The organism is Pseudomonas sp. TWP3-2, from assembly GCF_049897765.1.
Classification (GTDB): Bacteria; Pseudomonadota; Gammaproteobacteria; order Pseudomonadales; family Pseudomonadaceae; genus Aquipseudomonas.
This window is the reverse complement of sequence record NZ_JAFCWW010000001.1, coordinates 1-57,671: the sequence shown is the minus strand read 5'-3', so window position 1 is coordinate 57,671 and position 57,671 is coordinate 1. Positions and strand designations below refer to the sequence as shown.

Below are 57,671 nucleotides of genomic sequence, written 5' to 3'. Positions count from 1 at the left end.
TTGGGCGCGCTGTAAATACCTTCCCGGCCAGTCAGCAAAGCTTCGACGCGGTTGTTGCCGTCGCTGAAGTGCGACGGGCTGACCGACAGTCGCCACTCACGGCTTTCGTTGGCGCGCCAGCGGATGAAACCACTGCCGCCGTTGGCGGTGATATCGCTGTTGAGCGCGCGCAGAGGCGTTTGCGCCGACAGGTATTCGAGACTGCCGCCGTATTGCCAGTGGTCGTTGATGTCGCGGGCGATCGCCAGGCGCGCGCCCTGCTTGTCGCCGAAACCGTAGGAGTGGTTGGATACTTCGGCTTCGAGGGTCATGTCGCGGGTGCGGCGCTCCAGACCAACACGCTGGAAGCGGTGATGGCCGGTGCCTTCGGCAAAGTCACCGGTGGCGTAGCCGGCGCCGGCGAAGACGCGCCAGTCTTCATTGATTGGCGGGCTGTACAAGGTGCTTTCGATCCCGAAATCCTTGCTGCCGGTGACCGCGCCGGTATCGCCGCTATCACCGCCGTAAGCCTTGCCACCGTAAGCCTCGACGCGCAGCTCGGACATGTCATGCACTTCACGCTCGCGGGCCAGCCGCTGCACTTGGCGGTTGTCCGGGAAACGCGCAACCACGTCGTCAGTCAGCGCATCCATCTGCCGCCATTCCTGCAACTGCATGGCGGTGCGCGCTTGCGCGACTTCGAGTCCCGTGTCGCGCGGCGCCATGCTCTCGGTTTCCTTGAGCTGGTTTTCCGCGCGGCGCGGCCACTCGCGGGCCAGATACAAATCTGCCTGGGCCAGACGCAGGCCGATATTGCCCGGTGCCTGGTCGACCAGCGTCTGCAAGCGTTCTTCGCCGTGGGGCAAGTCGGAACCGTAGGTGCCGGCCTGCGCCGCGAGCTGCTGGGCGTCCATCCATTCGTCGTTAGGATTGCCGACCGGCAAGCCTTTGAGTTCGACGCGTGGCCGCTGGGTCTTGGCCAGATCTTCGGCGACTTTGCGCGCTTCATCGGCGCGGTCGCTTTCCAGCAGCGCGTAGTACAACGCGGTGCTGTCTTCGAGGCGATCGCCGACGTCGGCGTCGGGGGCCGAGAGCACTTGGCGATAGAGGTCGGTGGCGATTTCCGGTTCGCGCTGATCGAGATACGCAGCGGCCACCCAGCGCAAGGCATAGGTCGGAATCTGTACGCCTTCAGCTTGCAGCTTCTGGTATTCGTTGATGACGCCTGCAGTTCGTGCGCGGGCCTTGAGCGCGCCCATGCGGTCGATGCGCCAGCGCGTCACGTCTTCGCGAGCAGTAGCATCCGGCGTCCAGGTCGCGAGCAATTTGTCGTAGTCGGCCAATGCACGGTCGGCGATCACGTAGCGTTCTTTTTCACTGCGCGTGGCGAGTTCGGCGAGGCGTACGCGTTCGGCAGCCAGATCACCTTCGAGACGACGCAGGGTTACCGGATCAAGCAGCCCTGGCCGTTTGTTGGCCAGACGTAGCGCCGGCTCCGGCAAACGCGCCTTTTGCAGCGCGACCACGTATTCACGGGCGACCTCGGGCTTGCTGCCGGCGCGGATGAACGCCTGATCGTATTCAAACAGCGCATCGTATTGCTTGCCGGCGCGGCTCAAGGCGTAGCCGAGCGCGAGGCGCCGGGACGGATTATCAGGTTTGGCGGCGACCAGCGCTTTGGCGCGCGTTACGGCCTCGTCAGGTTTGCCAGAGTCGGCTTGAGTCAGCGCCAGACCGAGTTGCAGATCGGCATTATCCGGCTCCAGCGCCAAGGCCTTGTTGTAGAGCTGCGTCGCCTGATCCCAGCGCTTGAGGTTGCGATAGGCGCGTGCGGTGGCAGTCAGTGCCTGCACCGGCAACACCCGATCGCGGCCCTCGGTCTCGTAGACCTTGACCACTTCGGCATCGAGCCCGGCCCAACTGGCGATTTGCAGGTGATCGCTGATCTGCCCGGTGCTCGACTGGCCCGGCGGCACTTGCCGCAGCACGCTCAGCGCAGGCGTGAACTGCCCGGCCCGCGCATCGAGCACCAGCTGATCGTACGGCGTGTCGGCGAACGCAAAGGCCGGCCAGAGCAACTGGCTGCACAGCGCGACTCGAAACAAAGGGCGTAAACCACGATGTAATACAGGACCATCATTACGCGGCATTCGTCAGCATCCTTACATGGCCAGCCGGGTCGCGATGCGCCCCTTGCCCAAATTCGTAACGGAGGCCGTAGCAGTCGCCCACGGCCAAGCTTATCCAGCCAGTCTTGCACGCAAGAGCAGGTCAACATTCACAACGCAATAATTGTTCAGATTCATGACGGATTGGCTGTCAGCGCTGGCCAGAACCCGAACGCCAGACAGCAAAAAGCCCGGCATCTGCTACGCGCAGAGGCCGGGCTTTTCGAGGTAACCCGTGGGGTTACTGTTGCTGAGTAACGCCAGCAAACTTGCTCATCAGGAAGCTGACAAACTGCTCGACGGTCATTTTCTGGCCGTTGAATTCCACCTGATTGGCGGCGTAATGCAGCTTGGTCGACACGTTAGTGCCGTCCAGGGTCGCCAACTGCGTACCAACTGCCATGCCGGCGAACATGTCGGCGGTGGCGGTGGCCTGCTCGACAATGGTTTTAGGGTCGGTCTGACCGTCAACTTGCGCCTGCACGCTGAGCAGATCGACCATCATCGGCTTGGACACCTGCACATTGATGTCGAGCAGCGCGATCAGCTGTCTGGTCAGTTGATCCGGCGGCAGATCCATCGACGCTGGTTTGGTCAGGTCGATGACCATGGTCGCGCGGCTCTCGCCGTTGGCGGTTTTCAGCGAGAAGTTTTCCAGCGCCAGTTGCGGGCCGGCGGCCAATAGCTTTTGCAGGTCAGCCTTGACCTGGGTTTCTTCGGCCGGGGTCAGTTTCAGCTCTGGAGCCGGCAGACCGGCGGCGGTTGCCTCGGCAGCGGCTTTCTCGTACGGCTGCAGTTTGGTCTGATAAACCTGCATCAGCGACATGGCCGACGGAATGTCGAGGTTCTTCAGGCTCATGGCCAGTTTGGCCTCACCGATTTTCTTTTCGTTGAGTGTTACTTCGCCAATTTTGTAGTCAGCACGGCCGGAAGCGCTGGTGCCCTTTTCTTCGGTGAGGTTCTTCATCTCGAAGTTCTTCACGCCCAACACCGATTGCTTGGCGCCGAAGGTGGTTTTGCTGCTGGTCAGTTCCAGAGTGTTGGAGCCGGTGTAGTAGCCGTAGCTGCTCTTGGCGAGGTTGCTGGCCAGCGTCAGGCCATTGAGTTCGATCTGTACCGGCGTCTGGTCTTCAGCGACCGAGGTCAGCTTGAAGCTGTCCATGTAGCCTTCGGCTTTGACCTTCTGCGCCTGGGCACTGGCGGAGATGTCCATGTTCAGGCCGGAGAATTTCAGGCTCGACTTGTCATCCAGCGCGGTTTCCAGCGGCAGCAGTTCCAGGTTGCCGGTAGTCGACTGGTCGTAACCGATGTTGACCACACCCTTGAGCGGCGCAGCACCGTTGGCGGCGGCGAACCATTTTTCAGTGGTCGGGGTCTTTTCCAGCTCGTAGTGACTGGTGGCCATGACCGGCAGCCATTTCAGCGATACCAGACGCGAGAACGGCAGCGGGCCGTGTTCGATATGGTCGACGAACAGCAACTCGACCGGCGCCTCGCCGAACATTTCGCCCTCGCCCTTGAGGCGGTAGTGCGCGGTGCTGCTGAAGGTGCCGCGTTCCAGCGATACCAGCTCCATCGCCACCGTGCCGTTGGAGCCGGCCATGGCGCTTTGCAGCTCCTTATTGGCATCGACGACGGCATTGTTCAGTACGCCTTCGATTTTGGTCCCGGTGTACCAGGCCCCGCCTGCGCTGATCGCGCCAATGGCAACAACAATTCCGAGAAGCACGCCTGCTGATTTATTCATGAATGACCTGATCGATTCCGTGGCTGAAAGTGTGGTCGTCTTCCCTGAACCCGTATCCGGGTCGCGGCTCGACTCCGCTGAATTTAGCGGTGGAGATTAGCACTGGCCACGCGGGGTGACCGAATGTTTAAAGGTTAAAGAGTGTCTATGGACCACAGAAAAGCAAAAAGATCGCAGCCTGCGGCAGCTCCTACAGAGGAACGCATTCCAGTGTAGGAGCTGCCGCAGGCTGCGATCTTTTAAAAGGTCAGGAGTACTGGACTTCGATCTCATCGAGTTGATGATCAAAGCTTTTGAGCCGCGCAGTCCAGGTGTACACCAGCACTTCAAAATCCCGATCAATCACCGCGCCGTTTGGCCCGTCGCTGCGCGGGTCGCAGAAGTCGAGTTGATAGCGCTCGCGGGCCATGGCCGTGGCGACGTCGGAAAGCTCACGCGCATTGTTCAGCCAGTGCCAGCCTTCCTCGTCAATCTGCTTGTCGAGTTCCAGACACTGCTTTTTCAGCGCTTCGAGGCTTTTTTCCAGCGGCGTGCCGGTGAGTTCGCCCATGACTTCGGCAAACGTACGTCCGGGCTGCCAGTAACTACCCCAGAAATATCGGTCGAATACGGTTTCGACCCGGCGCAGCGCGACTTTGGTATCCCAGATCAGCACCAGGGTCTTGCCCTGTTCGAGTTGGCGTTTCTTGGTGCGCTGCACCTGAACCGAGGCCCAGGCGACCACGACGATGGACATGACACCGATCAGCGCCACCGCGCTGTCGAGGAAGATCATCGCCTTGTCGAGCTGATGGGCGAGCATGATGCCGTAGAAATAGGCGGCCGAAAGCAGCACCAGCGCGACGATGGCGCACCAGAAGCCGAGAGCGTAAGGGTTTTTCATTATTGTTTCCCCTGGACCCACGCAAGCAATGGGCGCTGGAACGGCGCTTTGCACGGGGCGCCCCTCCAACACTTCAAAGCATAGACGCGGCGTCAGGGTTTGCTGGCGCTTGAAGCTTGCGTTCGTCCGCTTTCCCATCCGCCGCCGAGGGCGAGGAACAAATCGATCTGGCTCATCGCAACCTGAGTGTTGGCCGCAGCCAGTTGCGCGGTGACGTCGGTATAAGTGCGGGTCGCTTGCAGGTCGGCGAGGAACGACGCGCGACCGGCCTGGAAAAAACGGTGCGTCTGATCAGCGGCCAGTTGCGCCGACTGCTCGGCATCGGCCAACGCATCGCGGCGCTGGAGCAAGGCGCTGTACTGGGCCAGACCGGTCTGGGTCTCGCGGATGGCGTTGAGCACCACGCCGTCGAAATGCGCTAGCGCGCCTTGGGTCGATGCCTCCGCTTCACGAATCCGCGCGCGGGAGCCGTTGGACGGCACAGTCCAGGTCAGCAACGGGCCGAAGCCCCAACGGTTGGCGGACGGCTTGCCCAGGTTTTCCAGCAAACCAACGGTGCCGACCGTCGCGCCAATGCTGATGTCCGGGTACAACTCGCCGGTAGCGACGCCGATCCCGGCGGTGGCAGCGGCCAGCCGACGTTCGGCCTGACGCACGTCCGGGCGACGTTTGAGCAGCGTGGCGCCGTCGCCGACCGGCAGCAATTGCGTGATCTTCGGCAACTCGGCGCAATCGCGGGTACCGGCCGGCAGTTGATCGACCGGTTTGGCCAGCAGCATCGACAAGCGGAACAGTCCGGCCTGACGCGCTGCTTCGTAACGCGGCAGCTCGGCGCGCAGCGATTTGAACTGGGTCTGCGAGCGAGTGACTTGAGTTTCATCGCCGCGCCCGGCATCGCGCAGGCGCTGGGTCAGGCTTGTACTCTGCGCTTGCAGATCAAGCGAGTGCTCGGCAATTTCGCGTTCTTCATTGGCCGCGCAGACTTGGGTGTAAGCACGCACCACGTCGCCGACTACGGTGATGCGCGCAGTATCCGCAGCAGCCTGAGTCGCATCGGCGTTGGCCTTGGCGCCCTCGATCCCGCGCTGCAGTACGCCGAACAAATCGAATTGATAAGAAGTAGTGATGCCGATATCACCGACGTTGCCCACCGGCACCTTTTCCGGCAACAGGAAGGCTTCGCCGGACTCCTGCAAACGCTGGGCGCCCAGCTTCACGCCGCCGCTCCAGCCACCCGCCGCTTGCGCCTCATCGACCTGAGCGCGGGCTTTCGACAGGTTCGCCGCCGCCACGCGCAGATCGGTGTTGGACGCCATCGCCTGCTGGACCAATTGATCCAGACGCGGATCCTGATACAACCGCCACCAGTCGCTTGGCACCGGCGCCGACAGCACATTCTTGTCACTCGCCAGATCGCCCTGAAAATCCGCGCGATGCACCGCGGCCTCGTCCGGCAAATGATAGTCCGGCCCTACCACCTGACAGGCCGAGAGCAACACGCCCAACCCGGCGATCATCAGGGCTTTGCTCATTTTGCAGGCTCCTGGTGTTGATCGTGCGGCTGATCGTCGATGATCGACACGGTGGCGGTACGTCCGGCGATCATGCGGAAATCTGCCGGCACTTCGTCGAAGGCAATCCGCACCGGAATCCGCTGCGCCAGCCGCACCCAGCTAAAGGCCGGATTGACGTTCGGCAACAGGTTGCTGCCGCTGCTGCGGTCGCGGTCTTCGATGCCGGCGACGATGCTTTCGACATGCCCGCGCAACCGCGCACGGTCGCCAATCACGCGGATGTCCACCGACTGGCCGACGTGGATACCGTCGAGTTTGGTTTCTTCGAAATAGCCATCGATATGAAAGGAGTTGCTGTCGACCACCGACAACACCGGACGCCCGGCGGTGACGAATTCCTGCGTGCGCGGCGCGCGGTCGTTGACGTAACCATCCACCGGGCTGCGGATTACCGAGCGGTCAAGGTTGAGCTGCGCGCTGTCCACGGTCACCAGTGCTTCGGCCAGTGCCGATTGCGCACGCGCCACCCGCGACTGACTTTCTTCCAGCTGTTCGGCCGGCACCAGATTGCCCAGGCCACGGTTACGCTTGGCTTCGCGTTGCGCCTGGGCGAGGGTTTCTTCGCGGTCGGCGACTGCGGCTTTAGCCTGACGCAGGGCCAGTTTGAAGCGGTCCTGGTCGATGCTGAACAGCACCTGGCCGCGCTTCACTAGCTGGTTGTCCTTCACTTCGACCTGCTGGATCAGACCGGAAACGTCCGGCGCAATCTGCACGATGTCGGCGCGAATGTGCCCGTCGCGAGTCCAGGGCGCGAACATGTAATACATCACCATGCGCCACACCATGACCACGGCGAACGTCACGATCAGCAGGGTCAGGACCACGCGACCAATAGTCAGAAACGGTTTTTTCATGTCATCAGGTATCGACTGAGTGAGTCCACGACGCCGAGCATTACGGCGTAGAGAGCCACGTTGAACAATGCCCGGTGCCAGACCAGACGGTAGAAGTGCAGGCGCGTGAGCACGGCGTGCACCAGCAGAAACAGGACATACGTGATGCCCATCAGGATCAGCAGGGTCGGCAGGAAAATGCCGCTGACATCCAGATCACCGATCATAGGGGGGCTCCGTCAATGCCATGGGGCAGCGGTTCTTCGGCATCGCTGCTGCCGACAAATTCAACGCCGGGCAACAGCGCCAGACGCAAGCCGCTCAGGGCGTGCAGCAGGTGCAGGCGGGTTTCGTCATCGCCGTGGCCATTGAGCGCACGGCGTGTGCGATCCATGGTCATCAGCAATGCGCTCGGCGCCGCCAAGCGTTCGCCAGCCTTGAGACAAGCCCTGAAGTATTCGCCGACCTCGGCCACCACTTGCTGCAACAGTGGGCGCGGTACGCCGGTCACTCGCGGGGTGTAGGCGAGCAAGTCGAGCAGGTTGAGTCCGACCCGCACTTCGCGCATGGCGATGCCGGTGTCCTGACCGGTAATCGCCAGCCGTGGCAGGTGCTGCATCAGACGATCGAGCATTTGCACGCCCAAATGCCGGTGCTCGGCGAGGTTGGCCGGCTCGGTCATGCTGACGATATCTCTCCAGCTGAAACGCGTCAGGCGCTTGGCCGCCAGCTCAGCACCGAACGGTCGCGCGATCAGCGTCCAGATAAACGCGAACAGCAAGCCAACCGGGCCAGCCAGGTTGGAGTTGGCGAAAGCGAAAAAGTCCGCGTCGTAAGCGCCCTGAATACTGATGAACGACGAGGTGTTGACCAGCGTCAGCAGCATGCCGAGATAGAAGCGCGGCTGCACCGTCAGCGTACCAACGCAAATGAACGGCACGGCAAACGCCAGCACCAGCATCGGGAAGTCATGCAGGTTCGGCAGGACCAGAAACAGATACAGACTGGCGAACAGTACCGACATCCCGGTCCAGAAAAAGAACCGGTAAATCTGCGGCGCCGGGTCGTCCATCGAGGCAAAGAAACTGCACGCCACCGCCGCCAGAATCACCGCGCTGCCGCCGTCGGTCCAGCCGAGCAGAATCCACAGTACCGAGGCGACGATGATCGCCAGAATGGTCGAAGCCACCGAGTACAACATCAGCCCACGGTCGAGGAACGGCGACAGTCGGCCAAGGCGCCAGTGGCGGTATACCGCGCGCCAGTTGTCCTGGCGGTCACACAGAATCGCGTCTTGCAAACTGCGGCAGTCTTGCCACAGATCGATAAATTCACCGAGCCGATACAGCGCGTTGGAAAACAGCAATTGTTTGCGATCTTCCAGTGCCGCCGCGCTCGGTTGCTCGGCTTCGAGTTGATCTTTCAGGGCTTGCCAGCGCTTGAGATCAGCGTCTTTGTGGGCAAGCCATTCATTGGTCGCGGCGAGCAACGGCGCGAATTTGTCGACCAGCTCCGGCGTGCGCCGCTCCAGTGCGTACAGCGCATCTTCGAGGGCGTCGATCACTGGCAGCAGATGGATCATTCGCCCGCGCAATTCCTTGGTATTGCGCACGGTTTGCGGACGGGCGCCTTCATGGGGCAACTGGCCGATCATCAATTCGAGGCTGTTGAAACTGCCGACCATGGCCATGCGCAGCGCGGTGATTTCTTCTGGCTGCACATTGCGGCTGAGGAAGCGCTGGCTGTAGGTCGACGCGTCGGCGAACCACTTGCTCACCGCATCGTTGAACACCGGCGCCAAGCGGCGTGGCCAGAACATCGCGCCGACCACTGCGGCAACGGCGATGCCGAGAAAAATCTCTTCGGTACGCGCCTCGGCCACGTCCCACACCGCCAGCGGGTTATCCACAACCGGCAGGGCGATCAGCGGCAAGGTGTACCCGGCGAGCATCAGCGCATAGCTGTTGGCGGTGCGCAAATGCAGGGACAGGAACAACAGAATCCCGGTCCACAACGCGATTACCACCACCAGCACGTACGGGCTCTGCACGAACATCGGCACGAAAAAAACTGCCGCTGCGGCGCCGAGAAAAGTCCCCACCGCGCGGTACAGCGCTTTGGAGCTGGTCGGCCCGACAAACGGGCTGGAGACGATGTACACCGTGGCCATCGCCCAATACGGACGCGGCATCTGCATCAACATGGCGATGTACAACGCGATCATCGAGGCAGCGAAGGTACGCACGCCGTAGAACCAGTCGCGTGCCGGGGGCATGCCGGTGAAAAAACCTTTCACGGATTGAGCACCGATGGCGGGTTGGCCGCCTCAAAGGCTTTGAGTACCCGAAGCGTAGCTTCCAGATCGCGCTGGTCGATGCCTTCGAGAACTTCATGGCGCAGACGCACCAGTTCAATCTCCACCGCTTGCACCAGCTCGCGGCCGGTGTCGGTCAGGCTCAGGCATTTGGCGCGGCGATCCTGCGCATCTTCGGTACGGCAGACAAAACCGGCATGACACAACTGATCGAGTAAACGCACCAGCGAAGGACTTTCCATCCCGGCTGCCTGCGCCACTTGAACCTGGCGCACGCCTTCGCCCAAACGCCCGATCATCAACAACGGCACGGCGCAGGCTTCGGAGATTCCGTAATTGACCAGCGTGGTCTGGCAGATCTTCCGCCAATGCCTGGCGGCCACCACCATGGCACTGCTGATGTTCATCTGGAGAGCGTCGAGGGAATTCGGCACGAGGAAAAACACACACTGTTAGTTTGCTAACTATCAATATGGCATTGGAGGGGATTTTCAGTCAAGTTTTGAAACAAATTCGCTGTGCCGATCAGCTCAGCTTCTCCGACTCAGACCAGAATGGAGCAGCAACCTGTTCGATGAACTCAAAAACGTCCTCCGCCACACTGTACTGAAACTGTTTGCGCCGGTTCTTGGAGACCTTGCCGTCATTATCCAGGCACATCATCACCAGTTTCGACAGGTCACTCCCCCGGACGTCAAAGCGCTCGTTCACCGCTTTGACCACATGGTCGTAGCGCTCCAGAAACCTGGTTTCTTCGAGTAGTTCTACTTCGAGCGCGCGACGGGCCATGCGCAGTGTGAATTCGGCGCATTCAGTTGCATCCCAGTAGCGGTACATCGACGGGTGCCCGACAAATTCGAACGCCATCTGGTCCGCATCCAGCCAGGTGACGTTCCAGAAATCGCGTGCAGGTGTTGAAAAACCTTTCAACGCTTGCAGATAGCTTGGTTCCTCATGCTTCATCGCTACCGAGACGGGTAGCAGCAAACCATTTTGCAGTGCCCCGGAATGACACAGCGTCTGGTGAATCAGGAAGCGTGAAAGTCGGCCATTACCGTCCATAAACGGATGAAGAAAGACGAAACCGAAAGCCACAACAGCAGCCGCAACCAGCGGATCGACCTGCTGCGCCTTGCGATTGGCGAAGCCCATCAGCTCCTCCATCAATTCACGACACAAGTCCGGCGCAGGCGGGACATAGCTAACCCCCGCCGCTCCTCTCAAACCGTTATGCAGATGGTTTTGCTCGTGACGGAACAACACCGCTTTATCGAAAGGATTTGAAACGGTGCTGTTCTGCAGTTCGACCAGATAGTCTTCGCTCAACTCTGTCCGCTCATGAGCCTGGCGCAGCAACCGAACGAACCGGCGTGATTTCTCTTCGCTAGGCTCTTCTTTTTCTATGGCAAACGAGTCACGGGTTTCGTGCAAATAGGCCCAATTGATTGCGCGATCCATCATTTCTGGCGGCAGCGTTGCCATGAACGCCTGCGCTCGATCAATGATGTCGAGATCGAGCAGGGCTTGCAGTTCCTCGGTTCGCTCGACGGTGGCGCAATACTGCAATGAACCCAAGCCATTGAAAGCGACTCGCCAGCGGCTGTTACGTATCGCAGGTCCAGTGACGTAGCGTTGAGGATCGAATAGGGCAACCACACTTCCCCGAACCGGCACGGAGTATTCCAATTGCCTGCCGGTAAAGCTTTCCCATAGAAAGCACGCTTTTCGTATAAACACTCCATTTGGCGATTTCGCCAGCTCAGCGATCAGCGCCTCAGCCTCCAGGGTCTCAAGCGCCTGAGCAAGAATGCTCAAATTGATGCCTTCATGTTTAAGCGCGAACAGGATGTGTTCCAGTGTGGAGCCTTGGGCAGGTGCCACCGCCTGCGGGACCGCCAGGCAATCGCCGATCAAAGTGATGCGCGTAACGGGCTTAATCATTGCAGTGCGCTTGGGCGCAAATGCTTTGAGACTAAGAGCGTCTTTCAGGTACGCATATCCAACCGTCGGCATGGCTATATCCATAGTAAAAATTCACTGCAGCGATTAAAGCCCAGTTTTTTTTACCCGGCCTATGTTTTTTTTACATTTCAGACTTTTCCGACAGTTTTTTTTACACATTCCTACCCTTCCTCAACATCACATCCAACTGATCCACCACCTCCGCCCAATCCGCATCCTCGAGAATTTCATCGCGCAAGAAATCCGCCTGGCTCTGGGTCCAGAAGAATGCGTCCGACAAGTGCAGTTCGGGCTTCAGCGGCGAATGGGTGGCGATGAATTGGTCGATGCTGATCGGGTCGTTGGGCAGGCCGAGTTGTTTGAATAGCGATGGGAGGCTGTGGGTTGGGTCTTCCATTTGCGGTCTCCTGTGGAATGCGCGGTGACTGAGAGATTTTTCGCGGGCAAGCCACGCTCCCACAGGGGATTGAGGTGACTGTGGCTGAAAGTCTAGACCCGCAGGCCAGCCGCGCAGGCAATTCCGCCCACTGGCGGCGCTCAACAACTGATCAAAATTCATACAGCGGCGCGCTCAACTAGACTGGAGGAACAACTCCATGAATCTCGCGGAGGGTCGCGTGAACACCCGTAGCTGTGCGTTGCTGTTTTTCATCCTGCTGAGCGGATCGGCCCTCGCTGCGGATACCCCGTTGCCAGCGGTCAGCCCGGTCGGTCTGTGGCTGATCACGCTGGGCATCGCGTTTTTGATCGCCGAAGCCGCGCTACCGAACTACGGAGTGATCGGCCTCGGCGGCATCATCATGTTCGTGATTGGCGCGTTGATTCTGGGTAACGCCGAGTTGCCGGTGCCGATGATGATCGGCCTCGGTTTGATCAGCGCATTGCTGTTGATCGCGCTGGTGATTCGCGCGCTGAAAACCCGACCGCGCGAAACCGTCAGTGGCGATTCCGGGCTGCTCGGCAGCGTCACGCCGATCACCACCGTGCAGGCCGACGATGCGTGCAACGGCTGGGTGCAATTGCAAGGAGAACGCTGGCAAGTGTTGAGCGCCACCCCGCTACACACAGGGCAACCGGTGCGCGTGGTGAGTCGCAAAGGCTTGTTGCTGCAAGTGGCCGCGACTGACGCGGCACCGCACGGAGAGTGATCATGGGTCTGCAAATCGGTTTTGTCGCACTGCTGCTGTTGCTGATCGCCCTCGCCGGCGCGACGTTCCGCATCCTGCGCGAATACGAGCGTGGCGTGGTGTTCCAGCTCGGACGCTTCTGGCAGGTGAAGGGGCCGGGGTTGATCTTGCTGATTCCGGTGGTGCAGCAAATGGTTCGGGTCGACTTGCGCACCATCGTTCTCGATGTACCGCCGCAGGACGTGATCACTCGCGATAACGTCTCGGTCAAGGTCAACGCAGTGCTGTACTTCCGCGTGCTCGACCCGCAGAAGGCGATTATTCAAGTCGAAGACTTTCTCATGGCCACCAGCCAGTTGGCCCAGACCACCCTGCGTGCGGTGCTCGGCAAACACGAACTGGACGAATTGCTCGCCGAACGCGAACGCCTGAACATCGATATCCAGCAGGTGCTCGACGCACAGACTGATGTCTGGGGTATCAAGGTCGCCAACGTCGAAATCAAGCATGTCGATCTCAACGAATCGATGGTGCGCGCCATCGCCAAACAGGCCGAAGCCGAACGCGAACGGCGGGCCAAGGTGATTCACGCCGAAGGTGAACTGCAGGCCTCGGAAAAACTCATGCAGGCCGCCGAAATGCTCGGCCGTCAGCCTGGTGCCATGCAGTTGCGCTACATGCAGACGTTGAGTTCGATTGCCGGCGACAAGAGTTCGACGATTGTCTTTCCGCTGCCGATCGAGTTGCTCAAGGGGATGGCGGATTTGTCGGCGAAATCTTGAGCTGGAGGAATACCAGCCGAGTGAAGCGACGATCAAACGAAGGTTGACCTGCGAGACGCACTCAATCTAGGATTGCCTTACTCAGCCCCGTACGTAGCGATTCAGTTCGCTGGCAGTTGGGGAAGAAGAAACCGGCTTAGGCCGGTTTTTTCGTTTCTGAGGAATGATTTTTGTGCGCACCGCTTTTTTTTTGATGGCTACAACATGTTCTATGGGCTGCTCGCAGGGACGCCCTATAAATGGCTCAACCTGCGGGCGTTCCAACTCACAAGAAACCAGCGATCAAACCGGATTATTGGTAGCAGGTGCATCCACCGGATACACCGACTCCCAACCCCCACCCAACGCTCGATACAACCCGACCATTGCCAGCGATACGCCAGTCGAACTTTCCACCCACTGTTCCTGGGTGGCGAGTAGTGCGCTCTGTACGGTGAGGACGTTGACGAAGTCGACCACGCCTTCGACGTACTGCTGTTGCGCGGTGCGCAGGGCGATCTGGTTCTGGCGCACGGCTTCGGCGAGGCTGTCGCGGCGGCGCTGGCTGGCGTTGTAGGCGGTCAGTTGATCGTCGATCTCGTGCCAGGCGCGCAGCACGGTTTGCTGATAGGCAATGGCTGCGTCCTGCTGCTGAGCTTCACGCAGTTGCAGCACGCCGCGCAGGCGACCGCCGTCGAACAGCGGCAGGCTGAATTGCGGGCCGATGCCGAAAGCGCGCGAACCCCATGAACCGAAATCGCTGAGCTGCATGGCTTGCGAACTCAGGTTGCCGGACAGGGTGATGCGCGGATAGAAATCACCCTTGGCCACGCCGATGTTGGCCGTGGCGGCGTGCAGCGCGGCTTCGGCCTGGCGGATATCCGGACGACGTTCGGCCAGTTGCGACGGCAACCCGATGGCGACCTGGGGTGGCGACTGCGGTACCGGGGCGTCTGTGGATAACTGTTTGGCCAAGGCTTGCGGCGGCTCGCCCATCAACAGGCTGATCGCGTTGATCAGTTGCGACTGGCGTTGCTCCAGCGCCGGCAGGCGCGATTCGATGGCGGCGACTTGCGCGGCGGCTTCGGCGACGTCGAGATCGGTCGCGACGCCATCGTTCAGGCGCAGTTGCGAGAGTTTCAGACTGTGCCGGGCGACGTCGAGATTCTGCTCGGTCACCGCGCGAGTGTTCTGCACGCCACGCAGCTGGATGTAGTTCTGCGCGGTATCGGCAAGCACTGCCAGCAACACCCCACGACGGTCGTTTTCCGCGACTTCCAGATTAGCGTCGGCGGCTTCGGTTTCGCGGCGTACGCGGCCCCAGAAATCCAGCTCCCACGAAGCGGAAAAACCGGCATCCCACAGATTGAACGCGGAATCGCCGTCGTGCCCGGACGGATCGTTCAAGCCTTTGCCGCTGTTGCGTTTGCGGCCATAACTGCCGGTAGCCGCGGAATTGGGGTAACGCTCGGCGGTGATCACCTGGCGTGCGGCGCGGCTTTGTTGCAGGCGACTGCTGGCGCGTTTGAGGTCGAGGTTGCTGCTCAACGCGCGCTGGGTCAGGGCTGACAATTGTGGGTCCTTGAACACCTCCCACCAACGTTCGTTCATCGGCTCGCTGACCGCCTGGCTCGGAGCGCTTTTGGCCGGTTTTGCCCATTCGCTGATTTGCGTGGTTGCGGGTTTCTCGAAGTCCGGGCCGACGGTGCAAGCGGTGAGGCCCACAGCAAGCAAGGCACTCAGGGTGAGTCGCTGCCACTGGCCCAATCGCTGGCAAGCCAGCTCCCACAGGGGACTCTGTTTGCAATCGAGACTTTGGACAGCCTGCACAACTCCTGTGGGAGCTGGCTTGCCAGCGATGGCGTCAGTCGATTCAGCAAAAATCATCGCTGCGTCACCTCGCGCACCGAGGTCGCCGAGCTCTTGGTATCAATGCTCGCCTCCACCGACATCCCCACGCGCAGGCGTTCAGCCAATGGCTGACCCGGCTCGAGCAAAATTTTCACCGGAAGCCGCTGCACGACTTTGGTGAAGTTGCCGGTAGCGTTATCCGGTTTCACCGCTGCGAAGGTCACACCGGTAGCCGGGGCGATACTTTCGACACGGCCGGTAAGCACTTCACCGCCAAGGCTGTCGACGCGAATCTGCACGTCCTGCCCCGGCTGCACATCAGTCAGTTGGGTTTCCTGAAAGTTTGCGACCACATAAGCCTGCTTCAGCGGCACCACCGCCAGCAGTTTGCTGCCCGGCGTCACATAAGCGCCGACGCGCACGGCGCGCTCGCCGACCATGCCGTTCTGCGGTGCGGTGATGCGCGTGTAGGACAGCTCGAAACTGGCGATCTCCAGCGCTGCTTGCGCGTGCTTCAAGCCACCTTCGGCTGCATCGCGCTGGGCGCTGAGAATGTCGACCTGCTTACGTTCCGCCGCAAGTTTCGCGGTGGCGGTGTCGAGCTTGGCGCTGGCCTGATCGATCCGCGTACGCGCCTGTTGCGCGTTCTGCACCGTACCGGCACCAACGCCCGCGAGGTGGTTGTAGCGATTGAGTTCTTGCTGAGCAAAAGCCATTTCAGCCTTGGCCGAAACCACCGCAGCCTGCTCCTGGGCAATCACCGAGGTCTGGCGCTCCAGCGTCGCTTTGGCGTTTTGCAATTGGGCGCGAGCGACCAGGGTTTGCGCATCGGCCGCCTCGGCGGCGGCGCGCAGATCGCGATCATCGATCAGTGCGAGTAACTGTCCCGCCTTCACTTGCTCGTTGTCCTCCACCAGCACTTCTTTGATGAAGCCCGACACACGCGGCACCACCAACGTGAAGTCAGCGGAAACATAGGCGTCGTTGGTGTTCTGCTGCGTGCGTTTGCCGAACAGACCCGGCACCGCCAGGTACAGCAACACGCCGACAGCCAGTGCAGCCGCCACGGCGACGGCGATTTTTTGCTTTGCTTGAGTCGTCATAAAAACCTTCTGTTTCGTGAAGCAATCAAGTCGGCGCGCGCGGCGGGAACATCCGCGTCGGCAGCCAGAAAATCAGCAGAATCAGCGCCACCGCGACGCCGCTCATGCACAAGTAGAGATCCGAAGAAGTCAGCACCACGGCTTGTTCGTGCAAGCGATGGGCGAGGCCGGCGTCTTGCGCGGCCAGCGGCGAGTTGCCAAGACGATCGACCAGCATCGTCGAATGGAAATGCACACGCGCCGTGGTCAGCGTCTCGATTACCCCGGTGGCGATCACGGCCGCCATGCCTCTGATAGTGTTGAACCACGCCGAGGCGAACGGCCCTTCCATCGGCGAGATGCTGCCGGTGGCGAGCATCAATAGCGGCAGCACCGACATCGGCTGACCGAAAATCTGCAGCCATTGCAGGACATAGAAATTGTCGCGAATCCATACCGAGGTAATTTGCGAACCGCCGAGGCACGACAACGCGAGCATGCTCAAACCGATCCCGAGCACCCAGCGGCAATCGATCCAGCGCAAGTTGCACAGCGCCGCCACCAGCGGCAGCGCGATCAGCTGCGGCAATGCCGCCAGCAGCATGATCGGCGCGGTCTGCACCGGGCGATAACCCTGCACTTGCGCCAGATAACTCGACGGAATCACCACCACCGCCGACAGCACCACCAACACTCCCGCTAGCGTCATCAGCGAGAACGACAGATTACGAATGCCGAGCATCTGCAACTTGAAGAATGGAATCGGCTGCGACCATTCATTGATCAGAAACGCCACCAGCAACAACGACCCTGCGCCGAGCAAGCCGCAGATCAGATCCGATTGAAACCAGTCCAGCCGATTGCCCTGCAAGATGCCGATCACCTGCATGCAGATTGCCGGGAAGCCCAGCAGCAAGCCCTTCCAGTTGAATGCCTTGAAGCGCTCCAGGCGCAGCGGATCCTGCGGGAGGCCGTAGGCGACCATCGCCGCGCCGATCAGGCACGGCGCGATGATTTGCCAGAACGTCCACTGCCAGCCGACGTATTCGGTCCACATCCCGGCCAGCGGCGTGCCGAGGCCGGGGCCGAAAGTTGCGGTCAGGGCGTAGCCGGCCAGTCCGTAAAGTTTGACGTTGGCCGGTAGAAAACGCAGGGCCACGGTCATCAGCATCGGCGGCAACGCGCCGCCGGCCAAGCCTTGCAGGGTGCGCATCAGCAACAGGCTTTCGTAGTTCGGCGCGAACGGGCAGAGCACGCCGAGCACGGTGAATGCGGCGATGGCGCACAGGGTGAAACGCCGTAGCGAGAAGGTCACTGAGCACCAAGGTGCAAAAGCCATCGCCGCCACCGAAGTCGCGGTGTAGCTGGCGACCAGCCAGGTGCCGTCGTCGTACCCGATGCTCAGCGCGCCGCGAATGTCGGCCAAGGCAATCTTGGTCACCGCCTCGTTGAGGCCCGAGACCAACACCACCAACAGCACGCCGACCAGACCGATGATGATCCGCGCGCCGAATACTGGCGGCGCGGCCGCTTTCGCCGGAGCGGCAGCGGCAAGCGGCGCCGTGACCGTCAGGGATGTCATGGGGAAGCAAACTCCGGAATGAAAATACCGGAGCATTTTAGTAAGGCTTATTGCTGACGAAAATTGACTTATTGGAAGTTTATAAGTGCGTCAGACGCAATTGTTGAGATCAGGGCTGTGCTTCCAGCCAGGTTTCATCGCAGCAACTCTTGAGGGTTTCGCGCAGCCAGCGGTGTGCCGGGTCTTTGTCGAAGCGCGGATGCCAGGCTTGGGTAAGCATCAGGGTCGGCAGAGGAATCGGCAAGTCGAACGAACGCAGCTTCAGTCCGAGTCGACGCACACTCAGCAACGCCTCCTTTGGCACCGGCAGGATCAGGTCGGAATCTGGAAGGGCGAACATCGCCGCATGAAAACTCGGCGCGATGACGGCCACTCGGCGCTCCAGACCCAAAGCGTTCAGCGCCGTGTCGATCGGGCCACGCGCGATGCCTCGGCGCGACATGCTGATGTGGGAATACCCGGCGTAACGTTCGGCGGTGATTTCGCCATTGAGCAATGGGTGATCCTCGCGCACCAAACCGACGAAGTGCGTGGCGAACAGGTTTTGCACCTTCACCTCCGGCATCACCGGTCGAGTATTGCTGACGTTCAGGTCGATTCGCCCTTCGCGCAATGCCTCGTCGTCACCATCGCCTTCCGGGACGAAGCGCAATTCGCAGTGCGGGGCTTGTCGCTCAAGGGTGGCGAACAGTTTGCCGCCGTAAACGCCAACGAAGAAATCGTTGGCTCGAATGCTGAACCGCCGACGCAAAGTGCCCAACTCCACGGCATCGGCCGAGCGGAACAACAGCGCGGCTTGCTCAACCAGATCGCGCACTTGCTCACGCAACTCCAGCGCTTTCGGGGTTGGCACCAAGCCGCGGCCGGCGCGCACCAGGATCGGATCGCCGATGGCTTCGCGGATTCGCGTCAGCGTGCGACTCATGGCCGCCGGGCTGAGATTCATGCGCCGCGCTGCGCCGATCACGCTGCCCTCGTCGAGCAAGGCGTCGAGGGCGACCAACAGGTTCATGTCCGGGAGTTGCATTTTGAGCACTCATCGCCGATCAGGATTAATCTGTACGCAATGCTAGCAGATCAAACCATCAGCGCTGCATGCCCCAACGTTTCACGGTGACTCGCTCAAGGGTGTCGAACACCAGATTTTCCACTAGTAAACCAATCAGGATCACGACGGCCAACCCGGCAAACACTTTATCGGTGTACAGCTCATTGCGATTCTGGAAGATGTACCAGCCCAGCCCGCCCTTGCCGCTGGTCGCGCCGAACACCAACTCGGCTGCAATCAAGGTGCGCCAGGCAAACGCCCAGCCGATCTTCAACCCGGCCAGAATCGATGGCAGCGCTGCCGGGATCAGGATGAACAGCACAAAGCGCATGCCCTTCAAGCCGTAGTTACGTCCCGCCATGCGCAAGGTTTCCGAGACGCCGAGAAAACCCGCGTAGGTATTCAACGCCAGCGCCCACAGCACCGAATGCACCAGCACGAAAATCAGGCTGTTCTGCCCGAGTCCGAACCACAGCAACGCCAACGGCAGCAGGGCAATCGCCGGCAGCGGGTTGAACATCGACGTCAGCGTGCTGAGCAGATCGCGGCCAAACTGGGTCGAAACCGCCAGCGTCGTCAGGGCAAACGCCAGCACGATGCCGATCAAGTAACCCTTGAGCAGCACCACCAGCGAAATCCACACCTTGCCCAGCAATTCGCCACTGAGCAGGCCGTCATACAGCGCATGGCTTGTCTGAATAAAACTCGGTAGCAGCAAATCGTTGTTCTGCACCCGGGCAATCACTTCCCAGAGCACGGCGAGCAACATCAGGATGAGACTTTTGCGCAACCAACCCTGTTGCCACAAGCGTTGGCGCAGCGGCAACTCGCGCTCCACCGGCACACTGGTCAGCGGCTGCAGATCAACTTCAAACTCTTCACGCACAGATGATGAATGGCTCATCGGGCAATCCTCCAGGCTCAATAAGCAATGCGAATGTCGCTGAAATCCAGTTCACGCTCGGCTTCCCGCGCCTCACCTTCGTCGAACAACAAGCGATGAATACGCCGCGCCGATTCCTGAAAAGCCAGACCGCCAAGGCTTTGCAAATCGTATTGATGGCTGTGCACTTCGGCCTTGACCCGGCCCGGATGCGGCGACAGCAACAAGATGCGATTGCCGACTACCAGCGCCTCTTCAATCGAATGCGTGACGAACAACAGGGTGAAGCGCACCTCTTCCCAGAGCAGCAGCAGCAACTCTTCCTGCATCTTGCGTCGGGTCAGCGCATCCAGCGCGGCGAACGGCTCGTCCATCAGCAGGATTTTTGGCTGCATGGCCAACGCTCGCGCGATGGCCACCCGCGCTTTCATGCCGCCGGACAAGGTGTGCGGATAGGCGTCGGCGAATGCCGCCAGCCCGACTTTTTCCAGGTAATGCAGCGCACGCTCTTCGGCTTCTTTTTTGTTCAAGGTGCGCGAAGCGAGCAGCGGAAACATTACGTTCTGTTTGACGGTTTTCCATGGTGGCAGTTGATCGAATTCCTGAAACACCACGATCCGGTCCGGCCCCGGCGCGTCGACGCGCTGGCCCTGCAGACGGATCTCGCCCTCGCACGGTGCGATGAACCCGGCGACAGCTTTGAGCAAGGTGGACTTGCCACAACCGGACGGCCCGAGCAGCACGAAGCGATCCTGCTGATCGACATCGAAACTGACCTGATGCGTAGCGCGCACCACGCGTTGCGGCGTGCGGTATTCCAGACTGACGTGATCAACCGCCAACAGCGCCTGCGCCGTGGCGATCGGGTCGCTGGCCGCGTGGCCTGGCAAAGGAGCGTTCATCGCGGTCAGCTCCCTTGCAGCGGTTTGGCGTCCTGGAAGAAGTAGTCCTTCCACGATTCAGGTTTGTTTTTGATCGCGCCGATGCGGTAGAGAAATTCGGCCAGTGGATAAGTGTTTTTCGGCGTGACGCTGAATTCGAACTGCGGGTTGTCGATGATTTTCAGCAACGCGGCACGGTCGATCTTGGCTTTGGTCACGCGGATGTAAGTATCCGCTGCGGCGCCTTTATCGTTCTGCGCAAATTGCGCAGCTTCGGTCAGCGCTTCAACGAATGCTTTGTAGGTTTTCGGGTTCTCGTCGCGGAATTTCTCGGTAGCGAACAGCACCGTCGGCGAGTTCGGCCCGAGCAGGTCATAGGTATTCAGCACCACATGTACATTGGGGTTTTCCAGCGCCTGATCCTGGAACGGCGGATTGGAGAAATGCCCGGTCAATTCGGTGCCGCCAGCGATCAAAGCGGCGGTGGCGTCCGGGTGTGGCAGCGCGATGGTGTATTTGTCGAGGCGATTGAATTCCTTGTCACCCCACTGCTTGGCCGCCGCGTATTGCAGGAAGCGCGACTGCACCGACACCCCGACCGCCGGCAGCGCAATCCGGTCTTTCTCGGTGAAGTCGGCAATGGTTTTGACCTTGGGATTGTTGCTCACCAGGTAGTAAGGGAAGTTGCCCAGCGAGGCCACGGCTTTGACGTTCTGCTTGCCGTGGGTGCGATCCCAGATCGTCAGCAGCGGGCCGACCCCGGCGCCGGCTATATCGATCGAACCGGAGAGCAACGCATCGTTGACCGCCGCGCCACCCGACAGCTGAGTCCAGTCAACCTTGATGTCGAGGCCTTCCTGCTTGCCGTACTTCTCGATCAGTCCTTGATCACGCACCACGTTGAGCAACAGATAAACAATGCCGAACTGCTCGGCAATACGGATTTCACCTTCGGCATGAGCCACGGACGGCGCGACCAGGCTGCTGGCAATCAGGCTGAAACCGAGGCCGATGGCAGCCGCCAGTGGTGCGAATGGAAGACGTTTGGACATGATCGAATCTCCGGCAAATCAGAAAGGCGCGTCGCCCTGAATGGTCGTGCGATACAGCTTGCGGCGCAGGTGCGCGGGGCAGCCGGCGGCAAGGTGAATCAGCGAGCGGTTGTCCCAGAACACCAGGTCGTGCGGCTGCCATTGATGGCGATAGATGTTTTGCGGCAGCACGCTGTGGGCGTAGAGCTCGGCGAGTAGTTGCTGACTTTCGTCCTCCGGCAGACCGACGATGCGCGTGGTGAAACCTTCGCTGACGAACAACGCCTTGCGGCCGTTTTCCGGATGAGTGCGAACGATCGGATGCACCACTTCCGCGACCTGCGCCAGTTGCTCCGGGGTCAGGGTCGGGCGCCAGTTGCCTTCGAATTTTGTTTCGCTGTAGCGCGCGGTGTAGGAGTGCGCAGCCGAGCGACCTTCGACGGCTTTGCGCAGCGCTTCTGGCAGGTTGTCCCAGGCTTTGTGCATGTCGGCGAACAGCGTGTCGCCACCCTCGGACGGCAACTCTTGCGCGTGCAGCATCGAGCCGAGGCTCGGCAGCTCTTTATAGGAAAGGTCGGAGTGCCAGAATTTGCCGGCGTCGCCGAGGCCGATGTTCTGGCCGTTCTCGACGATGTTGGAAACGATGAGGATTTCCGGGTGATCGGCCAACAAGAACTGCTTGAGCACATGGATCTGCAACACACCGAAACGGCGGCTGAAATCGATTTGTTGCTGCGGGGTGATGCGCTGATCGCGGAACACCACGACATGATGATCGAGGTGCGCACGATGAATGCGCGCGAAGTCCTGGTCGTTGACCGGACGGGTCAGGTCGAGGCCGATGATTTCGGCGCCGACCGCGCCGTTGAACGGGCGAATCTCGAAGATTTGCGGCGCGAGGGTCGCGGCGCTTGGGGTAGCAGTAGCTGCGGACATCAATCAATCTCCCACGCACGGCACGCTCAAAGGCGCGCACGTCGATCAGAAACTCACGCTGGATTGCGTGTTGGTTCGTGTCGTGCGGCGCGCCGATTGGTCGGCAGGTACGCAGGGAAATGACTTTATAGATATAAGAAGTGGTTTTTAAATACTGTTAACGAATAACGATATGGCAATTGCTTAGGTATGGACTGGATGGTGAGTGACTATTTGTGTCACTTACTGACAGGGATGTGGTGTTCAAACTGACGCCATCGCTGGCAAGTCGAATCGTCGCACCGCAGCTCCCACAGGGCTCTCTTGTGGAACACGATTATGTGTTCGACGCAAAAACCTGTGGGAGCTGGCTTGCCAGCGATGAGGCCAGAAAGGCCAATGCAGATCTAGCGCTCGTGCAGCGCCTCAGCCCGCGCGCGGATGATCGGTTTGAGCAGGTAGCTCAGCACGGTCTTCTTGCCGGTAATGATGTCCACCGACGCCACCATCCCCGGGATGATCAGCAGCGGCTTCTCATCAGTCCCCAAGTGGCTCCGATCAGTACGCAGCTTGATGATGTAGTACGTGGTTTTCTTGTCTTCATCGGTGATGGTGTCGGCGCCGATCTGCTCGAGCTTGGCTTTCAGACCGCCATAAATCGTGTAGTCATACGCGGTGAATTTCACCGTGGCTTCCTGGCCCGGATGCAGGAACGCGATGTCCTGCGGACGGATTTTCGCCTCGACCAGCAAGGTGTCATCCAGCGGGACGATTTCCAGCAAGTCGCTGCCCGGCTGGATCACGCCGCCGATGGTGTTGACCAGCATCTTGTTGACGATCCCGCGTACTGGCGAGGTAACCAGCGTCCGGCTGACCCGGTCTTCCAGCGCTTTGCCGGTGGCCTGGGCCTTGTTCAGATCGGTGCGCGCTTCGTTGAGTTGAGTCAGGGCTTCGCTGCGGAATTTGCCGCGCGTCTCGTCGACCTTGCGCTGCACTTCCTTGATCGCCGACTCGGCACGCGGAATTGCCAGCGTGGTGGCGTCGAGCTGACCACGGGTTTCCACTTCGGCACGCTTGAGGCGCAGCACTTCAACCGGGGAGACCGCGCCCTGCGCCACCAGCGGCTCGGACATGTTGATTTCCTGACGCTGCAAGCTCAGTTGCTGACGGTATTGCGCCTGCTTGGAGCTGAACTCGCGCAGCTCTTGCTGACGCTGAATCAACTGCTCCTGCAAACCGCCAATCTCGTCGTGCAACTGCTGGCGACGGCTGATGTACAGCGACTCTTCGCTTTTCGCCTGGCCGGGCACGGCTTTGACCACGTCTTCGGGGAAACTCAGCGGACGGTCATCGACCTCGGCGCTCAAGCGCTCGACGCGCAGCAACATCGACTGTCGATCAGCCTCGGTTTCGCCGACGTTGGAGGCGAAACGTGTGTCGTCCAGACGAATCAACGGTGCGCCGGCCTCGACGATCTGGCCTTCCTTGACGAACAGTTCCGATACAATCCCGCCCTCAAGGTTCTGGATTTTTTGGATCTTCGACGATGGAATCGCCTTGCCGTCGCCCTTGGTCACTTCGTCGATCACGGCGAAGTTGGCCCACAGCATCAGAAACACGAAGAAACCGATGATTGCCCAGATCGTCAGCCGCACCACGCGTGGCGCATCTTCGATCAAGGCCTTGTTGACCTCGGGCAGCGGCTGGCCCTGCAACGACGCCGAGCCTTTGAAGTAGCGACGGATCGAATCCTTGAAACCCGACTTAAGCAACACTGATCTGCCCCTTTTTCAACGCTTCCATCACGGCGGCTTTCGGGCCGTCGGCGAGAATCTGCCCGCGATCGATCACCAGCAGGCGATCCACCAGCGACAGCAGCGAAGCACGGTGCGTCACCAGCACCACGGTCTTGTTTTCAATCACCGCCGCGAGGCGTTGTTTGAGGCGTTCTTCGCCAGTGTTGTCCATGGCGCTGGTCGGCTCATCCATCAACAGGATCGGCGGATTGAGCAACAGCGCCCGCGCCAGGGCAACGTTCTGGCGCTGGCCGCCGGACAGGTTCTGCCCGCGCTCGCCGACTTGCAGCTCGTAGCCTTGCGGATGCAGACGGGCGAATTCGTGCACGCCAGCCAATTCGGCGGCTTGCAGCACCAGCTCGTCTTCGACGTAACGCGCGCCGGACACCAGGTTGTCGCGCAGAGTGCCGGCCAACAATTGAATGTCTTGCGGGACGTAGCCGATGTTGTAACGCAACTCGCTGACGTCGATCTGGCGAATGTCCACACCATCGACCAGCAACGCGCCGTCATCTGGCTGATACAGGCCAACAAGTAGTTTGGCCAAAGAGCTTTTGCCCGAGCCGCTGCGGCCGATGATGCCGATCTTCTCGCCGGGACGGATCACCAGGTTGATGTTCTTCAGCGCCGGGTTTTGCTGCTCGGGATAAGTGAAGTTGAGCTGTCGGCATTCGATCGCGCCTTGCAGCACCTTGCGGCTCAGCGGGCGTTCTTCGAAGTTGCGCTCTTGCGGCAGCTCCATCATCTGGTCGACTGAAGTCATGGTGACGCGGGCTTGCTGGTAACGGGTCAACAGACCGGACAGCGACGCCAACGGGCTGAGCGCACGGCCGCTGAGCATGTAGCAGGCAATCAAACCGCCCATGCTCAGGTTGCCGGCGATGATCTGGTACACGCCGAAGACGATCATGATCACCCCGGCCAGTTGCTGGATCAGCAGGGTGATGTTCATCGCCAGACCGGAAAGCATTTTCACTCGCAGCTCGAGGCGGCTGAGGGTGCCGATGGTTTGTTCCCACTGGTATTGGCGTTCGCTTTCAGCGTTGTTGACCTTGACTGCATCGAGGCCGGCGAGGGTTTCGATCAGGCTCGACTGACGCTCGGCGCCGAGCGCCATGGTGCGCTCCATGGTCGCGACCAGTGGTTTCTGCAACGCGTAGCCGATCAGCAGGGCAATCGGGAACGCCAGCACCGGGATCCACACCAGATGCCCGCCGAGAATCGCGATGACAATGAAGATCAGGATGGTGAACGGCAGGTCGATCAGGCTGGTCAGGGTCAGCGAAGCGAGGAAGTCGCGCAGGCTCTGAAACTCATGGATGTTCTGCGCGAAGCTGCCGACCCGCGCCGGACGGTACTTCATCGACATGCCGACAATGCGTTCGAACAGCGTGGCGGAGATGATCAGGTCGGTTTTCTTGCCGGCCAGATCCAGGCACAGACTGCGCAGGCTCTTGAGGATCAGGTCGAACATGTACGCGCCGGTGATGCCCAGCGCCAGCACCCACAGAGTCGCTTCGGCCTGGTTCGGTACCACGCGGTCGTAGACGTTCATCACGAACAGCGGCGCGGCCATGGCGATGATGTTGATCAGGAAACTTGCGGCGATGGCGTCGACATACAGCCAGCGCGAACGCTTGAGGGTGTCGCGAAACCACGAACGCGCGCGCGGGATCAGCGTGCCGTGGTTGACGTCGAATTTGTGCTGCGGCTGGGCGAAGAACACTTTGCCGAGGTAATCGTCGGCCAGCAGTTCGCGGCTGACCAGAGATTCGCCGCCATCGCTTTCGCTGAGCAGCACCCGCGCTTCGTTTTCACCCTGCCAGCCAAGCAGGACGGCACTGCGGCCATCCTTGAGCAGCAACAGTGCCGGCATCGCAATCGCCGGAATCTCTTCCAGTTTGCGTTGCAGCACCCGCCCTTGCAGGCCGGCGCGCGCCGCTGCACGCGGCAGCAGCTCGACACTCAGGCGTTGTTTGGGCAGCGGCAGGCCGGTGGTGAGCATCGCCGCGCTGGCGGGTTTCTGGTGCAGCATGCAAAGAGCGAGCAGACCATCCAGTAAAGGATCGTCGTGCAACGCGCGTGGATCATGACTGAGATTAACTCGACTGACTTCTGATTCCACGCTCGGCACTCTTAACTGTTGAAAAGGGACAACTCAATTCATCCCAGGCAGTTTAACCTTGGGCTTCACGTCGTTCTGCACAACGGATGCCAACGGCGCGACCACTCCCTGGCTTTTGAGTAACTCGCCCATGGTCGCCTTGATTCGGTACTGAGTAAATAACTGAATGTTCTGGATTTCGGCCAGACGGCGCGAAGCCGTGAACAGTTCGTTTTCACTGTCGAGCAAATCCAGCAGGGTGCGCTCGCCGAGGCTGAACTGACGCTGGTACGCGGTACGCACCGAGGTGCTGTGATCGACGTACTGCTGCGCGATCGGCACTTGGGCGTTGGCGTTGTTCAAGGCGTTCCAGGCCAGACCGAGTTCTTCGTTCAACTGGCGCAAAGCGTTGTTGCGGATGTCCAGCGCCTGATTCGCCAGGTAGGACTTGGATTCCAGATCAGCCTTGTTGCTGCCACCCGAATACAGGTTGAAACGCATGCGCAGCATGGCCTGCCATTCGTTGTTGTGACCGTTCTGGCCGTCGAGGTCGTTGTCGGCAGAGCGGCCCAGTTCAGCGTCAAAGCGTGGGTAGAAGGTCGATTTGGCGGTGGCGTACTGCTTTTCGGCGGCAGCGATATCGGACTCGGCCGAGCGCAGGATCGGGCTGTTTTCCAGCATCTGCGCACGGGCTTCATTCAGGTTGGCAGGCAACAGCGCCATAAATGGAGCCGGGCGCTCAAGTTGGTCAGGCATCTGGCCAACGGCGCTGAGAAAGTTGGTTTCCGAGTCGGCGAGGTTAGTCTGCTCGGTGATCAGGTTGTTGCGTGCCTGGGCCATGCGCGCTTCGGCCTGATCGAGGTCAGCGCCGCTGCCGACACCGCGCTGGGTGCGCAACTGGATCTGGTCGAAAATGCGCTGGTGGCTCTTGAGGTTTTCCTCGGCCAGACGCACGAATTCGCGGCGCGTGAGCACGTCGAGGTAAACCTGGGCCACGGTCAGCCCGGTGCGCTCGGAGGTGCCGAGCAGGGAGTAGGCACGGGAGTTAACGGTGGCTTGTTGACGCCCTACTTCACTCGACGTCGCAAAACCGTCAAAAACCATTTGCGAGAGACGCAAACTTGACTCGCTGCGGTTCAGAGTTTCCCAGTGGTTGCTGTTTCCACCCGAGCGGGTCGTGACGCTGTCGGTGCCTTCACGGCCATAACCGCCGAGCAGATCGACCTTCGGCAGGTATCCACCTTTGGCCGCTCTTAACTGATAATCCGCAGCCAAACGACTGTTGACCCCGGCCTGGATTTCCGGATGGACATCCATTGCCTGTTGCATGGCTTCTGGTAGGGATTGTGCTTGTACGAAAGAGGCGGCGAGGACGAAAGGTAGAGCCTTGAACAGTTGCGAACGCATGGTAAATGTTTCCCAGAACTTCTTGTCGTGAATCACAGCAAATAAGGGTGCTGCGTCGGATGATGGCAACCGGAATGACCGTATGTCGGAAAGTTTAAATTCGGAACTGGATCACATGCTGTAGGACAGGTCGCCGCTTAAATATCAATGTGACATTAGTGGGACGATTGTTTAGGATGGCACCCATAAGGTCAATAGTTTGGCATAAACTTAATCGCGAAAAAATATAGCCAGATTATTGACGCAAATCAGCGTCAATCTTGTTTCGCACATTTTAAAAGTACGTCCAGACTGAATTGGCAAAGGCGCCCGTCAGCCTATGGAAGTCAACTGAACGTGATACCCCGGAGAGTCTTCAATGAGCAGTGTTGTTGCCATCGTCAAAAGCATTGTCGGTCAGGTTTTCGTGGTGTCCCCAGAGGGCATCCGCCGCATTCTCGTTGAAGGCGACAAGCTATACGCTGGCGATCGAATCGACACCGGCGTTTCCGGCGCCGTGTCGCTGGAACTGGCCGATGGCCGCACGCTCGATCTGGGCCGTGACACGCAGTGGAGCGCTGACGCTCCGGCCTCCAGCACCGATCTGGCAGAGGCCACCGCGCAAGCCGCGCCGTCGGTTGCTGAACTGCAGCAGGCCATCGCCGCCGGTGTCGACCCGACGACCGCGCTTGAAGCCACCGCTGCCGGCGCGACCGCCGTAGGGACTGGCGGTGCCGCCGGTGGTGGCCACAGCTTCGTGATGCTCGATGCAACCGCTGGCCGCGTCGATCCAACCATTGGTTTCCCGACCGCGGGTATCAACTCGGCCGGCCAGGCTGCGCTGGACATTACCGGCGGCCAGACCACCGACACCACCACCAACGCTGTGCGTGAGTCGACCCTGAGCCTCAGTGCCACGCCGACCATCACCGAAGCCGGCGGCGTGCTGGTGTACACCGCAACTCTGACTCAGGCGCCGCTGACCGACCTGACCATCACCCTGTCCAACGGCGCGGTGATCGTGATCCCCGCCGGCTCCACCACCGGCACCGTCAACGTACCGCTGGCGCCGAACGACACCGTTTATAACGATCCGACCCAGATCGACGTGACCGTCACCGGCACCACGGGCGGCAATGGCATCACCGTGACCCCGCCGACCACTCCGGCCGTGACTCAGGTCACCGACACCACCGACACCACCACCGTCACTCTGACCGCTGGCAACAGCGTCACCGAGGGTGGCCAGATCACCTACACCGCGACGCTGACCAACCCGGCGCAGACGCCGGTCACCGTCACCCTGTCGAACGGTTCGACGATCACCATCGGTGCCGGCCAGACCACCGGCACTGTCAACGTGCCGACGCCGGCGAATGACGTTTACAACAATGGCAGCACCGTCAGCACCACGATCACCGGCGCTACCGGCGCTACCGGCGGCAACTTTGAACAGTTGACCCCTGATCCGACGCCGGCCGTGACCACGATTGTCGATTCGGTCGACACCACCACCGTCACCCTGACCGCTGGCAACAGCGTCGTCGAAGGCGGACAGATCACCTATACCGCGACCCTGACCAACCCGGCGCAGACGCCGGTCACCGTCACGCTCTCCAACGGTTCGACCATCACCATTGGCGCCGGTCAAACCACTGGCACTGTCAACGTACCGACGCCAGCGAATGACGTTTACAACAACGGCAGCACCGTCAGCACCACGATCACTTCCGCCACTGGCGGCAACTTCGAAAACCTGGTGCCAAACCCGGCGCCAGCGACCACCACCATTACCGATTCGATCGACAACACCGGGCTGACCCTCACTGCCACCGGCACCGTCGTCGAGGGTGGTCAGATCACCTACACCGCAACCTTGACCAACGTTGCGCAGACTCCGGTAACCGTGACCTTGAGCAACGGCTCGGTCATCACCATCGAGGCTGGTAAAACCACTGGCAGCGTCAACGTACCGACTGCGGCCAATGACGTTTACAACAACGGCAGCACCGTTAGCACCACGATCACTTCCGCCACTGGCGGCAACTTCGAAAACCTGGTGCCAAATCCGGCGCCAGCGACCACCACCATCACCGATTCGAAAGACGACACTGGCCTGAGCTTGTCGGCATCGAGCGATGTGGCGGAAGGCGGTTCGATCGTTTACACCGCGACCCTGACCAATCCGGCTGGCACCCCAGTCACTGTGACGTTGAGCAACGGCGCGGTGATCACCATCGCCGCTGGCGCGACCACCGGCACCGTGAGCGTTCCAGCTCCGGCCGATGACGTCTATAAAGATGCTGGCAAAGTCGAAGCGACCATTTCGACGGCCACCGGTGGCAACTTCGAAAATCTGGTAACTGACCCGACGCCTGCGGTGACCAACGTTGCCGACACCATCGACACCTCGACCGTCAGCCTGACCGCCACCCCAACCGTGGCTGAAGGCGGCAACGTGGTCTACACCGCGTCCGTGACTGCACCGGTTACCGGTTCGCCAGTGGTCGTGACGCTGTCCAACGGCCAGACCATCACCATTCCGGTCGGTGCCAGCAGCGCCTCGGTGACCTTCGTTGCGCCTAACGATGCACTGGCCGGCGGCAGCTCTCTGAGCGTCAAGATCGACGACGCCAAGGGCGGCAACTACGAAAATCTGGCAGTGGATGGCAAACCGGCGGACACCTCGGTGACCGACGTCGTCGACACCACCAACCTGTCGCTGAGCGCGACCGGTTCCGTGGCTGAGGGTGGCTCGATTGTCTACACCGCAACCCTGACCAACGCCGCTGGCTCGCCAGTCACCGTGACCTTGTCGAACGGTGCTGTGATCACCATCGAGGCCGGCAAAACCACCGGCACCGTGACTGTTCCAGCACCAACCGATGACGTTTACAAAGACGCCGGTACCGTTCAGGCCACGATCAGCACCGCGACTGGCGGCAACTTCGAGAACCTGGTGCCAAGCACCACGCCAGCGGTTACCGAAGTGACCGACACCATTGATACTTCAACCGTCAAACTGACTGCCGATACAACTGTGGCTGAAGGTGGCACCGTCACTTACACCGCGACTGTCGGTGCGCCAGTAACCGGTTCGCCGGTTACTGTGACTTTGGCCAATGGCTCGACCATTACCATCGAAGTGGGTAAAACCACTGGCACCGTCACCACCGTCGCGCCGAACGACGCGCTGACCGGTCAGGCATCGCTGACCAACTCGATCACTGACGTGACGGGTGGCAACTTCGAGAACCTCGTAGCCGACAAAACTCCGGTGAGCACCACGGTCACCGACACCGTCGACACCACCAATCTGTCGCTCAGCGCGACTGGCTCCGTGGCCGAGGGTGGCCAGATCACCTACACCGCGACACTGACCAACGCCGCTGGCTCGCCTGTGACCGTAACGCTGAGCAATGGCTCGGTCATCACCATCGAGGCCGGCAAAACCACCGGCACCGTGACTGTTCCAGCGCCTGCCGATGACGTCTATAAAGACGCCGGCAACGTCGAAGCGACCATTACCGGCGCAACCGGCGGCAACTTCGAGAACCTGGTTCCGAGCACCGTTCCGGCCGTTACCGAAGTGACCGACACCATCGACACTTCGACCGTCAAACTGACTGCCGATACAACTGTGGCTGAAGGTGGCACCGTCACCTACACCGCGACTGTTGGTGCGCCAGTGACCGGTTCGCCGGTGACCGTGACCCTGGCCAATGGCTCGACCATTACCATCGGCGTCGGCCAGACCACCGGTACCGTGACCACCACCGCGCCGAATGATGCATTGACCGGTCAGGCATCGCTGACCAACTCGATCACCAACGTCAGCGGCGGTAACTACGAGAATCTCGTGGCTGACAAGACGCCGGTTTCGACCACAGTTACCGATACCGTCGACACCACCAATCTGTCGCTCAGCGCGACTGGTTCCGTGGCCGAGGGTGGCCAGATCACCTACACCGCAACCCTGACCAACGTCGCTGGCTCGCCTGTGACCGTGACGTTAAGCAACGGCTCGGTGATCACCATTGAGGCCGGCAAAACTACTGGCACCGTAACCGTTCCGGCCCCGGCGGATGACGTCTACAAAGATGCCGGTACCGTTCAGGCAACGATCACCACTGCCACCGGTGGCAACTTCGAGAACCTGGTGCCGAGCACCACGCCAGCCGTCACCGAAGTCACCGACACCATCGATACTTCGACCGTCAAACTGACTGCCGACACGACTGTGGCCGAGGGTGGCACCGTCACTTACACCGCAACTGTCGGTGCACCAGTCACCGGTTCGCCGGTGACCGTGACCCTGGCCAACGGCTCGACCATCACCATCGGCGTCGGCCAGACCACCGGCACCGTGACCACCGTCGCGCCGAACGACGCGCTGAACGGTCAGGCATCGCTGACCAACTCGATCACTGGCGTGACGGGCGGCAACTTCGAGAATCTGGTCGCCGACAAAACACCGGTTTCGACCACAGTTACAGACACCGTCGACACCACCAACCTCTCGCTCAGCGCGACCGGTTCTGTGGCCGAGGGCGGTTCGATTGTCTACACCGCCACGCTGACCAACGCTGCTGGCTCGCCAGTGACCGTAACTTTGTCGAACGGCGCTGTGATCACTATCGACGCCGGCAAAACCACCGGCACCGTGACCGTTCCTGCGCCTGCCGATGACGTCTATAAAGACGCCGGCAACGTCGAAGCGACCATTACCGGCGCAACCGGCGGCAACTTCGAGAACTTGGTTCCGAGCACCGTTCCGGCCGTTACCGAAGTGACCGACACCATCGACACTTCGACCGTCAAACTGACTGCCGATACAACTGTGGCTGAAGGTGGCACCGTCACCTACACCGCGACTGTTGGCGCGCCAGTAACCGGCTCGCCTGTCACCGTAACCTTGGCCAATGGCTCGACCATTACCATCGAAGTGGGTAAAACCACCGGCACCGTGACCACCACCGCGCCGAACGATGCGTTGACCGGTCAGGCATCGCTGACCAATTCGATCACTGGCGTGACGGGCGGCAACTTCGAAAACCTCGTAGCCGACAAAACTCCGGTCAGCACTACAGTTACCGACACCGTCGACACCACCAATCTGTCTCTGAGCGCGACTGGTTCCGTGGCCGAGGGTGGCTCGATCATCTACACCGCAACCCTGACTAATGCCGCTGGCTCGCCAGTCACCGTGACCTTGTCGAACGGTGCTGTGATCACTATCGATGCCGGCAAAACCACTGGCACCGTGACCGTTCCAGCTCCATCCGACGACGTCTACAAAGACGCCGGTAGCGTGCAGGCAACCATCAGCACTGCCACCGGCGGCAACTTCGAGAACCTGGTGCCGAGCACTGTTCCTGCTGTCACCGAAGTCACCGACACCATCGACACTTCGACCGTCAAACTGACTGCCGATACAACTGTGGCTGAAGGTGGCACCGTCACCTACACCGCGACTGTTGGCGCGCCAGTCACCGGTTCGCCAGTCACCGTGACCCTGGCCAATGGCTCGACCATTACCATCGGCGTCGGCCAGACCACCGGTACCGTGACCACCACCGCGCCGAATGATGCGCTGACCGGTCAGGCATCGCTGACCAACTCGATCACTGGCGTGACGGGTGGCAACTTCGAGAACCTCGTAGCCGACAAAACTCCGGTCTCCACCACCGTTACTGACACCGTCGACACCACCAACCTGTCGCTCAGCGCCACTGGTTCCGTGGCCGAGGGTGGCTCGATCATCTACACCGCGACACTGACCAACGCCGCTGGCTCGCCTGTGACCGTGACGCTGAGCAATGGCTCGGTCATCACCATCGAGGCCGGTAAAACCACCGGCACCGTGACTGTTCCAGCGCCTGCCGATGACGTCTACAAAGACGCAGGCGCCGTGCAGGCCACGATCAGCACCGCTACTGGCGGCAACTTCGAAAACCTGGTGCCAAGCACCGTTCCGGCTGTCACCGAAGTCACCGACACCATCGACACTTCGACCGTCAAACTGACTGCCGATACAACTGTGGCTGAAGGCGGCACCGTCACCTACACCGCGACTGTCGGCGCGCCAGTAACCGGTTCGCCAGTCACCGTAACCCTGGCCAATGGCTCGACCATCAACATCGGCGTCGGCCAGACCACCGGCACCGTGACCACCACCGCGCCCAATGATGCGCTGACCGGCAACGCCCCTCTGACCAACTCGATCACCAATGTGACTGGCGGCAACTACGAAAACCTCGTGGCGGATAAAACCCCTGTCAGCACCACCGTGACCGACACGGTCGACACCACCAACTTGTCGCTGAGCGCCACCGGTTCCATGGCCGAGGGTGGCCAGATCACCTACACCGCGACGCTGACCAACGCTGCCGGCTCGCCGGTTACCGTGACCTTGTCGAACGGCGCCGTCATCACCATCGACGCCGGCAAAACCACTGGCACCGTGACCGTTCCTGCACCATCCGACGACGTCTACAAAGACGCCGGTAGCGTGCAGGCAACCATCAGCACCGCCACCGGTGGCAACTTCGAGAACCTGGTGCCAAGCACCGTTCCAGCCGTCACCGAAGTCACCGACACCGTCGATACCTCGACCGTTTCGCTGAGCGCCACCGCGAACGTCGCCGAAGGCGAAACCGTGGTTTACACCGCGACCGTGACCGCACCAGTAACCGGCTCGCCGGTTGTCGTCACGCTGTCCAACGGCCAGACAATCACTATCGCCGTCGGCGAAACCACTGGCAGCGTCAACTTCGTCGCGCCGAACAGCCCATTGGCTGGCGGCAGCTCGCTGAGCGTCACCATTGACGGCGCCACTGGCGGCAACTACGAAAAACTGGTGACGGACGGCAAGCCAGCCGACACCTCGGTTTCCGATACCAACGACACCACCAACCTGAACCTGACCGCCAGCGACTCGGTGGCTGAAGGTGGTTCGATCGTCTACACCGCGACCTTGACCAACCCGGCCGGTACGCCGGTCACCGTCACTCTGTCGAACGGTGCTGTCATTACCATCGAAGCGGGCAAAACCACCGGCACGGTTACCGTTCCGGCGCCAGCCGATGACGTTTACAAGGATGCGGGCAAAGTCGAAGCGACCATTTCGACGGCCACTGGCGGCAACTTCGAGAACCTGGTGCCGAGTACTGTTCCGGCGGTCACTAACGTCACCGATACCATCGACACCACGACGGTCAAACTGACCGCGACTGAGTCGGCGGCTGAAGGTGGTGTGGTTACTTACACCGCGACTGTAGGCGCACCGGTTACTGGTTCGCCGGTCACCGTGACGCTGGCCAACGGTCAAAACATCACCATCGAAGTGGGCAAAACCACTGGCACGGTGAACTTCGTTGCACCGAACGATGCGCTGGCCGGTCATGCACCGATCACCAACTCGATCACCAACGTGACGGGCGGCAACTTCGAAAACCTCGTTGCGGACAAGACTCCGGTCAGCACCACCGTCACCGATACCGTCGACACCACTAATCTGTCGCTCAGCGCTACCGATTCCGTGGCTGAAGGCGGTTCGATCATCTACACCGCAACACTGACTAACGTCGCTGGCTCGCCTGTGACCGTGACGCTGTCGAACGGTGCTGTGATCACTATCGATGCCGGCAAAACCACTGGCACCGTGACCGTTCCAGCACCAACCGATGACGTTTACAAAGACGCCGGCAGCGTGCAGGCCACGATCAGCACCGCTACTGGCGGCAACTTCGAAAACCTGGTGCCAAGCACCGTTCCGGCTGTTACCGAAGTTACTGACACTATCGACACTTCGACGGTGAAACTGACTGCCGATACAACTGTGGCTGAAGGTGGCACCGTCACCTACACCGCGACTGTCGGCGCGCCAGTCACCGGTTCGCCAGTCACCGTAACCCTGGCCAATGGCTCGACCATTACCATCGAAGTGGGTAAAACCACTGGCACCGTCACCACCGTCGCGCCGAACGACGCGCTGACCGGTCAGGCATCGCTGACCAACTCGATCACTGGCGTGACGGGCGGCAACTACGAGAATCTGGTCGCCGACAAAACACCGGTTTCGACCACAGTTACAGACACCGTCGACACCACCAACCTCTCGCTCAGCGCGACCGGTTCCGTGGCAGAGGGTGGCCAGATTACTTACACCGCGACACTGACCAACGCGGCTGGCTCGCCAGTCACCGTGACCTTGTCGAACGGTGCTGTCATCACCATCGACGCCGGCAAAACCACTGGCACCGTGACCGTCCCAGCGCCATCCGACGACGTCTACAAAGACGCCGGTAGCGTGCAGGCCACGATCAGCACCGCCACCGGTGGCAATTTCGAAAACCTGGTGCCAAGCACAACGCCAGCCGTGACCAGCGTCACCGACACCATCGACACCACCGGCGTGAAGCTGACTGCAACCGGCACCGTGGCCGAAGGCGGCACCGTCACTTACACCGCGACCGTCGGTGCTCCTGTGACTGGCTCGCCGGTTGTGGTGACTTTGGCCAACGGCCAGACCATCACCATCGGCGTCGGCCAGACCACTGGCACCGCGACCACTACCGCGTCGAACGATGCGCTGACCGGTCACGCACCGATCACCAACTCGATCACGGGCGTGACTGGCGGCAACTTCGAAAACCTCGTGGCCGATAAGACGCCGGTCAGCACCACCGTCACCGACACCGTCGACACCACCAACCTGTCGCTCAGCGCGACCGGTTCCGTGGCAGAGGGTGGCCAGATTACTTACACCGCGACACTGACCAACGCGGCTGGCTCGCCAGTCACCGTGACCTTGTCGAACGGTGCTGTCATCACCATCGACGCCGGCAAAACCACCGGCACCGTGACCGTCCCAGCACCATCCGACGACGTCTACAAAGACGCCGGCAGCGTGCAGGCAACCATCAGCACTGCCACCGGTGGCAATTTCGAAAACCTGGTACCAAGCACCGTTCCGGCTGTTACCGAAGTTACTGACACTATCGACACTTCGACGGTGAAACTGACGGCCGACACGACCGTCGCTGAAGGTGGCACCGTCACCTACACCGCGACTGTTGGCGCGCCAGTCACCGGTTCGCCTGTCACCGTAACCTTGGCCAATGGCTCGACCATTACCATCGGCGTTGGCCAGACCACTGGCACCGCGACCACTACCGCGTCGAACGATGCGTTGACCGGTCACGCACCGATCACCAATTCGATCACCACCGTGACCGGTGGCAACTTCGAAAATCTCGTAGCCGACAAGACTCCGGTCAGCACCACTGTGACCGACACCGTCGACACCACTAACCTGTCGCTGAGCGCAACCGGTTCCGTGGCCGAGGGTGGCTCGATTGTTTACACCGCGATGCTGACCAACGCCGCTGGCTCGCCAGTCACCGTGACCTTGTCGAACGGCGCTGTCATCACCATCGACGCCGGCAAAACCACTGGCACCGTGACCGTTCCAGCCCCATCCGACGACGTCTACAAAGACGCCGGCAGCGTGCAGGCCACGATCAGCACCGCCACCGGTGGCAACTTCGAAAACCTGGTACCAAGCACCGTTCCGGCTGTTACCGAAGTTACTGACACTATCGACACTTCGACGGTGAAACTGACGGCCGACACGACCGTCGCTGAAGGTGGCACCGTCACCTACACCGCGACTGTTGGCGCGCCAGTCACCGGTTCGCCTGTCACCGTAACCTTGGCCAATGGCTCGACCATTACCATCGGCGTTGGCCAGACCACTGGCACCGCGACCACTACCGCGTCGAACGATGCGTTGACCGGTCACGCACCGATCACCAATTCGATCACCACCGTGACCGGTGGCAACTTCGAAAATCTCGTAGCCGACAAGACTCCGGTCAGCACCACTGTGACCGACACCGTCGACACCACTAACCTGTCGCTGAGCGCAACCGGTTCCGTGGCCGAGGGTGGCTCGATTGTTTACACCGCGATGCTGACCAACGCCGCTGGCTCGCCAGTCACCGTGACCTTGTCGAACGGCGCTGTCATCACCATCGACGCCGGCAAAACCACTGGCACCGTGACCGTTCCAGCCCCATCCGACGACGTCTACAAAGACGCCGGTACCGTGCAGGCCACGATCAGCACCGCCACCGGTGGCAATTTCGAAAACCTGGTACCAAGCACAACGCCAGCCGTGACCAGCGTCACCGACACCATCGACACCACGGGCGTGAAGCTGACTGCAACCGGCACCGTGGCTGAAGGCGGCACCGTCACTTACACCGCGACTGTCGGCGCGCCTGTGACTGGCTCGCCAGTGACCGTGACCCTGGCTAACGGCCAGACCATCACCATCGGTGTTGGCCAGACTACTGGCACCGCGACAGCTACCGCGTCGAACGATGCGTTGACCGGTCATGCACCGATTACCAACTCGATCACCAACGTGACCGGCGGCAACTTCGAAAACCTCGTGGCCGACAAGACTCCGGTCAGCACCACTGTGACCGACACCGTCGACACCACTAACTTGTCGCTCAGCGCGACCGGTTCTGTGGCCGAGGGCGGTTCGATTGTCTATACCGCAACCCTGACCAACGCCGCTGGTTCACCAGTCACAGTGACTCTGAGCAACGGCGCTGTCATCACCATCGACGCCGGCAAAACCACCGGCACCGTGACCGTCCCAGCACCATCCGACGACGTCTACAAAGACGCCGGCACCGTACAGGCCACGATCAGCACAGCCACCGGTGGCAACTTCGAAAACCTAGTCCCAAGCACCACACCAGCCGTGACCAGCGTCACCGACACCATCGACACCACTGGCGTGAAGCTGACGGCAACCGGCACCGTGGCTGAAGGCGGCACCGTCACTTACACCGCCACCGTCGGTGCTCCAGTGACCGGCTCGCCTGTTGTGGTGACGTTGGCCAACGGCCAGACCATCACCATCGGCGTTGGCCAGACCACTGGCACCGCGACCACTACCGCATCGAACGATGCGCTGACCGGTCATGCACCGATCACCAACTCGATCACCACCGTAACCGGTGGCAACTTCGAAAACCTCGTAGCAGACAAGACGCCAGTCAGCACTACCGTGACCGACACCGTCGACACCACCAACCTGTCGCTGACCGCTACCAATTCGGTCGCCGAGGGTGGTTCGATCATCTACACCGCGACGTTGACCAACGCTGCTGGCTCGCCAGTCACCGTGACCTTGTCGAACGGTGCTGTGATCACCATCGATGCCGGCAAAACCACTGGCACCGTGTCTGTCCCTGCTCCGGCAGACGACGTCTACAAAGACGCCGGAACCGTGCAGGCAACAATCAGCACCGCCACCGGTGGCAATTTCGAAAACCTGGTGCCAAGCACCACGCCAGCCGTCACCAGCGTCACCGACACCATCGACACCACGGGCGTGAAGCTGACGGCAACCGGCACCGTAGCCGAGGGCGGCACCGTCACTTACACCGCTACCGTCGGTGCTCCAGTGACCGGCTCGCCTGTTGTCGTGACTCTGGCCAACGGCCAGACCATCACCATCGGCGTCGGCCAAACCACTGGCACCGCGACAGCTACCGCGTCGAACGATGCGCTGACCGGTCATGCACCGATCACCAACTCGATCACCACCGTGACCGGGGGCAATTTCGAAAACCTTGTGGCGGACAAGACTCCGGTCAGCACCACCGTGACCGACACCGTCGACACCACTAACTTGTCGCTCAGTGCGACCGGTTCCGTGGCCGAGGGTGGCCAGATCACTTACACCGCGACGTTGACCAACGCTGCTGGCTCGCCAGTGACGGTGACCCTGAGCAACGGCGCCGTGATTACTATCGAAGCGGGCAAAACCACCGGCACTGTGACCGTCCCTGCCCCGACTGACGACGTCTACAAAGACGCCGGTAGCGTGCAGGCAACCATCAGCACCGCCACCGGTGGCAACTTCGAAAACCTGGTACCAAGCACCACGCCAGCCGTCACCAGCGTCACCGACACCATCGACACCACGGGCGTGAAACTGACTGCAACCGGCACCGTGGCTGAAGGCGGCACCGTCACATACACCGCTACCGTCGGTGCTCCAGTGACCGGCTCGCCTGTTGTCGTGACTCTGGCCAACGGCCAGACCATCACCATCGGCGTCGGCCAAACCACTGGCACCGCGACCACCACCGCGTCGAACGATGCGCTGACCGGTCATGCACCGATCACCAACTCGATCACCACCGTGACCGGGGGCAACTTCGAAAACCTCGTTGCGGACAAGACTCCGGTCAGCACCACCGTGACCGACACCGTCGACACCACCAACCTGTCGCTGACCGCTACCAATTCGGTCGCCGAGGGCGGTTCGATTGTCTACACCGCCACCCTGACCAACGCGGCTGGCTCGCCAGTCACCGTGACTCTGTCGAACGGCGCAGTGATCACCATCGACGCAGGCAAAACCACCGGCACCGTGTCTGTCCCTGCTCCGGCAGACGACGTCTACAAAGACGCCGGAACCGTGCAGGCAACAATCAGCACCGCCACCGGTGGCAACTTCGAAAAGCTGGTCCCAAGCACAACACCAGCCGTGACCAATGTCACCGACACCATCGACACTGCTCAAGTCAGCATCACTGGCAGCACCTCGGTGACCGAAGGCCAGACCGCCAGCTACACCGTCAGCCTGACCCACCCGGCACAGACCGACGTGACGCTGAAAATCGTCTACAGCGGCACCGCCGCCGACGGTTCGGACTTCACCGGTGTGTACACCGTGAAGATCCCGGCAGGCGCGAGCACCGCGACCTTCAACGTCGCGACCATCGATGACAAGATCACCGAAGGCACCGAGAACTTCGTGGTCAAGATCGATTCGGCGACGGGCGGCAACTTCGAAAATCTTGCGGTCAGCGCCACCAATGGCAGCGTCAGTACCTCGATCATCGACAACGATGCGCCGCCGGTCATTGACCTCGATGCCAACAATTCCAGCGGCGCTACCGGTGCCGATTACAAGGTGACCTTCACCGAAAATACCCCGGGCGCGGGCGTGTCGATTGCCGACACCGATCTGAAGATCACCGACCCGGACAGCACTATGCTGACCGGCGCGACCGTGGTGCTGACCAACCGTCAGGACGGCGATGCGCTGAACCTCGGCAACAGCGTCAACGGCATCACCATTAATGCCAACAGCACCAACGGCACCGTGACCTTGACGCTGTCGGGCAACGCGACGCTCGCTGACTACATGCAGGCGATCAAGAACATCAGCTTCACCAACAGCAGTGACGACCCGAGCACCGTGCCGCGGATCATTACCGTGACCGTGACTGATGGCAGCAACTACTCCAACACCGCGACCACCATGGTTAACGTGGTGGCAGTCAACGACGCGCCGGTGGCTGCACCGCTCAACGTCACCGGCACCGAAGACACACCGCTGATCCTCGGCTGGTCGACCTTCGGCGTCAGTGACGTCGACAGCCCGGCCGCCAGTCTCGGCGTGAAAATCACCCAGCTGCCGGGCGAAGGCAAACTGCAGTATCTGGACGGTTCGACCTGGAAAGACGTGGCCAACAATCAGACCTTCAGCAAGGCTGATATCGACGCCGGCAAACTGCGCTTCATGCCGGATGCCAACGAGTCGGGTGTCAACGGTTACGGCGGCAACGGTCTGGGCAACAACCAGGCTGACTACGCGCAGATCAAATTCCAGCCAACCGATGGCCAGGCGCTGGGCAACACCGGCACGATCAAGATCGACATCACGCCAGTGGCGGATGCTCCGACTCTGAACGTCGCTGATAACAGCGTGAAATCCACCGGGCTGATCAAGGAAGTCTGGACCGGTCTGTCGGGCCTCGGCACCAACGGCAATGGTGCAGATTCGACCACGCTGAAAAACGTGATCGACGGCGCAGGTAAGCCGAACTCCAGTGGGACAGTGAACAACGTGCAGTCCGATGGCAGCGTGACTGCGGGCACCGCGTCGAAAACTTCCGGCCTGATTTACCTCGAAGCCGGCAAGACCTACACCTTCAGCGGCATCGCCGATGACAGCCTGTTGATCACCATTGGTGGCAAGAACGTGGCCTCGGGTACCTGGGGCGCGGGCGGCGCGATCAACGGTTCGTTCACCCCGACCACCAGCGGCTACTACACGCTGGACATCTACCACCACAACCAGAGCGGCCCTGGTAGCTATAACGTTGACCTGTCGGTAAATGGCAGCACGCCGATCGACCTGAGCAGCGCCGGCGTGCCGCTGTACACCGGCGTGAAGGATCTGGCGAACGCCGGTGTGACCGTGTCGGATCTGCACGGCACTAATGGCGAAGGTTATTACGACGGCTACAAACTCAACACAGGCGCCGAAGGCACCACGGTGAAACTGTCGTCGATCAGCACTGCGCTGACCGACACCGACGGTTCGGAAACCCTGAGCATCAAGATCAGCGGCGCGCCGGTCGGCTCGGTCCTCAGCGACGGCGCAGGCCACAGCTTCACCGTGACCGCGAGCAACGGCGAAGCCAACGTCACCGGCTGGAACCTCGGCAGCCTGACCGTGACCCCGCCGACGTATTACAACGGCCAGTTCAACCTGACCGTGACCTCGACTTCGACCGAAGCCGTCGGCGGATCGGCCAGCAGCACTGCGACCATCCCGGTCACCGTGGTGCCAGCGGTGTACAACGCCATCACTGCCACCTCGGCTGACGACACTGTCGTCGGCACCGATGGCAACGACATCGTCGTCGCCGACATCGGTGGCCTGACCGTGGTGCCGGGCACCAACTACAACATCGCGTTCATGGTCGACAGCTCGGGCAGCATGAGCGCTTCGTCGCTGAACGCGGCCAAGGACTCGCTGACGTCGGTGTTCAACACCCTCAAGCAAAGCATGGGCGGCAACTCGGGCACGGTGAACATCTTCCTGGTGGACTTCGATACCCAGGTCAAACAGTCGGTGTCGGTGAACCTCAACGATCCGAACGCCCTGACCAAGCTCAAGGCAGTGTTGGACTCTATGTCGTCCGGCGGCGGCACCAACTATGAAGACGTGTTCAAAACCACGGCCAACTTCTTCCAGAGCGCTGAAGCGGTTGCCAACACCGGGGCGAAGAACCTCACGTACTTCATCACCGATGGCCAGCCGACCTACTACCAGACCGGCGAGTCGACAAATCCGTACCTGTACGGCAATAAAACTCTCGACAGCCTGATCACTACCGCCAACTACAAGTTGGGTACCGCGGTCAGCCTGACTCCGGACAGCACGCACCAGATTGATATCACTGCAGCGGGTGCTGTGACGGTCTGGACCAAGTCGGGTAACAGCTGGTCGTATCAGAACTTCGGCACGTTGCATGCTCAGGGCGACGGAACCTTTGAGTTCTCCGGCCTGGCGGGCACTGGTAGCAGCACCGATTACTACACCACCAGCAACTCCGGCAGCAGCTTCACCTTGCTGAGCAATCTGTCGAACGTCGAAGCCATCGGCCTCAACAGCGGTGTCAGCCTCAACGACCTGAAACCGTACGATTCGGACAAGACGCCGCAAACCAACATCGATCCGAAGGACCTGGCCAACTCGATCATCGGGCACACCGAAGCGACGCTGCCGGGTTCCGACACGGTCAATGGCGGCGACGGCAACGACATCCTGTTTGGCGATCTGGTGAGCTTCAACGGCATTGCTGGCGAGGGTTATCAGGCGATGCAGGCGTTCGTCGCCAAGGAAACCGGCGTCGATGTCAGCAAAGTCACCACCAGCAACGTGCACCAGTACATCACCGAGCACTATCAGGCGTTCGATGTGTCCGGTGCGCACGATGGCAACGACACGCTGCTGGGCGGCGCGGGCAATGACATCCTGTTCGGCGCAGGCGGTAACGACACGCTCGACGGCGGCAAGGGCAATGACATTCTGCTCGGCGGCACTGGCAATGACACGCTGATGGGTGGGCCGGGTAACGACATCCTGATCGGTGGATCCGGTGGCGACACCTTCGTCTGGAAATCCGGTGACACCGGCAACGACGTGATCAAAGACTTCAAGGCCAGCGAAGGTGACCGTATCGACCTGCGCGATCTGCTGCAAGGCGAGACCGGCAGCACCATCGACAACTTCCTCAAGATCAGCACGGTCGACGGCGTGTCGTCGCTGCAAGTCAGCTCGGGCGGCAAGTTCAACTCGGCCGACGCGGCAGCCGCCACGCCAGACGTGACGATCAAACTGGAAGGCAACAACTGGTCGAGCGCCAACATTCACAACTTGATCGCGGGTAGCGACCCGACCATCAAGGTCGATCACAACAACAGCTGATGCATGAACATACGGCCGCCCCAATGGGGCGGCCGTCACGTTTGCGTCCGTCGCCCCGGTGACGATTCGCTCGGCGCACCGCATACTCGCGCGCAGTTGGCTATGCTGCTGACAGCATGACGCTGGTTCATATCTGAGGGATGCTCAATGTTTTACGTGCAACGCGATGCGCAGGGCGAATTGATTCGCGTGGAAGCTGCGGCCTACGCCGAGGCCACGGAAACGCTGCCTGCCGACAACCACGAAATCCAAGCGTGGTACGCCAACGAAGCCGTGGAAAACAGCCTCAAACAGCTCAAGCAGAGCGACTTTGAGATGATCCGGGTACTCGACGACCTGATTCAGGTGCTGACCCAGAAAGGCGTGATCCGCGTGACTGACCTGCCGCCGGCGGCGCAGGCCAAGTTGATGGATCGAACCCAGGCGCGGGAAGCGCTGGGCGGGTTGGGCGGGTTGATTGATGAAGAAGAGACCGGGTTGATCTGATCCCCTCACCCCAGCCCTCTCCCGGAGGGAGAGGGGGCCGACCGCTTTGTCTCAGGTTATACATCGGCTTGAAAAATCGAGTCGATTATGGATTCACAACATATCGTTCAAGTCGGCGGATCACGTCAATATCCTACGGTCAGTCCCCTCTACCTCTGGGAGAGAGCTAGGGTGAGGGCAGGGATCTCAATGACTCACCGCCAAGGCTTCGGCTCACCAAACAACTGCCCCTGAACACCATACAAGCCCATCTCGCGAAGCACCGAAAACTCCCCCTCAGTCTCCACCCGCTCGGCAATCAACGGCAGATCAATACTGTGTGCCGCCCGCTGGATCGCCTCGATGAACAGACGTTTGTCACTCTCTTGATCGATCGCCCGAATGTAGCTGCCGTCGATCTTCAAGTACGCCAGCCCCAGCCGCGCCAGGTTGCCAATCATGCTGAAGCGTCCGCCGAAACGTTGCAGGCTCAGTGAGAAGCCAAGTTCGCGCAAGCGACGGGTCAAATCTTCCAGCACTGACTGTTCCGGCAATTGCTCCTCGCCGATTTCCAGGGTCAGGCGAGGGCCAAGATTGGAATGCGCTCGGAGAATTTCGAAGACTTTGTTCAGCGCCTGCGGATCAGCCAGGGTTGCCGAAGACAGGTTCAGCGCCAGCGACTCTTCGTGCCCGGCCATTTGCTCCAGCACCCGCTCGAGCATCAGTCGATCAAGCCGCGCGGTCCAGCCGAAGCGCTCCAGCCACGGCAGGAAACGCCCGGCGGGAATGGTCTGGCCCTGCTCGTCTAGCAAGCGCGACAGCACTTTGTAATGCAGCACCAGTTGCGTGTCCTGCGCCGCCACCACCGGTTGGAAAAACAGCTCGAAACGTCGCTGATTCAACGCCTGATCAAGCAAGCGATGCCAGGCGTGATGATCGTCGCCGACATCCGCCACCAGGCTCTGATCGAGACACGCCCAGTTCTGTTCGCCTTGCCCTTCGGCCTGCGCCAGCGCTTGATCGCCGAGACTCAGCACGGATTGCGGAGAGTCGCCATGAACGAACGGCGCCAGCCCGATGGAGGCCACCGCCGCGACGTCGGTGGCGCCGGTCGCATGCAGGCTGCTCAGTGCGCTGTCGAGGCTTTGCGCCAGTTGCAGCGCTTCTTCACGGGTCAGACCCGGCGCCAGCACGGCAAATTCGCCGCCACGGATACGCGTGACCAGATTCTGGGTTTCCGGGTATTTGGCGCACTCGCGGGACAATTGCTCGCCCACCGCTTTGAGCAATTCGTCAGTACGCTGACCGCCAAGGCGCTGGTTGAGACCCGCCAGATCCTTGACCCGCAACAACAGCAGATAACCTGAGCTGGCCTGTTCCGGATTGCTCACTCGGGCGTTGAGCTGCATTTCGAAATAGCGTCGGTTGGCCAGCCCGGTGAGGTTGTCCTGATACGACTCGGTGCGCAGTTTTTCACTGCGCTCTGCCTGTTCTTGAAACAACGCCTTGAGCTTCTCGACCATCTGATTCATCGCCAGCACCACACGGCGCAGTTCAGGCGTGCGCGGCAGATCCGGCAGGCTGAGGAACTCGCGACGGGCGATGGCGTGGGATTGCTTGACCATGTAATCCAGCGGCTTCAACTGGCGGCGCAGCAACAGCGCGCCGAGCACCGCACTGACCGCGCCGCACACCAGCAGCCAGCCAAGGCTGCCCAACGCGCTCTGCCAGAGTTTTGCCAGCGCAAACATCGGATGGCTCACCACTTCGACCCGCGCCGCCTGCTCCCAGCCACGGCTGACCAACGCATCGCCACCGGCCGGCTCCAGGCCAATCAGTTTGACGAACCAGTCCGGCACGTTGCTCACCTCGGGAATACCACTGCGCTCGACGATGGTCTGATCGGTCTTCACATCGACCACGCGGATACTCGCGTAATAGCCACTGTCGAAAATCGAACTGACGAGCAGCTCGACCATTGCCGGATCATCGATATTCGGCGTCAGCGACAACGCCAGCGCCGTAGCGGCGTCCTGCGCGTGCGAGCGCAACTGGTTGACGTACTGGGTGCGCGAGCTCTCCAGACTGACCATGAAGCTGCCGGTGAAGGCGACCACCAGGAACAGACAGATAGCGATCAACAGCTGTTTGAACAAGGACATCTGAGCGCGTGCTCCTAGTTAGTCGTCTCGACCGGAAAACCTTCGGCCTGCATTTTTTTCAGCACATCCTGCCAGCGTGACAGACGTTTGGTATCGCCGACCTTTTTGTTGCCCTTGGCGCCCGGCAGGTACAGGCCTTCAGCATTGAAAGAATAGACCGGCAGCAGGTCGGTTCGCTCCGCCGCCGGCTTGATCGGGTCGATCAGGCTGTCGAGCACCAGCGGCATGGCGTCGGGGCTGGAATAGTAAGTCAGAACCATGTGCGCGCGGTTCTGGCGCAAGGCCTTGACGTAGGTGATGCGCAACTTGTCACTGGCCACCCCGAGATGGCGCAGGCTGAAATACTTGGCGATCGCATAGTCTTCGCAATCGCCGGCGCCTTTCCACAAGGCTTCGATGGGGGTTTCCCAATAATCGACCTCGCGCCACAGATCGATGTCTTCAACGTAACGCACCTGTTTGTTGAAAAACAGATTCACCACTTTGAGTTTTTCCAGCTCGCTGCCCTGCTTCTGCGTGGCCAACAGATTTTGCCAGGCATCAATGCGCTGCTGGCCGGCACCCAGCGGCCCGTACAACGAGGTGGCTTTGCGGCTGATCGTGGAAAAATCCCAATCGGCACTCAGACCGCCCAGCATAACGCCGGCCAGCAGCAGCGCGCAGCCTAGCCAGCGCACAGTCCGTGGGATCGCGAATCGTACCGCCAATACAAGGCACTCAAGGGGTAGGGAGGAAAGCGTTTGATGGTGAAGGTTAGCCCAGCAAAAAACAATGGCACCATGAGATCATCGGTAGCGCGCTAAACTGCAAATGTGACCAGGTTCTTCTACACGGTTTGACAACTTGTAGAGCAGTCACTAGTGTCCTTTGGATCCAAATTCGGTAGTCATTCAGGGTGCGTAGTCGTGACACAGAAGCCCAAGCCGCTGCATAGCATCAAAGTCGACAGCCCGATTCCCGCGCATCTGGCGCGTTCGGTCATCGAAGAAACCCTGCGCGCAGCGATCCTCGACGGTCGTTTGCCCTGCGGCACTGCAGTGCGTCAGCAGGATCTGGCGGATCTGTTCGGTGTCAGCCGCATGCCGGTGCGTGAAGCGTTGCGTCAGCTCGAAGCCCAAGGGCTGTTGAATGTGGTTGCCCATAAAGGTGCGGTGGTCGCGCCGCTGATCCAGGGCGATGCCGCCGAAACCTATGAACTGCGCATCCTGCTCGAGTCCGAGGCGCTGCGCCAGTCGATCAACCTGCTCACCGCCGCCGACCACGAGCAGGCGGCCAGCTACATCGAAGAACTGGAAACCGAGCACAACTACACCGAGATCGGCCGGCTCAATCGCCTGTTCCACATGGCGCTGTACAGCAAGGCCACCAACGGCCGCCTGTTGCGCTTGGTGGAAGAAGGCCTGAACGAAGAAGAACGCTTCCTGCGTTTCAACCTCGAGGCCATGGGTCTGGGCAAGCTCTCGCAGGATGATCACCGCGCGCTGCTGCAAGCGGTGAAAGAACGTAATGTCGAACTCGCCGTGCAACTGCTCGAGCAGCATCTCAACCGTGGTGTCGAGGTGATCACCCGCTACCTCGCCGAATCCAGCACGCAAAGCCGCCGAGCGGCGCATTGATCCCCCAGTCGGGTTACGCGACAACGCCTACCCGGCGAATAACCCGCTTACAAATCCCCTCGCCTGCCACCGTGAATAGCCGTGGCACATCGGCGCCTGCGCTCTAACCTCCCCTCAGCTCAAAACAACCCGTTATTTGCACCGCAACGAAGTCATTTCCGACGATAGCGGCGGCGCTGATTTACGCGCACCCTTGATTTGCCAACCCAATAAAGAACGGGGACGCGCCGCCACGGCAGCAGTCCTCGCACCAGGAACCTACGGAAGGAGCCTTGTCACGGGAAAAGGAAGAACCGGCGCCGTTGCACGCCCACTTCATCCCCTCAAATCATTTCGATCTTTTAATTGGAAAGTTGCTTCGAGTGAGGCATTCACTCTTATTAATCAATTTTGGCCACTTATCGCCGAAAGGAGCAACTTCGCCCAAATAAAACTTAATAAGAAAGTTTTATCAGACCCACTCACACTTGAAAAACAGCCAACTAAAAATAATTCAAAATAAACTTGTTAAGTTGTTTTGTGATGTATTAGCTTTTTACTCGCCAAGTTTGAACTTGCCGTATCAGCCTGGCAGCAGCGAGCAGTAGCGCCCCCATGTGCAGTAGCTACACGCCGATGACTCGGGGTTAGTCGATTATTCAAAGCTTAAATTCTCATCGAACTGAATGAGGCTGTCGCTCGACTGCAACATATATCCACCGTTGTTAGCCGTTGATTATGCAGTCCCTATTCCCCTATAAGCCAGAGGCTCGCCAACATGCCAACTAAAGAACAACTCGCCCTGAAGAAAGCTGAACTCAGTGTTCATCCGATCTTCTCTGAAATCGATTCGCTGACGGTACTTCAACGATTCATGGAAACCCACGTCTTCGCCGTTTGGGACTTCATGTCGCTGACCAAACGCCTGCAACAGGAACTGACCTGCACACGATTGCCGTGGTTGCCGCCGCGCGATCCACATGCCGCGCGTCTGATCAACGAAATCGTCCTCGGTGAAGAGTCCGATGATCGACTGTCACACGGGCATTACAGTCATTTCGAGCTGTACCTGGACGCGATGCGCGAAGTCGGTGCGAACACTGCAGCGGTAGAGCGCTTCGTCGCCCTGCAGCAGGAAGGCGTGAGCTATGACGTGGCGCTGCAAAGCGTCGATGTCGACCCGGCCGCCGCGCAATTCGTCCGCGACACTTTGCACACCGCGCTGCATGCACCGGGGCACAGCGTGGCCGCCGCGTTTCTGCATGGCCGCGAGAGCGTGATCCCGACCATGTTCCAGCGCATGCTCGACGCATGGGGCATCGGCGTCGAACAGGCGCCGACGTTTCGCTATTACCTGGAACGGCACATCGAGGTCGATTCCGAAGACCACGGCCCGGCCGCCGAGCAATTGCTGGAACGCCTGGTCAATGGCGATCCGCAGCGTCAGGCCGAGGTTTATGCGAGCGCCATGGCCGCCGTGGAAAGCCGCATCGCGCTGTGGGACGGTTTGCGTCTGAGCATGCGCGAACGTGTGGCAGAGGTGGCCGAATGAACGCCGCCGACTACCAATCCTTCGCCGACGCCTGGGAAAGCCGCGCGACCATCCGCACTCGTCCAAGGCGCGTGCTGGAGGACGACGCACGCCTGATCTATCCGCTCAGTCGCCAACCACTGGTGCTCAGCCAGACCTTCCTGCGCGAATGCCCGGAGCAGCGTGATTTCGCACTGGTGCAGACGCTGTACAAATTCATCAACGATGTAGTGATTTTCGAGACGGAAATCGTCGACAAGACTGCGCGCAGCATCGCCAAAAACCGCTTCGCCGTGCCGTTCCCGTTCGCCTGCCGTTACGACGCCATGACCGTGGTGGTGGACGAGGATTACCACGCGTTGGTGGCGATGGATTTCATGCAGCAGACGGTGGCCATGACCGGCATCACACCTATCGAGTTGCCGGATGAAATCGAACTGAGTCGCGCGATACCCGCCGCCGTTGGATTCGCGCCGGAACACCTGCGCAGCGCAGTCGAACTGATCTGCGTGGCCATCGCCGAAAACACCGTGACCGGCGATGTCGCAGCGTTCGCCCGCGACGATACGGTCAAGCCGTCGATCAAGGGTTTGATGGCCGATCACCTGCTCGACGAGGGCCGCCATTCAAGTTTCTGGGCGCGCATGGTGCGCATCTACTGGCACACCGCGAGCGATGCCGATCGCGAAAGCATCGCGCAGATTCTGCCGGTGTTCATCGGCCACTACCTGACCAACGACATCCAGAAAGCTTTCGACCTGCGCCTGATCGATGCCCTGCCAGTCAACGACGCCACGCGCCGCGCGCTCAAGGACGAGATGGCCGGCTTGGCCTTCCCGATCAATCGTCATCACCCGCTGGTGGGCAACATCGTGCGGTTCTTCCACAACAGCTCGCTGCTCGACACGCCCTGCGTGCAGCACGCCCTGCGCGACTATCTGGTTTGACCTGGAGGCTGACATGAGACGTCTCGACATTTTGCTGACGGGCCGCAGCCAGGCCTTGACCGACCTGGCGCAGGAGCTCGAACAACACGGTCATACATTGCTGAGCAACGCTGATCTAGCGGCGGACCTGGTAATCGATGACGGCACTTGTGCGCCGACTGATTTCGTCCACACCCCGCAACTGACCTTGCGCCTGGGGATTGGTGAAACCGGCGTCGGCGGCTTGCCGATGCTCGATCTGCTGTGCCTGCACAACACGATGCTGCTCAGTCGCGTGCCGATCGCCGACGAGCCGTCCGGCAATGGCCAGGCATTGCGCCAACGCACGCTGACGCAAGTGGTGGACGAGGTGGCGTTGCTGGTCAGCCGTTTCTCCCGCGATGCCGAGTATTTTCAGCAGGCGACGACGGCCACGGCGCCGGACTTCGAGCGGGTGGAAAACCTGCTGTTTCTCGATGGTCTGGCCTACGTTCATCGACTCAACGCCACGGCTAATCCAGCGCTGCTGCAACAGGCGCGAATCCCGGTGATCGAGCGGATTGAACAGAGCCTGATTCACCACGCCGAACGAACTGCGTTGCACCTCGCCGAGCAGTCGATCAGTTACCGTCAGTTGCATGCGCACAGCCGGGCAATTCAGCAGCGCTTGCTGCCGGAGCTCGAGCAGCACCCGCAACCGTGGGTGGTGGGGATCTGCCTGCCAAAATCCGAGGCGCTGTTCGCTGCGATTCTGGCGATTCTCGGCAGCGGCGCGGTGTACCTGCCGCTCGAACCGAGTCATCCATTGCAACGCCAGCAATACATTTTGCACAACGCCGGAGCGCTGCTGTTGCTGCACGATGGCGAGCATCCGCTGAGTGAATCGATGCCGGGGCTGGATGTCAGTCAGATCGACAGCGCCGAAGCCGATCTAACCCAGCCGCTGATGCTTAGGCGCCCCGAACCCGATGCTCCATGCATGGCGCTCTACACCTCGGGCACCACCGGGCATCCGAAGGGTGTTTTGCTCAGCCAGGCGAATCTTGCGCACTTCACCGCGTGGTACGCCGATTACGTGCAGTTGAGCTGCGACAGCCGCGTGTTGCAGTTCTCTTCGCTGAGTTTCGACTCGTCACTGATCGACATCTTCCCGAGTCTGGTTGAGGGCGCGGAGCTGGTGGTGCCCGACGACAATCAGCGCCGCGATCCATTGCAACTGGTCGCGTTGATTCGTCGTCGCCATCTGACCCACGCCTTCCTGCCGCCGGCGCTACTGAGCATCTTGCCGCTGGAGCAGCTGCAAAGCGTCGGGCAGGTGATGACCGGCGGCGATGTCTGCGAGCCGTTCGTGATCGAGCAACTGACGCGGCAAGGCAAACTGCACAACCTCTACGGCCCGACCGAAGCCACGGTGCTGATCACCGCGCGAGAGCTGAAACCCGGCGACAGCAATCGCAGCCTCGGCGGGCCGATTGCCAACAGTCAGGTGCTGATCCTCGACGATGATCTGCAACCGGTGCCCGAGCAAACCGTTGGCGAATTGTTCATCGTCGGCCCCGGCGTGTGCCTGGGTTACCTGAACAATCCGCAGCAGACCGCCGAACGTTATCTGACCCTCGATTTGCCGGACGGCAAAGCACTGCGCGCTTATCGCAGCGGCGACATGGCGCGCTGGGGAGAGCATGGGATCGAGCTGTGCGGGCGGCGTGACAACCAGGTCAAAATTCGCGGGTTCCGGGTCGAGCCGGAAGAAATTGAACGCTGCCTGCGCGAGAGTCAGCTGTATCGGCAGATCGCCGTGGTGATCGACAGTCAGCGACGAATTCTGGCGTTTCTCGCCCAGCCACAATCAGACGCCGCTCGCGATGCACTGAAGGACCACGCCCAGCAGTTCTTGCCAGACTACATGCAACCGGTGGCGTGGACTGAGTTGCCAAACATGCCGTTCGCCGCCAATGGCAAAGTCGATCGCAAGGCGTTGCTGGCACTGCCGGTCAGCGTGCAGGACAGCGGCCCGAAATGCCTGCCGGCAAACGCCGACGAAGCATTGCTGCTGGAGATCTGGGGCGAATTGCTGGAGCTGCCGAGCAGCGATATTTCCACCGACGAAAGCTTCTTCAATCTCGGTGGTCATTCGATTCTGCTGTCACGCATGTTGCTGCGTCTGCGCGAAGAATTCGGCCGCAGCATCTCGATCAATCGCTTCATCGAACTGCCGACCATCATTAAGCTCGCGACGCTGGTGCGCGGTACGGATGACGCTGCCGTGCTCAGCGCGCAGGCGATGGCCGACGCCGAACGTGAACTGGATGTCGAGCCGTTGCCGATCAGTCGCATGGGCGATGTGCACAAGGTGATCGTTACCGGCGCCAACAGTTTTGTCGGTGTGCATATCGTCGAAGCGCTGCTCGGTTGGGGCGCCAGCGAGGTGGCGTGTCTGGTGCGTGACGGTGGCGGCAAAACCGCCGCGCAACGCTTTACCGAGGCGCTGCGCGAGAACCGTCTCGAGCATCTGGATCTGAGTCGGGTGCGGGTCTATGCGGCGGACATTTCCCGGCCACAACTGGGTCTGGACAATGCGGTGTTCGAGCGGCTGGATCGCGAGTTCGGTGCACTGGTGCACAACGCCGCCAACGTCAATCACGTCCTCGATTACGAGTCGCTGGCAGCAGACAACGTCGAGCCGATTTTTGCCCTCCTGCGCCTGTGCGAAGGACGCAGCAAAAAGGTCTTCAATTTCGTCTCGACCTTGTCCGCTTCAAGCACCGTCGACGCTGAGGGCCGAGTGCTGGAACTGCCCGCCGCAACCACGCCGCCGATCTACATTCGCAACGGTTACAACCTGTCGAAATGGGTCGGCGAACGCATCCTCGAACGAGCGCGCGAGCGTGGGGTGCGGGTCAATCTGTATCGGCCCGGCAACATCAGTTTCAACAGTTTGAGCGGCGTCTGTCAGCCGCACAAAAACCGTTTGATGCTGATGCTCAAAGGCTCGATTCAGCTCGGCCAGGTACCGGCCTTCGCGCTGAATTTCGACCTGATGCCGGTGGATTTTCTCGCGCGTTTCATTGCCTTCCACGCCAGCCGTTACTCGCCCGAGCATGCAGTGTTCAACCTGCATAACCCCGAGCCGTTGAGTTGGGATGCGTACGTCGCTTCGTTCCGCGAAACCGGCAGTCAATTTTCGTTGGTCAGCGTCGCCGACTGGCAACAACAACTGGGCCGGGTCGATGCGAATAACGCGCTGTTTGGCGTACTCGGTTTCTACCTCAACGGCTTCGAGGAAGACATCGGCGACATCTCGCTGATCGGCCACGCCAACGCCCAGGCCGGCGTCCAGCAGATGGGCGCGCACTACCCGGAGAAATCACCGGCGCTGCTGCGCCGGGGTTGCGATTACCTGAAACAAATCAACTTCATCTGAACTCACAAAAAGGAGCAACACCATGAGCAATCTGCAACCGGATACCCTAATCAAAAACCCGCACGGCTGCCACGTTGTGTCTTCGGTAGAAGTGCCTGTGGATGCCGCGAAGGTCTGGGCGATAGTCGGCAACTTTGCCGGTTTCGACCAATTCATTCCGGCGCTGTCGCACATCGAAATGACCGGCGAAGGCGTGGCATCGCTGCGCAAGAAATTCTTCAAGGACGGCAACCTGGTGGTCGAGCAACTCAACTCGCGCGACGACCAGGCGTTGAGCATGACCTGGACCACGATCTACAACACCTTGGGCGTGGCCAACCTGTGGGCAGCAATGAACGTCGAAGCCTTGGGCGCAGGCAAGTCGCGGGCGACCTGGACGATCATCGCCGAACCGGCCAGCGGTGGGCCGGAGGCGTTGCCGGGGTTCAAGGATTTTGTGCAGGGGTTTGCCGATGATGCGATGGGCAATGTGCAGAAGCTGTTTGTGTAAGGCATGAAAAAGCCCGCTGCGGATGACTCCGCAGCGGGCTGATTTTCATCGCGTTTGATCAGATCTTGAAGCTATCGACCAACTGCTTCAGACGGTTGGCCTGTTGTGACAACGCATCACAATCCTTCAACGTTTCATTGAGGTTGGCCACACTCTGCTGGTTCAGCAGATTGATCTGGTTAACGTCGACGTTGAGGGTTTCAACCACGGCAGTCTGCTCTTCGGTCGCGGCTGCCACCGATTGGTTCATGCCGTCGATTTCGCCGATACGCTGGGTCACGCTGACCAGACGCAGACCGGCCTGATTGGCCACTTCCACGCTCTGTTCGCTGGACACCTGACTGGCGTTCATCGTGGTCACCGCTTCACGCGATCCGACCTGCAGCGAAGTGATCATCTTGTGAATCTCTTCAGCCGATTCCTGGGTACGGTGAGCAAGGTTACGCACCTCGTCCGCCACTACCGCAAAACCGCGACCGGCTTCACCGGCACGTGCTGCTTCAATGGCCGCGTTGAGTGCCAGCAGGTTGGTTTGCTGGGAGATGCCTTTGATCACATCGAGAATGTGCCCGATGTTGTCAGTGCTGGCATTCAGGGTTTCGATCTGCGTGCACGACAGGCTGATTTTTTGCGACAACTCGGTCATCGCTTGAATGGTTTGTTCAACCACTTGGCGACCGTCATCAGCCTGCTCGCTGGCACCGCTGGCGTGCTGCGATGCATCGGCGGCGTTACGGGCGATTTCCTGGGTGGCGGCACCCAACTCATTGATCGCGGCGGCCACGCTGTTGGTGCGTGCGCTTTGCTCGTCGGAGCCGACAATCGAGGCGTTGGACGATGCCATCACGCGTTGCGACAGGTCATGTACATGACGAGTCGCCGAGGACACTTCAGAAATCGAAGCGTGGATCCGCTCCACAAACTGGTTGAATGAGCTGCCCAGTTCGCCGAATTCGTCTTTGCTTTCCACCGACAAACGTCGGGTCAGGTCGCCTTCGCCTTGCGCGATGTCCTGCATGGCGCGGCCCATGGTGATCAGTGGACGCATCAGCACGGTGATCAGCAAGCTCAGGAATACCGCAATCGCTGCCACTGCAACGAACATCGCGATCAGAGCGGAAGTACGGAATTGGCTGAGCGCGGCGTAGGCTTTGTCGCGATCGATCGACAGACCGATGTACCACTCGGCATTCGGTAAACCGGTGACGGGGGTGAACGACAGGATCCGCTCCTGACCGTTGAGCATCACGTTCTGGTTGCCCTTCTCGATGCGCACGCTGGAATTCGGATAGATGTCTTTCAGGTTCTTCATCACCTGATCTTTGTCCGGGCTGACGATCACCTGACCGTCGCCGCTGACCAGAAACGCGTGGCCAATGCCGCCGAAGTCCACCGAGTTGATGATCTTCACCAGGGTTTCCAGACTCAGGTCACCGCCAACTACGCCAAGCAGTTCGCCGTTCTTCTTCACCGGCATGGCGATGGTCACCACCAGACCGCCAACCGCTGCCATGTATGGCGGGGTCAGCATGGTTTTATCGGCGGCTACCGCTTGCTTGTACCACGGGCGCTGACGCGGGTCGTAACCGTCCGGCATCTTCGCGTCAGGGCGCTGGGTGAATACCCCGTTGGCCTGACCGACGTAGGTGAACTGGAAATTCGAGGTGAAGGCCGGTTGATCGACCAGACCTGGATAGTCCGCGTCCTTGCCTTGATGGGCAACGTTCTGGGCGAGGTTTTCCAGCACTAGAATTCGTCCGCTCATCCAGTTCTGCACACTGCTGGCGGTCAGATCGCCGGCCTGCTGCACAGAGGACTGCAGGTTCTGGCGGATGGTGTTCCGCTGCAGATAGTCGTTGTACAAAGTGAACAGCGCGAACGCCAGGACCACGACGCCCGAGGCGGCCAACAGGATTTTATGGCTGAACTTGAGATTCATTTCATGGGACTTCTTATGCAAAAGTGGGGATGCGTTCCGGGATGCAACATTCCATGTACAGCGCAGGCAGCGTTCTTATGGCTGCTCAACTTTGGTGCACGCATGTCTCACTAGTTTTTCGGCACGTTTCGAAGAAATCTTAGGCTTGTGTAGGAAATGAATGGATTTTATGCAGGATTCCCGCTGAACGGCGGGCCAGAGCGGTCATCGGGGATTGTTGAATGGCTGTCGCTCCTGAACAACTGGATTTCACGCAGCCTGAAATGACAAAACCCCAATCGCTTTCGCAATTGGGGTTTCGGAATTCAATCTTGACGATGACCTACTCTCACATGGGGAAACCCCACACTACCATCGGCGATGCATCGTTTCACTGCTGAGTTCGGGATGGGATCAGGTGGTTCCAATGCTCTATGGTCGTCAAGAAATTCTGTGACCGGCCAGTTACGAGAGTAACGTGCCAGCAAAAACGGGTACTTCTACTAAAACAAAACCCCAACTGCTTTCGCAATTGGGGTTTCGGAATTTAATCTTGACGATGACCTACTCTCACATGGGGAAACCCCACACTACCATCGGCGATGCATCGTTTCACTGCTGAGTTCGGGATGGGATCAGGTGGTTCCAATGCTCTATGGTCGTCAAGAAATTCGGGTACTGAGTCGCGACCAGATGGCCTCGCTTCAGCAAATTGGGTATGTGACAGCTTTCGGTGTTTTTGCGAGATCGAACTTTCGGTTCATTTCGTCTTCACACACCGCAATCTGGTTGCTCTGGTTTAGAGAGCCGACGCAAATTGCTTGGGTGTTATATGGTCAAGCCTCACGGGCAATTAGTATTGGTTAGCTCAACGCCTCACAGCGCTTACACACCCAACCTATCAACGTCGTAGTCTTCGACGGCCCTTCAGG

At 60.3% G+C, this 57,671-nt stretch carries 34 protein-coding genes and 3 rRNA genes (1 of these 37 running past the window's edge); 10 read left to right on the top strand and 27 right to left on the bottom strand.

The annotated features are described in order from the left end of the window. The 10 genes from pgaA to ACP7EE_RS00140 all read right to left on the bottom strand — a co-directional run. On the bottom strand, positions 1-2,129 hold the 5' portion of the coding sequence (gene pgaA / locus ACP7EE_RS00185; protein WP_426232681.1) for a poly-beta-1,6 N-acetyl-D-glucosamine export porin PgaA. 352 nt of this gene lie to the left of the window's left edge; 2,129 of the gene's 2,481 nt are visible here — the first part of the coding sequence; its start codon is at positions 2,127-2,129; the stop codon falls past the left edge of the window. Positions 2,130-2,388: 259 nt separating this feature from the next. After that, positions 2,389-3,894, bottom strand: coding sequence for a YdgA family protein (locus tag ACP7EE_RS00180; protein ID WP_426232679.1), 1,506 nt, complete (start codon positions 3,892-3,894; stop codon positions 2,389-2,391). A 247-nt stretch (positions 3,895-4,141) separates the two neighbouring features. Further along, on the bottom strand, positions 4,142-4,777 hold the full coding sequence (locus tag ACP7EE_RS00175) for an NADH:ubiquinone oxidoreductase subunit N (protein ID WP_426202153.1): 636 nt from the start codon (positions 4,775-4,777) through the stop codon (positions 4,142-4,144). Positions 4,778-4,869: 92 nt separating this feature from the next. Further along, on the bottom strand, positions 4,870-6,309 hold the full coding sequence (locus ACP7EE_RS00170; RefSeq protein WP_426232677.1) for an efflux transporter outer membrane subunit: 1,440 nt from the start codon (positions 6,307-6,309) through the stop codon (positions 4,870-4,872). Beyond that, positions 6,306-7,205 (bottom strand): efflux RND transporter periplasmic adaptor subunit, encoded by a 900-nt coding sequence (locus ACP7EE_RS00165; protein WP_426232675.1) that lies wholly within the window; start codon positions 7,203-7,205, stop codon positions 6,306-6,308. The genes ACP7EE_RS00170 and ACP7EE_RS00165 overlap by 4 nt, the downstream gene beginning before the upstream one ends. Continuing rightward, positions 7,202-7,411 carry a DUF1656 domain-containing protein gene (locus tag ACP7EE_RS00160; protein ID WP_420651023.1) on the bottom strand — a complete coding sequence of 70 codons (210 nt, stop codon included), beginning with the start codon at positions 7,409-7,411 and terminating at the stop codon, positions 7,202-7,204. Before ACP7EE_RS00160 ends, ACP7EE_RS00165 begins: the two co-directional genes overlap by 4 nt. Next, positions 7,408-9,480, bottom strand: a complete 2,073-nt coding sequence (locus ACP7EE_RS00155; RefSeq protein WP_426232673.1) for an FUSC family protein — start codon at positions 9,478-9,480, stop codon at positions 7,408-7,410. Before ACP7EE_RS00155 ends, ACP7EE_RS00160 begins: the two co-directional genes overlap by 4 nt. Then, positions 9,477-9,905, bottom strand: coding sequence for a MarR family winged helix-turn-helix transcriptional regulator (locus tag ACP7EE_RS00150; protein ID WP_426232671.1), 429 nt, complete (start codon positions 9,903-9,905; stop codon positions 9,477-9,479). The genes ACP7EE_RS00155 and ACP7EE_RS00150 overlap by 4 nt, the downstream gene beginning before the upstream one ends. Positions 9,906-10,023: 118 nt before the next feature. After that, positions 10,024-11,511, bottom strand: a complete 1,488-nt coding sequence (locus ACP7EE_RS00145; RefSeq protein ID WP_426202163.1) for a Fic family protein — start codon at positions 11,509-11,511, stop codon at positions 10,024-10,026. A gap of 100 nt (positions 11,512-11,611) precedes the next feature. Continuing rightward, positions 11,612-11,857, bottom strand: coding sequence for a DUF2789 domain-containing protein (locus tag ACP7EE_RS00140; protein WP_426232669.1), 246 nt, complete (start codon positions 11,855-11,857; stop codon positions 11,612-11,614). Positions 11,858-12,056: 199 nt separating this feature from the next. Here ACP7EE_RS00140 and ACP7EE_RS00135 point away from each other — a divergent pair, with 199 nt between their 5' ends. Both ACP7EE_RS00135 and ACP7EE_RS00130 read left to right on the top strand, forming a co-directional pair. Next, entirely contained in the window at positions 12,057-12,608 is a 552-nt protein-coding gene (locus ACP7EE_RS00135) for an NfeD family protein (RefSeq protein WP_426232667.1), read from the top strand. Next, positions 12,608-13,369, top strand: coding sequence for a slipin family protein (locus ACP7EE_RS00130; protein ID WP_420651019.1), 762 nt, complete (start codon positions 12,608-12,610; stop codon positions 13,367-13,369). The genes ACP7EE_RS00135 and ACP7EE_RS00130 overlap by 1 nt, the downstream gene beginning before the upstream one ends. Positions 13,370-13,651: 282 nt before the next feature. On the opposite strand, the gene ACP7EE_RS00125 is transcribed toward ACP7EE_RS00130, so the two are convergent. From ACP7EE_RS00125 to ACP7EE_RS00075, 11 genes are all read right to left on the bottom strand, one after another. After that, positions 13,652-15,235: an efflux transporter outer membrane subunit gene (locus ACP7EE_RS00125; protein ID WP_426232665.1), complete on the bottom strand. Its 1,584-nt coding sequence runs from the start codon at positions 15,233-15,235 to the stop codon at positions 13,652-13,654. Further along, positions 15,232-16,302, bottom strand: coding sequence for an HlyD family secretion protein (locus tag ACP7EE_RS00120; RefSeq protein WP_426232663.1), 1,071 nt, complete (start codon positions 16,300-16,302; stop codon positions 15,232-15,234). Before ACP7EE_RS00120 ends, ACP7EE_RS00125 begins: the two co-directional genes overlap by 4 nt. Before the next feature lie 25 nt (positions 16,303-16,327). Beyond that, the gene (locus ACP7EE_RS00115; RefSeq protein WP_426232661.1) at positions 16,328-17,863 is read right to left on the bottom strand and encodes an MFS transporter; all 1,536 of its coding nucleotides are present in this window, start codon (positions 17,861-17,863) and stop codon (positions 16,328-16,330) included. Positions 17,864-17,972: 109 nt separating this feature from the next. Then, complete coding sequence (locus ACP7EE_RS00110; RefSeq protein ID WP_426232659.1) at positions 17,973-18,890, bottom strand: LysR family transcriptional regulator; 918 nt, start codon at positions 18,888-18,890, stop codon at positions 17,973-17,975. Positions 18,891-18,948: 58 nt separating this feature from the next. Then, positions 18,949-19,815 (bottom strand): ABC transporter permease, encoded by an 867-nt coding sequence (locus ACP7EE_RS00105; RefSeq protein WP_426232657.1) that lies wholly within the window; start codon positions 19,813-19,815, stop codon positions 18,949-18,951. Between the two features lie 17 nt (positions 19,816-19,832). Further along, entirely contained in the window at positions 19,833-20,696 is an 864-nt protein-coding gene (locus ACP7EE_RS00100; RefSeq protein ID WP_426232655.1) for an ABC transporter ATP-binding protein, read from the bottom strand. A gap of 5 nt (positions 20,697-20,701) precedes the next feature. Beyond that, complete coding sequence (locus ACP7EE_RS00095; RefSeq protein WP_426232653.1) at positions 20,702-21,727, bottom strand: ABC transporter substrate-binding protein; 1,026 nt, start codon at positions 21,725-21,727, stop codon at positions 20,702-20,704. An 18-nt stretch (positions 21,728-21,745) separates the two neighbouring features. Further along, positions 21,746-22,642 carry a TauD/TfdA dioxygenase family protein gene (locus ACP7EE_RS00090; RefSeq protein ID WP_426232651.1) on the bottom strand — a complete coding sequence of 299 codons (897 nt, stop codon included), beginning with the start codon at positions 22,640-22,642 and terminating at the stop codon, positions 21,746-21,748. Positions 22,643-23,028: 386 nt separating this feature from the next. Further along, positions 23,029-24,396 (bottom strand): HlyD family type I secretion periplasmic adaptor subunit, encoded by a 1,368-nt coding sequence (locus ACP7EE_RS00085; protein ID WP_420651006.1) that lies wholly within the window; start codon positions 24,394-24,396, stop codon positions 23,029-23,031. Next, positions 24,386-26,542, bottom strand: a complete 2,157-nt coding sequence (locus ACP7EE_RS00080; protein WP_426232649.1) for a type I secretion system permease/ATPase — start codon at positions 26,540-26,542, stop codon at positions 24,386-24,388. The genes ACP7EE_RS00085 and ACP7EE_RS00080 overlap by 11 nt, the downstream gene beginning before the upstream one ends. A gap of 33 nt (positions 26,543-26,575) precedes the next feature. Continuing rightward, positions 26,576-27,928: a TolC family outer membrane protein gene (locus ACP7EE_RS00075; protein ID WP_426232647.1), complete on the bottom strand. Its 1,353-nt coding sequence runs from the start codon at positions 27,926-27,928 to the stop codon at positions 26,576-26,578. A gap of 358 nt (positions 27,929-28,286) precedes the next feature. Between ACP7EE_RS00075 and ACP7EE_RS00070 the strand changes: the two genes are divergently transcribed. Both ACP7EE_RS00070 and ACP7EE_RS00065 read left to right on the top strand, forming a co-directional pair. Then, complete coding sequence (locus ACP7EE_RS00070; RefSeq protein WP_426232645.1) at positions 28,287-44,228, top strand: LapA family giant adhesin; 15,942 nt, start codon at positions 28,287-28,289, stop codon at positions 44,226-44,228. Positions 44,229-44,375: 147 nt separating this feature from the next. After that, positions 44,376-44,714, top strand: coding sequence for a tryptophan synthase subunit beta (locus ACP7EE_RS00065; RefSeq protein WP_420651010.1), 339 nt, complete (start codon positions 44,376-44,378; stop codon positions 44,712-44,714). Positions 44,715-44,908: 194 nt separating this feature from the next. Here ACP7EE_RS00065 and lapD read toward each other — a convergent pair whose 3' ends face one another. Together lapD and lapG are read right to left on the bottom strand one after the other, a co-directional pair. Next, a complete protein-coding gene (gene lapD, locus ACP7EE_RS00060) occupies positions 44,909-46,855 on the bottom strand; it encodes a cyclic di-GMP receptor LapD (protein WP_426232643.1) in 1,947 nt (648 codons plus the stop codon). Between the two features lie 14 nt (positions 46,856-46,869). Beyond that, the gene (gene lapG, locus ACP7EE_RS00055; RefSeq protein ID WP_420651012.1) at positions 46,870-47,562 is read right to left on the bottom strand and encodes a cysteine protease LapG; all 693 of its coding nucleotides are present in this window, start codon (positions 47,560-47,562) and stop codon (positions 46,870-46,872) included. A 198-nt stretch (positions 47,563-47,760) separates the two neighbouring features. On the opposite strand from lapG, the gene ACP7EE_RS00050 reads away from it, so the two are divergent. From ACP7EE_RS00050 to ACP7EE_RS00025, 6 genes are all read left to right on the top strand, one after another. Next, entirely contained in the window at positions 47,761-48,471 is a 711-nt protein-coding gene (locus tag ACP7EE_RS00050) for a GntR family transcriptional regulator (protein ID WP_426232641.1), read from the top strand. 136 nt (positions 48,472-48,607) lie between these two features. Next, entirely contained in the window at positions 48,608-48,973 is a 366-nt protein-coding gene (locus ACP7EE_RS00045; RefSeq protein ID WP_426206933.1) for a hypothetical protein, read from the top strand. Positions 48,974-49,228: 255 nt separating this feature from the next. Next, positions 49,229-50,002, top strand: coding sequence for a DUF3050 domain-containing protein (locus ACP7EE_RS00040; protein ID WP_426232639.1), 774 nt, complete (start codon positions 49,229-49,231; stop codon positions 50,000-50,002). Then, complete coding sequence (locus tag ACP7EE_RS00035) at positions 49,999-50,928, top strand: diiron oxygenase (RefSeq protein ID WP_426232637.1); 930 nt, start codon at positions 49,999-50,001, stop codon at positions 50,926-50,928. The genes ACP7EE_RS00040 and ACP7EE_RS00035 overlap by 4 nt, the downstream gene beginning before the upstream one ends. A gap of 13 nt (positions 50,929-50,941) precedes the next feature. Further along, the gene (locus ACP7EE_RS00030) at positions 50,942-54,331 is read left to right on the top strand and encodes a non-ribosomal peptide synthetase (RefSeq protein ID WP_426232635.1); all 3,390 of its coding nucleotides are present in this window, start codon (positions 50,942-50,944) and stop codon (positions 54,329-54,331) included. A gap of 22 nt (positions 54,332-54,353) precedes the next feature. Beyond that, positions 54,354-54,821 (top strand): SRPBCC family protein, encoded by a 468-nt coding sequence (locus ACP7EE_RS00025; RefSeq protein ID WP_426232633.1) that lies wholly within the window; start codon positions 54,354-54,356, stop codon positions 54,819-54,821. Positions 54,822-54,879: 58 nt separating this feature from the next. Here the strand turns inward: ACP7EE_RS00025 and ACP7EE_RS00020 are convergent, their stop codons facing one another. The 4 genes from ACP7EE_RS00020 to ACP7EE_RS00005 form a co-directional block, all read right to left on the bottom strand. Next, entirely contained in the window at positions 54,880-56,760 is a 1,881-nt protein-coding gene (locus ACP7EE_RS00020) for a methyl-accepting chemotaxis protein (RefSeq protein WP_426206925.1), read from the bottom strand. 309 nt (positions 56,761-57,069) lie between these two features. Then, positions 57,070-57,185, bottom strand: a 5S ribosomal RNA gene (gene rrf, locus ACP7EE_RS00015). A gap of 105 nt (positions 57,186-57,290) precedes the next feature. Next, a 5S ribosomal RNA gene (gene rrf / locus ACP7EE_RS00010) occupies positions 57,291-57,406 on the bottom strand. A gap of 165 nt (positions 57,407-57,571) precedes the next feature. After that, positions 57,572-57,671, bottom strand: a 23S ribosomal RNA gene (locus ACP7EE_RS00005); the annotation flags it as partial.

Bases quoted from the DNA above. Each gene is read 5' to 3' on its own strand.
- ACP7EE_RS00180 (WP_426232679.1), bottom strand. From the start codon at position 3,894: ATGAATAAATCAGCAGGCGTGCTTCTCGGAATTGTTGTTGCCATTGGC.
- ACP7EE_RS00175 (WP_426202153.1), bottom strand. From the start codon at position 4,777: ATGAAAAACCCTTACGCTCTCGGCTTCTGGTGCGCCATCGTCGCGCTG.
- ACP7EE_RS00170 (WP_426232677.1), bottom strand. From the start codon at position 6,309: ATGAGCAAAGCCCTGATGATCGCCGGGTTGGGCGTGTTGCTCTCGGCC.
- ACP7EE_RS00165 (WP_426232675.1), bottom strand. From the start codon at position 7,205: ATGAAAAAACCGTTTCTGACTATTGGTCGCGTGGTCCTGACCCTGCTG.
- ACP7EE_RS00160 (WP_420651023.1), bottom strand. From the start codon at position 7,411: ATGATCGGTGATCTGGATGTCAGCGGCATTTTCCTGCCGACCCTGCTG.
- ACP7EE_RS00150 (WP_426232671.1), bottom strand. From the start codon at position 9,905: ATGAACATCAGCAGTGCCATGGTGGTGGCCGCCAGGCATTGGCGGAAG.
- ACP7EE_RS00145 (WP_426202163.1), bottom strand. From the start codon at position 11,511: ATGCCGACGGTTGGATATGCGTACCTGAAAGACGCTCTTAGTCTCAAA.
- ACP7EE_RS00140 (WP_426232669.1), bottom strand. From the start codon at position 11,857: ATGGAAGACCCAACCCACAGCCTCCCATCGCTATTCAAACAACTCGGC.
- ACP7EE_RS00135 (WP_426232667.1), top strand. From the start codon at position 12,057: ATGAATCTCGCGGAGGGTCGCGTGAACACCCGTAGCTGTGCGTTGCTG.
- ACP7EE_RS00125 (WP_426232665.1), bottom strand. From the start codon at position 15,235: ATGATTTTTGCTGAATCGACTGACGCCATCGCTGGCAAGCCAGCTCCC.
- ACP7EE_RS00120 (WP_426232663.1), bottom strand. From the start codon at position 16,302: ATGACGACTCAAGCAAAGCAAAAAATCGCCGTCGCCGTGGCGGCTGCA.
- ACP7EE_RS00115 (WP_426232661.1), bottom strand. From the start codon at position 17,863: ATGACATCCCTGACGGTCACGGCGCCGCTTGCCGCTGCCGCTCCGGCG.
- ACP7EE_RS00110 (WP_426232659.1), bottom strand. From the start codon at position 18,890: ATGCAACTCCCGGACATGAACCTGTTGGTCGCCCTCGACGCCTTGCTC.
- ACP7EE_RS00105 (WP_426232657.1), bottom strand. From the start codon at position 19,815: ATGAGCCATTCATCATCTGTGCGTGAAGAGTTTGAAGTTGATCTGCAG.
- ACP7EE_RS00100 (WP_426232655.1), bottom strand. From the start codon at position 20,696: ATGAACGCTCCTTTGCCAGGCCACGCGGCCAGCGACCCGATCGCCACG.
- ACP7EE_RS00095 (WP_426232653.1), bottom strand. From the start codon at position 21,727: ATGTCCAAACGTCTTCCATTCGCACCACTGGCGGCTGCCATCGGCCTC.
- ACP7EE_RS00090 (WP_426232651.1), bottom strand. From the start codon at position 22,642: ATGTCCGCAGCTACTGCTACCCCAAGCGCCGCGACCCTCGCGCCGCAA.
- ACP7EE_RS00075 (WP_426232647.1), bottom strand. From the start codon at position 27,928: ATGCGTTCGCAACTGTTCAAGGCTCTACCTTTCGTCCTCGCCGCCTCT.
- ACP7EE_RS00070 (WP_426232645.1), top strand. From the start codon at position 28,287: ATGAGCAGTGTTGTTGCCATCGTCAAAAGCATTGTCGGTCAGGTTTTC.
- ACP7EE_RS00065 (WP_420651010.1), top strand. From the start codon at position 44,376: ATGTTTTACGTGCAACGCGATGCGCAGGGCGAATTGATTCGCGTGGAA.
- lapD (WP_426232643.1), bottom strand. From the start codon at position 46,855: ATGTCCTTGTTCAAACAGCTGTTGATCGCTATCTGTCTGTTCCTGGTG.
- ACP7EE_RS00040 (WP_426232639.1), top strand. From the start codon at position 49,229: ATGCCAACTAAAGAACAACTCGCCCTGAAGAAAGCTGAACTCAGTGTT.
- ACP7EE_RS00035 (WP_426232637.1), top strand. From the start codon at position 49,999: ATGAACGCCGCCGACTACCAATCCTTCGCCGACGCCTGGGAAAGCCGC.
- ACP7EE_RS00030 (WP_426232635.1), top strand. From the start codon at position 50,942: ATGAGACGTCTCGACATTTTGCTGACGGGCCGCAGCCAGGCCTTGACC.
- ACP7EE_RS00025 (WP_426232633.1), top strand. From the start codon at position 54,354: ATGAGCAATCTGCAACCGGATACCCTAATCAAAAACCCGCACGGCTGC.
- ACP7EE_RS00020 (WP_426206925.1), bottom strand. From the start codon at position 56,760: ATGAATCTCAAGTTCAGCCATAAAATCCTGTTGGCCGCCTCGGGCGTC.